Here is a 56827-nt window from a genome sequence, read left to right as displayed (position 1 = left end):
GCGCCGATGTCAGCATCCTCGATCGTTCGCTCCCGCGCCTGCGCCAGCTTGACGATATCTTCAACGGCCGTGTCCACACTCGCTATTCCAGCATTCAGGCACTGGAAGAAGAGGTCTTCTCCGCCGATCTCGTCATCGGCGCCGTCCTGATTCCCGGTGCTGCCGCGCCGAAACTGGTGACGAGCGAAATGCTGTCAGGCATGAAAAAGGGCTCAGTCATCGTCGATGTCGCCATCGACCAGGGCGGCTGTTTCGAGACCTCGCATGCGACGACGCATTCCGATCCGACTTACGCGATTGAAGGCGTCGTGCACTACTGCGTCGCCAACATGCCAGGTGCGGTTCCTGTTACTTCCGCCCATGCCTTGAACAACGCCACGATCTACCACGGCCTCGCTTTGGCCGATCGTGGCTTGCGCGCTATTGCGGAAGACAAGCACCTCCGCAATGGCCTCAACGTCCATAAGGGCCGCATCACCAACAAGGCGGTGGCCGAAGCGCTCGGTTATGAAGCCGTTGCGCCGGAAAGCATTCTGAACGTCGCGTAAAGCCCATCACGCGTACGTCAGATGGAGGCGTCGGCATCCGCGTATGCCGGCGCTCCTATTTTGTCGATCCGGCATTGGTAGCAATTGTTGCGCGCCGAGCGGACATGGACATAGGCGATGTCCGGGCGCTCAAGCAGCGAGGCCGCATAAACAGCAATATCGCCGGTCGGCGTCACGGCACCGCTTCCGTAGACGATGCGGTCATTCCTGCTATAGCCACGCACGATGAAATCCCGGCTGCTCGCCAGCACAGGGGGCAGGATCTCTTCCGCCTCGTAGCGCCGGCACGGCGTCTTATGCAGGAAGATCGGACCTGTTTCAGCATAGGGCTGCAGTTCCGGGAAGGGGCGATAGGCAAAGACGAGCAGCTCTTCGCCGGCGTCGATATTGCGCAGGCAGTGACGGCAGGGATGGCCCGGACCATCGGAAATCATGGTCTCCGGCTGGTGACCGTAGGCATCCACGCCGCCGCTCCAAAGAGCTTCGGCGTCAGAGGTAGGCATGGCTGCAAAGGCGATGGAAGGCATGGCAAAGCTCCTTTCGAGATCTGCCATGTGATGCTCTTAAACAAAGCGTGAAACCACCCGATTCCTGCAATCTCGAAGAGTCAGCCCTTCTTGGCGAGCTCGAGCAGTTCCTTGTCGCTCAAGGGCCGAACGATGCCTTCTCCGGTCGAGATCGGCGAGAAGCCGAACATCTGGTAGAGCTGCAATGCCCTGGGATGATCGAGATTGTTCGTCGTTGTCACGATGCGTTGCGGGTTCAACGTCCAGATGGCGTAGAGCGACTGCAGCAGGAACCATTTGCCGATGCCGAGGCCGAGCGCGTTTTCGATGAGCCCGAAATGGCTGAGCTCGATCGTGTCCTCGTCCTGCCGGAAATATTCGAAGAATCCGCCCGGAGCGCCGTTGACGTAAAGCACGCTGATATCGTTGCGCTGGTCGTGAAGAATAGCGGTCAGCTGCTCGTCAGAGAGGCGCAGGCGCTCCACCCAGTGCCAGCGGGCGCCGACCTGGCGATAGAGATAGCGATAGAAGGGCAGCGGGATGCCAGGCGCCCGCATGATCGCGGTCTGGATATTGACCGGCACCGGCAAGCTTGTCTTGGGCGGAGCGGTCATTTCCAGGCGGGTGATGTGAACTTTGATGGACGAGGGCGTCTTCACGATCGGCATGCTCAATCTTGACCGGTGACGATGGGTGTATCTTCCCGGCTACCCCATTCCGACCAGGAGCCGTCATAGAGCTTGTTGTCGCCATGGCCGAGGGATTCCAGCGCCAGCGTGATGATGGCAGCGGTAATACCGGAGCCGCAGGTCGTCACCACGGGCTTTTCGAGATCTATGCCGGCCTTCTCGATGGTTTCCCTTAATTCCGGCAGCGACTTGAACTTGCCGTTCGTGGCGAAGACGCCGGATGGCAGGCTTCTGGCTCCCGGCATATGACCCGAGCGCATGCCTTCGCGCGGCTCAGGCTCGGTTGCGGCAAAGCGACCGGCGCTGCGAGCATCGGCGATCTGCCGGGAACGGTTGTCGACGATTTCTCGCATCTCGTCGAGCGAGACGACGCGGCTGGCGTTGAACTTCGGCTTGAACGTTGCGGGCGCAAAGGCAGGCGTCGCCGTCTCCAGTGGCCGCCCTTCGGCCTTCCAGCCATCCAGACCGCCATCGAGCACGAAGACGTTTGGGGCGCCCATGACGATATGGAACAGCCACCAGACGCGCGGGGAGGCGAACAGGCCCGGACCGTCATAGATGACGATGCGGTCGTTTTCGCCGATACCGAGCTTGCCGACTTCAGCGGCGAAAAACTCGGGCGAGGGGACCATATGCGGCAGGTTGGTCGAATGATCCGCAATCTTGTCCTGGTCGAAGCGGATGGCGCCGGGAATATGGCCGCTGGCATATTCGGCATCGGCATCGCGCTTCTGCGCCGGCAGATAAAAGGATGCATCGAGGATGCGCAGGTTCTTGGCGCCCAGCTCGCTCTGCAGCCAGTCGGCGGATACGACGAAACGGCTCTTGTCCGCTGCCATGATGATCACTCCCTGCTTTGGTTTATTGGTCTTGATATCGAGATATAGGCGCTTACCCGGTCAATTCTCGTTGGTCGGTGGGCCGAAACGAATGCGGAAGCGGCGGTTTTCCTTGCCCTTCTTCTCGATCTTGGCGATGTGGATCGCGCCGACCTCCTGCGTTTCCGACACATGCGTGCCGCCGCAAGGTTGGCTGTCGATGGCCGAATCCTCGCCGATGCAGACGAGACTGACGCGGCCAAGGCCCATCGGCGGGCGCACATTCTTGGATTTGACGATGCCCGGATTGGCGATCAGCTCCTCGTCGGTAATCCAGCGGACGAAGACGGGATGGTTCTCATTAACGAGCGCCATCATCTTCGCCGTCACTTCATCCTTGTCGATCGTCTCGCCCATGTCGAAATCGACCCTGCTCTCATCCTCGCCGACCGCCGCGCCCGTGATCGGATAGGGGCAGACCACCGAGAGGAGATGGCAGGCCGTATGCATGCGCATCAGCTTGTAGCGGCGCGCCCAGTCGATATGCAGCACCAGCTTCTCACCGACGATGGGCAAGGGCTGATTTTCGAGCGGGACATGAATGATGATGTCCTTGATCGGCCCATGCTTCGTTTGACCGAGCATGATCCTCGAGCCGTCGCCGCGCTCGAGGAAACCGGTATCGCCAGGCTGACCGCCCGAAGTCGCATAAAAACAGGTCTGATCGAACTCGATGCCCCCGTCTTCGTGGATCGCGGTAACGACTGCTTCGGCGGCCGATAGATAGAAATCGTCACGATAGAGGGCATGGACGGTCATATGGTCACGCTGTTGTTTCGTAGGGGACGGCAATTTCAGTGCGCTTTTCCAAGTAGCCCGGCAGCGGCAGGCCCTTCGACTTCAGGAAGTCCGGATTGAAGAGCTTGGACTGATAGCGATTGCCGTAATCGCACAGGATGGTCACGATCGTATGTCCGGGGCCTAGATCCCTGGCAAGACGAACCGCGCCGGCAATATTGATGGCAGTCGAGCCGCCTAGGCACAGGCCCTCGTATTCGACCAGATCGAAGACGTAGGGAAGCGCTTCGGCATCGGTGACCTGATAGGCGAAATCGGGCGTGAAACCCTCCAGGTTCGCCGTGATGCGGCCTTGGCCGATGCCCTCGGTGATCGAAGAGCCGGAGGATTTCAGCTCGCCGTTCTTGTAGAATTCATAAAGGGCGGCACCTTCGGGGTCGGCAATACCGATCTTGATGTCCTTGTTAAAGGCATGCAGCCCCATAGCGACGCCGGCGAGCGTGCCGCCGGAACCGACCGAGCAGATGAAGCCGTCAATCTTGCCATCGGTATCGTACCAGATTTCTTTGGCCGTCGTCTCGATATGGGCCTGACGGTTGGCAACGTTGTCGAACTGGTTTGCCCAGATCGCGCCGTTAGGCTCGGTCTTTGCGAGCTGTTCGGCCAGCCGGCCCGAGACCTTCACGTAGTTGTTCGGGTTCTTGTAGGGGACAGCGGGAACTTCCACCAGTTCGGCCCCGAGCAGTTTCAATGCATCCTTCTTTTCCTGGCTCTGTGTCTCAGGAATGACGATGACGGTGCGGTAGCCGAGTGCCTTGGCAACCAGCGTCAGGCCGATGCCGGTATTGCCGGCCGTGCCCTCGACGATGACGCCGCCCGGCCTCAGCAGCCCCTTCTTCTCGGCGTCGCGGATGATGTAGAGCGCGGCGCGATCCTTCACCGATTGACCGGGATTGAGAAATTCGGCCTTGCCGAGAATGGTCGAGCCCGTCGCCTCGGAGGCGCCCTTGAGCTTGATCAACGGCGTATTGCCAATTGCTTCGAGGACGGACGGATGGACGGTCATTGGAATCTGCCTTCTGTTCGCAACTACTGTAAGAACGGTCTTTTCCCTTCACAAGGCGGGATAGGCAAGAAATTCTGTTCCTTGCTATCTATTCGCCTCGCAAAATTCGACTTGGCGGGCGTCTCGACCTCCCTCTTTCATCCAAGTCGTCGGTCTCCAATTGGTGACATTGTTTTCCCGATGACGCCGTCAGTCTGGCCGAAAGCGGCCACAATGATGCGCTATTTCTAAAATGCCACGGACGGCCGCAGTTCAAGCGTTTGATGTAGGCGGCCGCCAGCCAAGGAGAAGAGCCATGAGCCCGTTCATCGCACGTCCTGAAAACGGAGTCGTCTGGATTACCGGCGCCAGTTCCGGTATCGGCCGCGCGCTCGCGCTGAAGCTGGCAGAGGAAGGCTACAAGGTCGCCGTTACGGCGCGCAGCCACGACAAGCTTCTGGCGCTGCAGGCCGAGGCAAGCGCGCTTGCAGGCAGCATTGTCGCGCTCGACGGCGATGTGACCGATACAGAGGACATGGAGCACACGGTTGCGGCAATTGAATATCAGCACGGCCCCATTGCCCTGGCGGTTCTGAACGCCGGCGTCTATTTGCCGGCACGGGGCGAAGATCTTAATCACGAAGTGTTCGAACGCAGTTTTGCCGTCAATCTCCATGGCGTTGTCAACTGTCTCGTTCCGGCGGTGCGGCATATGCGGGCGCGGGGATTTGGCCAAGTTGCCCTTGTCTCATCCGTCGCCGGTTATGGCGGACTTCCCGGCGGCGCGGCTTACGGAGCCAGCAAGGCGGCGCTGATCAACATGGCGGAAAGCCTGAACTTCGAGCTCGATCGCATGGGCATCCGCATCCAGCTCATCACCCCAGGCTATGTCGACACGCCGTTGACGGCTCAAAATAAGTTCGACATGCCTGAGATCGTGTCGGCACAGCAGGCGGCGGATGCGATCGCCGCCGGCTTGAAATCACCATCCTTCGACATCAGTTTCCCGAAGAGCATGGTCTATCGGGCAAAGCTGCTGAAGTTTCTGCCCTATAGCCTGTATTTCAAGGTGCTCAGGTATTTTTTTGGGAACGGGAGCAAGCGCCGGCCGGCGGGGCCGCATATCACGGCGCATCCAGCGGAATAGCGCCTATCCATCATCTTTAAGCGATGCGTGCGCGGCAAGCGCACGCTGCCGCGCCGTAGCATGATCGACGATGGGACGGGGGTAGTGTTTGCCGAGTTCTATTCCTGCACGCTTGAGCACGTCATCAGGCGCCTCGAACGGCCGGTGGATATATTTGTTGTCGAGCTTGGAGAGCTCCGGCACGAAAGTTCGGACATAGCCGCCATCCGGATCGAATTTCTCGCCCTGCAGCACCGGATTGAAGATGCGGAAGAAGGGTGAAGCATCGGCGCCGGAGCCCGCCACCCACTGCCAGTTTGCCGTATTGGCGGCCGGATCGGCATCGACGAGCGTGTCGCGAAACCAGGATTCGCCTTCGCGCCAGTCGATCAGCAGATCCTTGATCAGGAAAGATGCCGCGATCATGCGAACGCGATTGTGCATCCAGCCATGGCGCCACAGCTGCCGCATGCCGGCATCGACGATCGGATAACCTGTTTGGCCACGCTGCCAGCTTGCCAGCAGCTTGGCATCCGATAGCCAGGGAAAATCATCGTAGCGATCGTTCCAGTTGGCTGTCTGGAGCGTTGGGAAATGAAAGAGCTGATGATAGCAGAACTCCCGCCAGACAAGCTCCTTGCGAAAGCGAACGATATCATCGCTCGGGATCTTGCCGGATAGTCCGCGTGTTGCGTGCCACATACGGGCAGGTGAAATCTCTCCGAGCGCCAGATGTGGCGAGAGCAGGGAGGTTGCCGGTTTGTCCGGAAAGTCACGGCTGACCGCATAGTTATTAAGCGCGCCGTTGACGAAGTCTTCCAGCTTATCGAGAGCCGCCGCTTCGCCTGGCGTCCAAATGTCCGCGAACTCGGATGCCCAGTTCGGCTTTGTGGGCAGCAGCGACCAAGCATCAAGAGAGTCCGATTGCGGCCAGCGGCGGGGCGCAAGAAGCCTTCGGGGCGCCTCGATCGGAAACGGCGGCTCGCCGGATTGCTCGAATGCGCGCCAGAACGGCGTGTAAGTCTTGTAATGGTTACCGGTTCCCGTGCGCAGGCGCGTGGGTTCGTGCAGCAGCTGACCAGCAAAGCTGTTGGCCTTGATGCCCTTGCTCCGCAACGCCTTCTTGATTTGGGTGTCCACCTCGATACCGGCCGGATCGTATCGACGGTTCCAGACGACGGCTTCCGCCCCGGTTTCGTCAATGAGTTTTTCAAGCTCCGTCAGGGTATCGCCCTGGCGAAGAATGAGCTTGTTCCCAACTGCATCAAGAGCGGTTTGCAGGGCAGCGAGCGAATGATGCAGCCACCATTCCTGTGCTCCGCCAAGTGGGCCACGCGCCGCTACGCCTGGCTCGCGAATATAGACGGGAATTAGAGGGCGGCTCGATGTTGCCGCCGACTGCAGCGCGTGGTTGTCGTCCAGGCGGAGATCCTTGCGAAACCATAGCAGGATGGGGTTCGGCTCTTTTATCGCTGTGGTCATGGTCCTGGCCGATCGGTCATCCTCTGTTGCTTCTCGCATGCCTTTTGGCGGCGGAAACCCTTATACGACGCAGACCGTCGAATGGTTTCACTACCACGCGTTACATAAGCGAATGCCACACGCAACTCTCGTAGGGAAAACTCGATCTCCTTTGTGGTATAAGGAATGCTTGTCACTCTTCTGTAATGCAAATTCGCTAGCAGTCCACCCGATTGACGTGCCGAGAATGGACAGGCGGGGAAGATTAAAATGGCGGAAATCCGCATCGAACAAGTTCGCAAGGCCTATGGACGCAATCCGGTCGTTCATGGCGTCGACCTGAATTTCCGATCGGGCGAATTTGTCGTCATCCTCGGACCTTCCGGCTGTGGCAAGTCCACCCTGCTGCGCATGATCGCCGGTCTTGAGGATATCACCTCGGGCGAAATCAGCATTGACGGCAAGGTGGTCAACCAGCTCGAGCCGCGCGAGCGCGGCTGCGCCATGGTCTTCCAGAACTATGCGCTCTATCCGCACATGGATGTCGCAGCCAACATGGGCTATGCGCTCAAGGTCGCCGGCGTGCCGCGCGCCGAGCGTGACCGCCGCATCAGGGAAACCGCCAAGATCGTCGGCCTCGAAGATTTCCTGGCGCGCAAGCCGGCCGAGCTTTCCGGCGGTCAGCGCCAGCGCGTCGCCATGGGCCGCGCCATCATACGCGAGCCGAAGGTCTTCCTTTTCGACGAACCGCTTTCCAACCTCGATGCCAAGCTGCGCGTGCAGATGCGCGTCGAAATCCGCCGCCTGCACAAGCGTTTGTCGGCCACCTCGGTCTTCGTGACGCATGATCAGGTCGAGGCCATGACGCTCGCCGACAAGCTCGTCGTCATGTACAAGGGCAATGTCGAGCAGGTCGGCACGCCGCTTGAGGTCTACAACACGCCGCGCACCCGTTTCGTCGGCTCATTCATCGGCTCCCCGGCCATGAATTTCCTGGAAGGCACTTTCGCGGCCAATGGCGAGCAATTCATCTTCGACGGCATTCCGATCGCCATCGACGCCAACATCGGCAAGCGCCATGCCGGCCAGCCGGTCGCCCTCGGCCTCCGGCCGGAACATGCACGCCTCGTTCCTGCCGGCACGCCCGGTGCTATCCCGGCAACGGTCGATTTCGTCGAAGAACTCGGTGCTGGCCGTGTCATCCATTGCGATATCAACGGTTCGAGCTTCGCCGTCGCCGTTGCCGATCATACGACAGGCCAGACCGGTCAGTCGGTTGCGCTGGAACTGCCGCAGCAGCACACGCACCTCTTCGCCCAGGATACCGGGCTGCGGCTCGACGCCGTTGCTTCGGTCACGCCGCTGAAGGTGCTGGCGAGCTGATTTCAAACATAAGTTTTCAGTAGGTATAGCCCGGAAGTTTTCCCGACTTCCGGGCTTTTTATGTGTCGGAGGTCGACAGCGTTTAGGTGAAGGTTGCGTTTGCGCAGGGATATTCCGGCGCGATATCGATGAATACTCGATCGCAGGGGACTGCCGCGCCCGCAAATGCAGCGCGGCAGGAAACGAGATTACTTCTCGGTTGCGATCAGCCCACGAACGAACCAGCGCTGCATCAGCACGACGACGGCCAGCGGCGGGAGCATGACGATCAGCGTGCCGGCCATGGCGATGTGCCATTCCGGAAGGCCGCCGATGTTCGGGATGAGCTGCTTGAGTTCGGTCACGGCGGTTGCATGCGCCGGATCGGTAGTGACGAGCAACGGCCAGAGATACTGATTCCAGGCCCAGAGGAACATGATGGTGCCGAGGGCAGCCATATTGGTGCGCGACAGCGGCATCAGGATATCGATGAAGAAGCGCAGCGAACCGGCGCCGTCCATGCGAGCGGCTTCCGTCAGCTCATCCGGTATCGTCAGAAAGAACTGGCGATAGAGGAACGTACCTGTCGCCGTGGCGATCAGCGGTAGGATCAGGCCGGGATAGGAATTGAGCAGCCCGAGGTTCAGCGAGACTTCGATACCCGTAAGCTTTGCGATGAGCCAGGTGATCCCGGTGAGGTCGAGCAGCCCCTGATAGGGTGACAGGACGTTGGCGGCAACGGCATAGGTCGGCACGATACGCACTTCGAGCGGCAGCATGAGTGTTATGAAGATCAGCCAAAAAATAAAATGGCGCCCAGGGTAGCGGAAATAGACCAGGGAGAAGGCTGTTATCGCCGAAATGAGCACCTTGCCCACCGCAACGCCGGTGGCGAAGATCAGGCTGTTAAGCAGCTTGGGGCCGAGATTGGCGGTCGTCCAGGCTGTCTTCATGTTGACCCAGAAATCCGAGCCGGGGATCAGCGACATCGGCACTTTGTTGACGTCGGCGATGTTATGCGACGCGGCAATGGCGACGATAGCCAGCGGGCCTACGGCGATGATGAAGCCGATGAACAGGATCAGATGAGTGAAGAAATTAAGGATGGGGGTGCGCTCGATCATGTCAGCCTCAACGGTAATGCACGCGCTTCTCGATGAAGCGGAACTGGAAGATGGTCAGCAGGACGATCAGCAGCATGAGAATGATGCTCTGCGCCGCCGCCCCGGAAAAATCGAGACCTTTGAAGCCGTCCGAATAGATCTTGTAGACCATGAGGTTGGTCGAGTTGTGCGGGCCGCCCGATGTCATGATGTCGACGATGCCGAATGAATCCTGGAAGCTTTCGGTGATGTTGATGACGAGCAGGAAGAAGATCGTCGGCGTGATCAACGGGAACTGGATATCCCAGAAGCGGCGGAGCACGCTGGAGCCGTCCATGGCGGCCGCTTCGATCAGCGAGCGTGGAATGGCCTGGAAGGCGGCGAGAAAGAAGATGAAGCTGTAGCCGATATATTTCCAGGAGAAGGCGGCGATGACCGAGGCCATGGCGGCGTTGCCATCGAGACCCGGATCCCAAAATCCCGGCCAATAGTGATTGACGATGGACATGAAGCCGGCTTCAGGCGCCAGGATGAAACGGAAGGCCATGGCCGATGCGGGAGCAGCGATGCCGTAAGGCCAGATGAGCACGACACGGTAGATTCTTGAGCCCCGCAGCTGCCGGTCGGTCAGCGCAGCGAGGATCAGCGCGACCACCATGGAAATCGCGGTGCTGATGGCTGCGAAGGCGATGCTGATCGTGACCGAGTTCCAGTAATCGGAATTGGCAAGGATGGATCTGAAATTATCGAGCCCCACCCAGATATTGCCGCCGCCCCAGGGCTGCTGCAGCGTTAGGGACCAGAAGATCGCCTGACCGGCCGGCCAATAGAAAAAGGTGAAGATTAGGAGCAGCTGCGGCACTGCGAACAGGATGCCGACGCTCCACTTGTTGAAGGTTATTCGCTTTTCCATTGTCTCTTCCGGCTTGGAATTCCGATGGCACTCTTGCCCTCATAACGAACGTCCGCCGGGAAACCCCGACGGACGCTGCGTGGCACGAGTTTTGCTGCTTACGGCAGCTGCTTGCCCTTGTAGGTGGCTTCGAAGCGCGCGAGCACGGCATTGCCGTTCTTGACGAGGTTGTCGATGCCTTCCTGGACGCTGACCTTGTTGGCAAAGATGGCCTGCATCTGGTTGCCGAACTCAGCGCGGATCTGCGTGAAGTTGCCGAGACGGATACCGCGGGTAATCGGGGTCGGCTCGGAAGCGGTCAAGCTGGCGATGGCGACTTCGCGGCCCTTATAGGGAGCCTTGTCGTAGAAGCCGGAGGACTTCATGAATTCAAAACCGGAATTCGTAACCGGGATGTAGCCGGTGTTGGTCGACCAGAAGAGAGCGGTCTTGGGGTCGTGGATGAAGTTCAGGAACGCAGCGGCGCCCTTGTATTCGTCAGCCGACTTGCCGGAGAGAACCCAAAGCGAAGCGCCGCCGACCAGCGAGTTCTTGCGCTCGGTGCCGGCATAGACCGGAAGCTCGGCAACATCCCAGTTCATGCCGGCTTTCTGCGTCTTGCCAACCGTGCCGTGGTCGCCGACTGAGGTCATGATCATCTGGCAATCGCCCGCTGCAAAGGCCTGAACCATGTCTTGGCCGAGGTCCTTGGACTTGATCTTGATGAGGCCCTGATCGTACCAGCTTTTGAGGTCGGTCACATATTTGACGAACTTGGTCTTGTTGACCTCAAGACGGGCATCGAGGCCGTCATAGCCATTGTTCTTCGTGGCGATCGGCTGATTGTGAATGGCGGAGAACTGTTCCATCAGCTGCCAGCTTTCGTTGCCGGAGATGTTGATGGCCATCGGGCAATCATAGCCGGCACTCTTGAGCGCCTTCATGTCTTCGGCGGCTTCTTCCCAGGTCTTCGGAGCGGCGGTCTTGCCGATCTTCGCGAAGGAGTCCTTGTTCCAGTAGAGCAGGGCGGTCGAGGAGTTGAACGGGAAGGAGAGCAGCTCGCCCTTCGAGGTGGCGTAGTAGCGGGCGATACCCGGGAAATAGTCGTTCCAGTCGATCTTGTAACCGTTTTCGGACATCAGTTTGCCGGCCGGATAATAGGCACCGGAGAGCATCATGGTCGCGGTGCCGGCGTCGTACACTTGAACGATTGCGGGCTGCTTGCCGGCGCGGAAGGCGGCGATGGTGTTCTGCAGGGCGGCGTCATAGTTACCCTGGCTGACGCAGGAGACTTCATAATCCTTTTGGGAATCGTTGAAGTTCTTGCAGAGCGTCTGAACGACGCGTTCCAGGTCGCCCGACAGACCGAACCAGAAATCGAACTTGACCGGAGCTGCGGCAGCCGGCATCGCCAGGGCGACGCTCATGACGCCAGCAGCGGCGGCAGAAATGTAATTTTTAAGTTTCGACATATCCCTATTTCCTTTTGAAAGCTCGGAACCGGTGGTCTTGCGCAAGTCCGCGGTAGCGCGGGTTATAGACAAGCTGTGTGACAGTTTGTTGTGGGCAAGAATCCCGCATTGACGGGCTTTTTCACAAGGGCAGCGGCTTTGCGGAGCAGCGTTCATTGCAGGATCGTGCATTTGAGGTTTTGCTAATCAAGAGGTGCGGGCCGCGTGCGTTCACTCATAGATTGCAGTTCGGTCAGGAAGACGCGATGGTCTTCCTTGCCTGTGCCCCTGGCGGTGTTGCAAGATCGCCGCCGGGACGTTCGGAAGGCATTGGAGGAATGAGAATATGGGTCTCAGTGAGCGGCAGAAAATGGCGGCGGGGGAGTGGTACTGTTGTTTCGATCCGGAACTCGACGCCTTACGCTGGCAGGCACGCGAGGCTGTGCATGCACATAATACAATGCCGCCCGCCCAGCGCGGCAATCTTGCGCCGGCTTTGTCTGCGCTTTTTGCCGAGATCGGCGAGAGCGTCTTCATCGAGGCGCCGTTTCATTGCTCCTATGGCATCAATATTTCGCTCGGCCGCCGAGTCTACATGAATGCCGGCTGCACCATCCTCGACAGCGCCAGCGTCCGCATCGGCGACGGCAGCATGCTGGGGCCGGGGGTCCATATCTATTGTGCCGAACATCACAAGGATGCCGAACTGCGCGGAGCGGGCATGGAGGTCGCACGGCCGGTAACGATAGGCAGAAGCGTATGGATCGGCGGTGGAGCGATCTTGGTCGGCGGCATCACGGTGGGCGATGGCGGGATCATCGGCGCCGGCGCGGTCGTCACCAGGGATGTTGCAGCCGGTGCGACTGTTGTCGGCAATCCTGCTCGTCCAGTTCGCGCGGGATAGCAGGAGTGTGCCGCGCTTTAGTTTGCCGGGCGGCGTTTTCGTGTCCACCATACGGCGAAGCGGCGGCGCCAGCGGCGAACCATCGGCATGTCGTGCGAGAGCACGATGAAGCCCAGTGGCAGCATCCAGAAGCCGAGCACCGGCAGGAAGCCGAGCAGTCCGCCGAAAATCAGCGCTATCCCCACGCCGACGCGGGCAAGGCGCGATCGGGGCAGGGGGATTCTCACAGAGCCGAAAACCAGCTCGCGGGTCGCGGGATCAATGCCAAAACGGCGGGTTTTCCGGCCATTCCGATCGGCATTTGCGGTCGTTTCACTTTGATCGGTCATCCACAGGAAATGGTGGCGCGAGGAAATAATGCAAGAGAATTCATTTTTTTTGAAAAAACCGCTTGGCAAATCGGGAAAGCATTTGTATTACCCCGCTCACACCGCGCCAAGCGCATTCCCTGGTAGCTCAGCGGTAGAGCATTCGACTGTTAATCGACAGGTCGCCGGTTCGAATCCGGCCCGGGGAGCCACTTTTTTCCACAGAACTGAAGTAGATAACGGCGCTAGAGCGCCCGGCTGAGTCTAGCTCCGCTTCTGCGGTTCTTAAGGCTGATGAACGCGGCCAACCTTATAGCAGCGCATTTTTGCAGTTTTATTGCACCTGCCTCGCGGTAGTGATTTCCGCGGAGGCTCGTTCGGTTCGATCACCGCATCCTCGTTGACCTGTCTTTCCCACTCATGCCAGATTGCCGCCGCTTGTCAGCCAGGCATCAATGCCGGCGGGCAATTCGGGGATATCGGCCAGATTCGACGGATTGGGGATAAAATGGCTGAGAATACGAGCTTTCGTGGTGGGGTGGCGCTGGGCTGGATTCTGAGCGCGATTGTTATTCTTGCATTGGCGGCCGATGCCGCTGTCGATCTCTTTATGCCGTCATTGATTGGCCCGCAGATGGCGGAGACGGGCTTTCCCGCCAATCTAGGCACGGTGGTGGGTTTGATCATCCTCATCAGCGTTGTTCTTTACGCTATTCCGCGCACCGCGGTTCTTGGAGCGATCCTCACGACCGGGTTCTTCGGCGGTGCCATCTGCACCCATTTGCGTCTCGGAGAAATCGGTTCTCCACCACAACTTATCAGTTTATTGCTCGGCATCATGGCGTGGGGTGGTCTCTATCTTCGTGACGAACGTATTCGGCGCCTGTTGCCCCTTCGTTCGGTGGACGACTGAAAATCGAGCACATGCCTCATTCTGGATTTTTGCGATGCAATAACAATATCTTGCACTGCACTCTTCTTCGCACGGGATGGCGAATGGTAGCGGGCTAATGAGATTGTGCCAAGATGATGCATCCGTGCTTTTCGAGAGCGCGCGGAGGCGGCTCTCGGGTGGATATATGTGGTATTTCTGAAAAAATTAGTTCAAGGTATGGTTGCTCTCGCGAATGTGAGGGCATGTTCATGTGCCGTTAATGCGATGCGGCACATGAACATAATGCGCGATCCGCGCAGCATAGTCCCCCAATGCTTTAGAGGTTCGACATGAAAAATCTGATTCTTGCTTCTGCAGTAGCTGTGGCGTCGGTCTTTGCCTTCAGCGTGCCGTCCGAGGCCGCTCCGATGCATCATCGTCATTATCATCAGCACCATCATCATCACTGCCATGTGAAGAAGGTAAAGCGCAAGGTTCATGGACGCTGGGTTATCCGCCATGTGCGCGTCTGCCGCTGATCGGAAGACGCTTGGAACCGGCGCAGGTTCCTCTTAAAACAATAAGGCCGCCGCCGGAGTTCCGGTGGCGGCCTTATTGTTTATGTTATTCCTCGAAGTGACCCGCTGCCTACCTTGTGTCCGGCGTGAGCTTGGCAGGTATCATTCCGATTAGGCAACCGGCCCCACTAAGGCCGAATCTCGAATATCACGCCGCCATGGCGACGATGATGATAGCGACGGTCGTCCCGCCATCTGTCATCCCAATGGCGGCGGCGATCCCAGCCGCGGTCACCATGCCAGTGACGGCGATCGCGATCACGCCAGCGGGGACGGTCGTCATCGCCCCATCGGCGCGATCCTTGCTCTTGCACAAGGATAAGATCCGACGCGCGCGATATAGATGGACTGCTCGGCGGCGCGGCCATCGCGGGCAGGGCGGCGGGTAGCGCGGAGCCTATAGCCAGCGTCACGCTCAAGGCGAGTGAAGCAAAGTGGTGTTTCAAGTTTCCAACTCCTGTAGTCAGCCATGTCCCTTTCATCGCTAAACGCCAGGGCATCGACTAGGTTCCCCTTTTCGTTGACTGGAGATCCTTGTGACACGCGTATTGATCGCAGGAGGAGCCGCTGATTGCGGATGTTGCATAAAAAAGGGGGCCGGCAGGGAAAGCCGGCCCCCTTCCTTCTCTGATCGGAGGTCAAGTCTGATCAGGTTAGAAGTTGCGTTCGAAGCGCAGGATGCCCGAAACAGTGTCGTCGTGGGCATAGTCATAGTGAACGTAAGTCAGTTCCGGCTCGACCAGGAGGTTCTTGACCGGGTTGAACTTCAGGTTCGTGGTTGCTTCGAAGATCTTCGAGTCGCTGTAAGCAAGCTGCAGGTTCCACTTCAGCTTATCGTTGACCGGAACGCCGACGCCGCCCCAGACAGCCCAGTCACCCCAGCCGCACTTCGATGCATTGACGGTACCGTTCGGTGCCGTGCAAGCGGAGACGTCTTGGTTGGTGCCAGCATACTTGTTGAGCTTGTCGCCGTCCGTGTTCCAGCCGCCCATCAAGAAGGCCGTGAATGCGCCGAAGTCAGCATCGACGCGAGCCTTGATGGCGCCTTCTTCGACGATCGAGTCGTAACCGCCGACGACCTTGAAGCCCCATGCACCGGACTTGAACCCAGCACCGGCAACGACGTCAGGAGCGTAGTGGTTCTGCCTGTCATCCGTCCACCAGCTTGCGCCGTAAGATGCCGAACCGGTTGTGGCGGAGTTGGAATCTTCGAGCGAGATCACGGCCGAGAAGCCGTTGCCGCCGTCATATTCATAGGTCAGCTGGTTCAGTTCGTACGGACCGTCATAGATCACGTCGTCGTTGATGACGTCGCCGGCATAACCAATGTACAGATTGTACTGCGAGTCCTTCTTACCAACCGTAAAGCCGCCGAGGCTGATATAAGACCACAGCAGGTTGGTGGAGGTGGAGCCACCATCGTTCCAGTCCCAGCGAACGATGGTTTCGGTCTTCAGCGGACCGTATTCGGTGTCGGTTGCGGTATCAACGTTCAGTTCGGCGCGGGTATGCCACAGCGTGCCCTGATGGCTGTCACGGTTGTAAGCGTTGTACCACTCACCTTCGGTACGTACCTTACCGCCGATCTTGAGGCAGGTTTCGGTGCCCGGGATGAAGAAGTAGCCAGCACCGTATGCGTCGCAGATGCGGACGTATTCCAGCGGCTCCGGCTCAGCTGCTACGATCGCATCAGCCGCGTGAGCACCGGATACTGCTGCAAGCGCAGCAGCGGAGCCGAGAAGAAGGCTCTTGATGTTCATAATAACTCCAATCTTTCTTGATTGGGCATGAGATATCGCGCCGAAAAACGACGTGCCCAACCCCATCCCGTTCATGTTCCCTATCAGTAGGTGCGAAGTAATAAGCCTCGCGAACTATTTCCTGAACCTGCTTCGGTGATTTGGCAAGATACTAAGGGTATGGAACTATATGCGCCCTACTTGAAAACCAGCGTTGTTGCAAAAATGACGCAATTCGCGGAGCTTCGTCGGTCACAACACTGTCGGATCACACTTGAATAGGCCCTGCCCACGAAACGGAAAGCGTTTACGCCGCCACGCGTTAGAGTCGACGGCGCGCGATGGGGCGAGTGAGGGTAGAGACGGCTGAAGTATGATGTTAACGGCAATCGAGCTCAGCCGTTTGCCGTCCGTGTGCGTCGCGATCTCGAGACACTTTACTGAACTGCGAGTGTGAAACAGTTGTCGGGCGGGGAAACTGAGTATCATTCTGTAGCGGAGAAGACGGCAACTTGTCCGGCTTCCGCCCCGTTGCGATCGCCGCTGTTTGGCTGTGGTGCGTCCGACGACATTACTGGGGGCGTAGTCTCGTCGGACGCGGCACTGTCCGGTCTGTGGGTGGCGTACAAACCGGTAGTACTAATTCTAGCATCTACCTTAGGTCCCTATAACCTACCTGAATGGGCTGGCATCGACCGCGCCTCCGGGCGGGTGGCGATTCCCCGAGCCGGCAATTTTCTTTTGCTCCTGAGACCCGGTTGGTTCGCGATAATTCGGCGCGATTGGCGGAGCATCCGGGTTCGCCCGTTGTCTGCAGCCGCGTCTCATGTTGCAGTCGGTCTTTGCCGATGCCAATGAAGGATCGGGTAGGCGCCTCTGATTGTCTATATCGGGCGTGTCCCGTGGGCCTGAAACCGAGCCGCTCGTTAAGGCCTAGGGGGGCGGCATTTTGCTCGCCCGCATGAGCAAATATCTTTTCGAAATGAAAAAAGGACAGGATTCGGAATGAACCCTCTTGCGGTTTTCTTTGGATCATTCTAAATCCGCGCCACCACAACGCAAATTGCTTTCGGATGGCCTCGTGGCGGAGTGGTTACGCAGAGGACTGCAAATCCTTGCACCCCGGTTCGATTCCGGGCGAGGCCTCCATCTCTTTCAAAACTGATTTATAAGTATCTGATTTCATTTTGTGTTTTCAGCTTTGGCAATCGTTGCCCCTGAGCTTTCCTCGCATTCACCGCCTAATATGATTTCGGCCGTTCCATCCAGCTAATCAAAGCCTCGAGCAAAGGATCGCTACGCCGTGATCACGAGAGATCGCGGCCGGAGCATTAACTCCAGCGGCTGGGAACTGCAGTTTCCTTACGGTGGGATGAACTTGGATTGCGGGTTATGACGAAGCCGCCAGCCTGACGGTGCCGCTGAATTCGCGATCCATCAAAAGCAAAAGCGGTCCAGTCTAGGGAAAAAACTGGGCCGCCTTTTGCTGGACTAGAGGTCAATCAAATTCAGCATGCTAATTATAAGATGGACTTAGTATTTGTCAACGGAGATGCGAGGCTGCGCCTTCGTGCATCGCACGCGATGTTCTCCACTTAATGGCAATCCTATCTCGCCAGAGCGTCTCCGTTGTGCATTCGGTTCGCAATATTGGCGGACAGGGCCGTCATCTGGATTGGTGCTCGAAAATTTGAGACATGTCCGCACCGGCGTTGCCGCATGGAACATCGGGCCTTGCTGGCGGGCCTATTCCTCAAGGCAGGGAAAGGCGAATTTATAGGCGCGTGCGATCAGCGAACTGGCGGGCCGCTCCAGTTGCCAGGAGTGCTCTGCCATCCATTTGCAGGCTATCGTCGTTGCCTTTGTGTTGCTGAGCTCGGGCGGCAGACAGAAAGCGCCCACGAACTGTTGAAGGTAGCGCTCGTAGCGCGACGAGTTTTTTGGAGTTTGCTTCGTGGCCCGGATCGTCAGGTTCTTCGTTCGCTGGGCCTCATCGAGAATGCCCTGAATATAGACCGAAGCGAGCGTTCGGTCCTCCTCGCACCATTCATCGAGCTGCTTTCCGGTAACGACATGTCCGATGATCGGGGCTGTGTCTTTCGCCTCATCCTCGCTTGATGTTTCCTCGCTCAACGCGACTTGGGGCAGGAGAAGGAGAAGCGCTGCGGCGAAGAGCGAAAGCCTCATTCGGAAAACCTACATCATCGAGGAAAGACTCGCGGCCAGAAAAACCACCAGCGGCAGCGACGTTACGACGAAAAGAACGAGAGAAACAGGCATCCCCAGCCACCTTCTATTCAAATTTAATATCTGGGCCGAATGGCTTCGGGCCGGAAGGTCGATTGGTCACCACACGGGTCCAACGCATCGAAGGGTGGTCGCGCGAAGTTAACATTTTGCTAACAGACGTCCCGGTCCGGAGCATGGCGGATCCGCAAGATGTCGCATATCCCGGATGCAGGGCGCTGACTTGTAGCTGACTTGTATTTGCGGATATCAATTGTTGTTCGTCGGCGACGCCTCGCCATGAATCTCTGCGGCTGTTGCCGCAATGCCTTGAAAGCGCGGCGTCAGGCGATTAAGACACGCGTAACAGAAAGTAGAGCCAGCTCGTTCTGGCACCAAGGGCGCAAGAGGATAAGATGGATTTCGAAGCAGCGCGCGTGAAGATGGTCGAGAACCAGATCCGGACGACGGATGTCACCTCCCATTCCGTGTTGAATGCATTTTTCGCCGTGCCGCGCGAAAATTTCGTAACGGAGAAGTCGAAGCTCCTGGCCTATGTCGATTGCGATATCGAGGTCGCTCCTGGCCGTTTCCTGATGGAAGCCTCGCCGCTAGCAAAGCTGCTGCAGCTCGGCGCCATCACCAAGGATGACAAGGTTCTCGATGTCGGCTGCGGCACGGGGTACGTGTCCGCCGTCTTGTCGCTTCTCGCCGGCAAGGTTATCGCGCTTGAATCCAACGAGGAGCTCGCGGCTCAGGCGAAGGCTAATCTTGCCGCGCTTGGCTACGACAATGTGACCGTCGTTGGCGGTGACCTTGAAAAGGGTCATGCCGCCGATGCACCCTATGATGTGATTTTCCTCAACGGTTCGATCGAACAATTGCCGCAGGGCCTGCTCGACCAGCTCGGCGAAGATGGCCGCCTTATCACCGTTATCGGCTATGGCCATGCCGCGCGCGCGACCGTTTTCATGCGCGAACGCGGTGCGTTTTCGGAAAACGTCTTCTTCAACGCCTCGATCAAGCCGCTGCCGGGCTTTGCCAAGGCCAAGGAATTCGTCTTCTGATTTCGTGAAGGTCCGATGATTGAGCTTGCGACAGGCGCCTTCGGGTGCCTGTTTTTTATTGTCGCGCCCTGTGGCAGAATCACGCTTAGCAGAGCGATTCGTCGTGATCGTAACAAAACTGTGCATCACCGGGTTTAGTGCTTTTCAGGTGATTTTGTTCCCGAAGACAGTCATCTAGGGTGGCCCTGATTCGGGTGCCGCCTGGCGAGTTTATGGTGCGAGTTTCCGGTCGTCGAATATGGGAAAACGGGGATGAATATGGCTCAGCCAAATGTAGTGCGTGAACCGTCCATGGAAGAAATTCTGGCGTCGATCCGCAGGATCATCGAAAGCAACGAACCCGTAGGTGCCAAGCCGACCCCCATGACGCATTTTGCCGCTTCCGGCATGCGTGACGACGACATTCAATTGACTGTGGATGAAGAATTCGCCGCCGCCGATCGCGCACGCGCTGCCGAGCAGGACCCGCGTTTCGTTGCGGCAAATTCGCAGGCGGCTGCTGTCGAGCCGGAAGGTGCCGGCCGCGGTCTGTCGCTGGCCGATGTTGCCGCGCGCGTGCGCGCTGCCTCCGAACGCAATACCGCCGCCTTGCTGAATGCCGGGCGGGAGCCGCAGCCGCGTGAGCTGCCGCCAGCCATAGCCGCACGCCTCGCCGAGGTACACGTCGAGCCGATCGCCGATGTCCCTCTGAGACAGGCCATTGGAGATGTTGCCGCACCGGTTGCTCAGCCTGTTTTGCGGGTGGCCGAGGTTGAACCCGAGGTGGAAGAGCAGAAGCCGATGGCTGCCGCTATGGCGCCTCAGGTCGCAGCACCCGTCGAGGCACCTATTTTTGAGGCGCCGGAACCAGCCGTTGCCATGGAAGTGGAAGCGCCCCTGTCGTCGGCCCAGGCCGTATCCGCATCGCCGCTGATGTCGGAAGCCGCCGGCGCACAGGTTTCCCGCTCGTTCGAGGAATTGGCCGCCATCGTTGACGGCGGTCCGCGTCGCTCCCTTGACGAGCTTGCCCAGGAGATGTTGCGCCCCATGCTGCAGGAATGGCTCGACGATAACTTGCCGACCCTTGTGGAGCGCCTCGTGCGTGAGGAAATCGAAAGGGTGGCTCGCGGTTCGCGCCGCTGACAGGCCTGAGCTTCGGGTAGCCGATCCGCCGCTCCGGGCTCCGGGGCGGCTTTTTTATTGACTTGCCCACAGCCATCCTATTTACAACCCGCATCACCCAGTCCTCTAGATCCGGTCCTAAAATGCTCGACAAAACATATGATTCCGCCACCGTCGAACCGAAGATCGCCCAAAAATGGGATGAGGCCGACGCCTTTCGCGCCGGCGCGAACGCCAAACCGGGCGCGGAAACCTTCACGATCGTCATACCGCCGCCGAACGTGACCGGTTCGCTGCACATGGGCCATGCGCTGAACAACACGCTGCAGGACATCATGGTGCGGTTCGAGCGTATGCGCGGCAAGGACGTTCTCTGGCAGCCGGGCATGGACCATGCCGGCATCGCCACGCAGATGGTCGTCGAACGCCGTCTTGCCGAACGCCAGCAGCCGGATCGCCACAAGATGGGACGCGAAGCCTTCATCCAGAAGGTCTGGGAGTGGAAGGACGAGTCCGGCGGGTTGATCTTCAACCAGCTGAAGCGCCTCGGCGCTTCCTGCGACTGGTCGCGCGAGCGCTTCACAATGGACGAGGGTCTGTCCAAGGCGGTTCTCGAAGTCTTCGTCACACTCTACAAGGAAGGTCTGATCTATCGCGACAAGCGGCTGGTCAACTGGGATCCGAAGATGCTGACCGCAATTTCGGACATCGAAGTCGAGCAGCACGAGGTCAACGGCAATCTCTGGTACCTGCGTTATCCGCTGGAACCCGGCGTCACCTATCAGCATCCGATCGCCTTCGACGAAGAGGGCAAACCGACGGAGTGGGAAACGCGCGATTATCTCGTCGTCGCCACCACGCGGCCGGAAACCATGCTCGGCGATACCGGCGTTGCCGTTAATCCGGAAGACGAACGCTATAAGCCGCTCGTCGGCAAGCATGTTATCCTGCCGATCGTCGGTCGCCGCATCCCGATCGTTGCCGACGAATATCCGGATCCGACGGCCGGAACTGGCGCGGTCAAGATGACGCCTGCGCATGATTTCAACGACTTCGACGTCGGCAAGCGCCGCGGCCTACGCGTTGTCAACATTCTGACGCCGGAAGCGACCATCACCATCAAGGACAACGAGGATTTCCTTGAAGGTCTCGACAACCCTGCAGCCCTGCACGGGGCCTGGGACGAGCTGGAAGGCAAGGACCGCTTCGAGGCGCGCAAGATCATCGTCCGCATTTTCGAAGAATCGGGCCTGCTGGACAAGATCGAGCCACACAAGCACATGGTTCCGCATGGCGACCGTGGCGGCGTGCCGATCGAGCCGCGCCTGACGGAACAGTGGTATGTCGACGCCAAGACGCTCGCCGAACCGGCGATCGCCTCGGTCCGCGAAGGGCGCACGAAGCTCGTTCCGAAAAGCTGGGACAAGACCTATTACGACTGGATGGAAAACATCCAGCCATGGTGCGTTTCCCGTCAACTGTGGTGGGGCCATCAGATTCCGGCCTGGTACGGTCCCGATGGCCAGGTCTTCGTCGAAAAGACCGAGGAAGAGGCACTGCAGGCCGCGATCCAGCATTATCTGTCGCATGAAGGGCCGATGAAGGCCTATGTCGAGGACCTGTTGGAGAACTTCAAGCCGGGCGAAATCCTGACGCGCGACGAAGACGTGCTTGACACCTGGTTCTCGTCGGCACTTTGGCCTTTCTCGACGCTCGGCTGGCCGGATGAGACGCCGGAACTGGCACGCTACTATCCGACGAACGTCCTCGTCACCGGCTTCGATATCATCTTCTTCTGGGTTGCCCGCATGATGATGATGAGCCTTCACTTCATGAAGGACGAGGGTGGTGAGCCTGTCGAGCCGTTCAACACGGTCTATGTCCACGCCCTGGTGCGCGACAAGAACGGGCAGAAGATGTCGAAGTCCAAGGGCAACGTCATCGATCCTCTTGAGCTGATCGATCAGTACGGCGCCGATTCGCTGCGTTTCACGCTGGCGATCATGGCCGCGCAGGGTCGCGACGTGAAGCTCGACCCGGCTCGCATCGCCGGCTATCGCAATTTCGGCACCAAGCTTTGGAACGCGACGCGCTTTGCCGAAATGAACGGCGCCAAGAGCGATCCGCATTTCGTGCCGGAAGCGGCCGAGCTCACCGTCAACCGCTGGATCCTGACGGAGTTGGCGCGCGCAGAGCGTGACGTGACCGAGGCGCTGGAAAGCTTCCGCTTCAATGATGCGGCAGGCGCGCTCTATCGCTTCATCTGGAACCAGTTCTGCGATTGGTATCTCGAGCTGTTGAAGCCGATCTTCAATGGCGAAGATGAAGGTGCCAAGGCGGAGGCGCAGTCCTGTGCAGCCTATGTGCTCGAAGAGACCTACAAGCTGCTGCATCCGTTCATGCCCTTCATGACCGAGGAGCTCTGGGCTCATACGGCGGGCGAGGGGCAGGAGCGTGAGGGCCTGATCTGCCATGCGGATTGGCCGGCACCGTCCTATGCCGATAATGTCGCCGCCGATGAAATCAATTGGCTGATCGATCTGGTCTCCGGCATTCGCTCCGTTCGCTCGGAAATGAACGTGCCGCCGGCCGCGACGGCGCCGCTGGTTGTTGTCGATGCCAATAGCCTGACGCGCGAGCGCCTCTTCCGTCACGATGCCGCCATCAAGCGGCTGGCGCGCGTGGAATCGGTTTCACTGGCAGATACCGCGCCCAAGGGCGCCGCCCAGATCGTCATCGGCGAGGCGACCGTCTGCCTCCCGCTCGGCAACCTCATCGATCTCTCGGCCGAGAAGGCGCGTCTCGAAAAGGCAATTGCCAAGAACGATCAGGAGATCGTCCGCATCGCCGGTAAGCTTTCGAACGAGAAGTTCGTTGCCAATGCCAATCCGGACGTCGTCGCGGCCGAGCGCGAGCGCCTCGGCGAGCTCGAGGGGCAACAGGCGAGCCTCAAGGTGGCGCTGGCCCGGGTGAGTGAAGCCGGCTGAGGCGTCGAAGCCCGGAGATCGCGCTTCGCATTTAGTAAATACAAATTGGAGGGCATGCGGTATTCGCCGCATGCCTTTTTGTTTATCCCCATCGATTCGATGCGTTTGACTGGATATGTGCCGCCACATCGCCGCCAGTTTCGCACAGGCGAAACAGACTACCCCTGAAGCTGTTGGACGCGCTCGAAAAGCAAAACTGTTGTCATATTGTAACAGAATTGTTGCGGTGAAGAATGAGAATCTATCAGGGGCCGAAAATGCTATTTCGAAAGAAAAAATTACCTACACTGATAGATTTTCAGAGGCGGGGTTCGCTTTCTTACGTAAATCAATCACTCTCTTACATGACCTGTGCTCTTATGCGCCACATTGCCAATTCACGCGATCATCGCAACAATCAAGCCACTGAATGCACATGTGGGGGAGATACAATGGCATTTTCTGTTGCGCTGAGGAGCGCACTTGCACTCGTTATTAGCTCGTCTTTTGCCAGTGCTGCCTTTGCGGGCGGCCTTGATCGTGGCGGCTATGATATTGATTTGCTTTTCGACAAAGGCCGTTATGCATTCGAGTCAGGCGTTACTTACGTCATGCCCGACCGTAAACTGAAGAATGCCAAGGACATCAATCCGGCCGACGGCAATCTCAATAACCGTAACCGTTCGACGGATGCGGCGGAAAATTACGCCATTCCCTATGCCGCCTTCAAGATCGGCATCACCGATGATCTCGACTGCATGGCCGACTATTCGCAGCCTTTCGGCGGGCACCTCAACGAAGGTGCAAATTGGGCTGGCGCCAATAACGAAACCGAAGTCAAGGTTCGCACGAACAACTATTCGGCCACCTGCTCGTACAAGTTCGATGCGGGTCCGGGGCAACTGCGTCTGATCGGCGGCGGTTTCTATCAGGAAGTCAGCGGCTACAAGTCGCGCCTCGTCTACGCCACTCCGGCCCCGATTTCTGCCGTTTACAACGGCATGGGTTCGCTTGACATCGACGGTCACGGCTGGGGCTGGCGCGCCGGTATCGCCTACGAAATTCCGGAATATGCCTTCCGCACGAGCCTCGTCTACAATAGCCGGGTCAAATACGACAATCTGAAGGGTAGCGTCGACCTGACCGAAGTACCGCCGCCTGTTGTTCCTGGCTTCGGTGGCAAGGTAACCTCTGTTTTCGGCTCGGCCGATGCTCCCGACTCCCTCGAGTGGAAGGTACAGACTGGCATCGCGCCGGACTGGCTCGCCTTCGGCTCAGTCAAATGGACGAACTGGAGCGTCCTGCAAAGCATCGCGCTGTGCCCGAGCTCCACGCGCAGCATATCCTGCAGGGCCAATGGCCCCACCGAGCTCACCTCGCTTGACTTGCTGTACAAGGATGGCTGGACGATCACAGGCGGTGTGGGGCACAAGTTCAACGACAAGTGGAGCGGTGCCGTCAGCCTGACCTGGGATCGCGGCGCGAGCGACGGCTATGGCATGAATTCCGATACGTGGACCCTCGGCGCAGGTGTGGCCTACAAGCCGACCGAGCATGTTCAGTTCAATTTCGGCGGCGCTCTCGGCCTCATGACATCAGGCAAGTCCGGACCGGTCACGCGTGGCGGTGTCGTCTATGGCAACGATGCGACCTACAGCTTCGGCAATGACTTGGTCGCCGCTCTTCAGACATCGGTGAAAGTCAGCTTCTGATGACAAACCGCTGAATTGAAGGAGCCTAACGACAGTTCCTTCACTTTATTATCGACGTCGCGAGCTCTCACGGGTTTCGCGACGTTTTTTATTGGATCGGGAAAAGTGGAGCGTAAACCGGGTCTTCTGCCTGATTTATGGTTAAAGAAATCTCAAGTCCGATAAAATTTTTGTGACGAATTAGCAACACTCTATTTCAAGACATTGCAGCCACGTGATGAGATTACAATTTGTCCATTTCCCGCCACAAATGGGGAGCAGCGATTACGCAGGCATAGGGGCAAGCCTTATAGAAAGTGCGTAAGCGGTTGATGGGTGAACTTCCACTTTGGCATAAGCAAAAATCGGGGATCGGAGCCATGATGCTTCCGACGCGGGGGAAAAATCGTTGTCTGCCAAGGGAAATCGTCAACCGGACGATCTTTGATTTCCATTATCGGAAGACGATTGCGAACGCTGCTTTAGCGGCGGGACGTGATCGCGACCGGACAAATGCTGGTTTGGACATAATTGCAAGCTATGCTCGCAAATGTGGCAAACAGCATCGGTTGGACGCCACAGGAGCCGCCCTCTCGAAGGGCGATCCAGTCTCGTGCGCCATCAGGGAAAACATTCGTGAAACTGGCGGCGTTTGTGCAAGCGCCGTAACAGGTCCGAATGGAGCGAAAGAAATCGACTGTTATGTTTAAGTCCGAGTTCATATCAGCGAGAGTTATGATGCTCAGCCTGTCTCTTGCCACTGCGGTGGTGCTGGCAGGGCAAGCCAAAGCATTCGACATCAATGCCGGCGTCACCAAGGAATCGGGTCCGTTCGATCTCTTCAAATTCGGCTTCAAGGCCTATAAGAACGGGCAGAAGGAAGAGGCGGTCGAAGCCTATCGGTATGCCGCCGAAAAGGGTCATACCGGCTCCCGCTGGGCTCTGGCCAACATGTATGCCGATGGCGATGGCGTGACGCAGAACGATTTCGAAGCTTTCAAGATCTATAGCGAGATCGCCCAGCAGGGCGTGGAGCCAGGTTCGGAAGACACCGGTTTCTTCATCAACGCGCTGCTGGCGCTTGCGAGCTACTACAAAAGCGGCATTCCCAATAGCCCCGTAAAGGTCGACCTCAATCAGTCCCGCCAGCTTTATTTCCAGGTGGCATCCACCTTCGGCGTGCCGGAGGCGCAGTTCCAGCTGGCGCAGATGATGCTATCAGGCGAGGGCGGCGCCACCAACGTTCAGCAGGCCAAGAAATGGCTGAACCAGGCGCGCAAGAGCGGCCATCCGGGCGCCATGGCCGTTTTTGGCAATCTCCTGTTCCAGGAGGGGCAATCCATTCGCGGTCTGGCCTTCATGACGGCGGCACTCGACAAGTGCAAGCCGAAGGACTGTAGCTGGATGGAAGACATGCAGGAGCAGGCCTTCTCCATCGCCAATGAGAACGACCGCCGCGTGGCCGTTTCCATGGCTCATCAGCTCGATGTCGCAGGCCCCGATTGATTGGCATTGCATCGGGCTTCCATCCGGAAGAGACGGGTAACTTTTCCCGATCGGGATTGAAGCTTAATTGCTGAAATCCAGGTGAGCGACAACGGGGACGTGGTCGGAAGGTTTTTCCCAGGCGCGCACATGCTTCTCGATTGCCGTTCCGGTGAGGCGATCGGCTGCCTCTGGTGACAGCATCAGGTGGTCGATGCGGATACCGTTGTTTTTTGGCCAGGCGCCGGCCTGGTAATCCCAGAATGAGTAAAGCTTGATCGCGTCCGTCGTCGCACGTACGGCATCGGTAAAGCCGAGATGTTCGAGCTGGCGGAAAGCTTGACGCGTCTGCGGCAGGAAGAGTGCATCGCTCTCCCAGACCTTGGGGTCGAAACAATCATGCGGCTCGGGGATGACGTTGTAGTCTCCAGCGAGTATCAGGGGCTCTTCAAGGGCCAGGCGCTCCAGGGCGAATTTGCGCAGGCGCTCCATCCAGGCGAGCTTGTAGGAGTATTTTTCCGTATCGATCGGATTGCCGTTCGGCAAATAGAGGCAGCAGATCCGCAAGGCGCCGTGCCCTTCGACGGAGAAGACCGCCTCGATAAAGCGGGCCTGTTCGTCGCTGTCGTCACCTGGCAAGCCGCGCGTCACCTCATCCGGCTTGGTTTTCGAGAGAATCGCAACGCCGTTGAAGCCCTTTTGCCCATGCGTTTCGACGTGATAGCCAAGCGCTTCGATCTCCAGCCGCGGAAAGCCTTCATCGACGGTCTTGATCTCCTGCAGGCAGACGATGTCCGGGTTCGAGTCCTTCAGCCACTGGCAGAGGTTCTCGATACGCGCTTTGACGCCGTTGATGTTCCAGGTGGCGATTTTCATGGGCGGCTCATTCCTTTGCTTCGCCCTGTTGTATCCGCAGCCGGTCGGCTTGACTACAGCCCATATGAAAGCCGGCCCGAAGCGAAGGCTCCTGGCCGGTCATCAAACTATGGAAAAGCTGAGTGAGGATCAGATGGCAAAACTTGTGCCGCAGCCGCAACTTGCGACCGCATTCGGATTCTTGATCTGAAAGGATTGGCCGAGAAGATTGTCGACGAAATCGATCTCCGAGCCTGCCATATAGACCAGCGACAGCTGATCGATCAGGACGGTCGCATTGTTCTTTTCGACAATGATGTCGTCAGCTTCGGGGCCCTCGACGAGATCGAATTTATAGGAAAAACCCGAACAGCCACCGCCTTCGACAGCGACGCGAAGCGCGCGCTTTCCGGCATCCGCGCCGACGATAGCAGCGATTCGCTTGGCCGCGGCATCCGATAGGGTAACACTTGTCTCAGTCATATCTTCCTCCTGCCGGGGTCAAGATCCGGAGAGAACCATTAAGCCGTCGAACTTTCAAACGGCTGATATTCGTAGCCTTTAACATGAAAGTTAGGCCGGCGACAGCTATGGTTTCCTGGTTGAGCCAGACGCCATTTTGCTGTTTTCTTGTCTATAGGTATGAAGGCCGCAAAGCGGCGTCAATGGCCGGGATGTAGGAAGAGCGGACATATGTCCGCATTGCCGGGCACGGGCAGGGATCGATTGCAGGGAAACCACTGTCGCGCTGATGGCGGTGCGGGAGCCAAATGCCGGAAATGGATTGATAATGACGATTGATACGCATGCACTGGGTTTCGGGTACGGGGAAAAGGCAGCCTATGCAACGAATCCCTGGGAATCGCGCGGACGGCTCTACGAAGAAGGATCGAGCCCGACACGCTCCGAATTCCAGCGCGACCGCGACCGGATCGTCCATGCGACCGCCTTCCGGCGGTTGAAGCATAAGACGCAGGTCTTCATCGCTCAGGATGGCGACCACTACCGCACTCGGCTGACGCATACGATCGAGGTGGCGCAGATCGCCCGCGCCCTGGCGCGAGCCCTGAAGCTGGATGAGGATCTGGCGGAGGGGGTGGCGCTTGTCCACGATTTCGGCCACACGCCTTTCGGTCATACGGGTGAGGATGCACTGCATGAGGTGCTGCTGCCGTATGGCGGCTTCGATCACAACGCCCAATCCCTACGCATCGTCACCAAGCTCGAGCGCCGTTATGCTGATTTTGACGGGCTCAACCTCACCTGGGAAACGCTTGAGGGACTGGTGAAGCACAATGGACCGCTGATGACGCCCGATGGCAAGGGCATCCAAGGTCCGGTGCCGCGGCCGATCCTCGATTATTGCGAGATCCACGATCTCGAAATCGCCTCCTATGCCAGTCTTGAAGCGCAGGTCGCCGCGATCGCTGACGATATCGCCTACAATACGCACGACATCGATGACGGCTTGCGCTCCGGCTATTTGACCTTCGACATGCTGGAGGAGGTGCCGTTTCTTGCCAAGCTGATGACCGAGGTGAGGGCACGTTATCCGCATCTGGAGGCGAGCCGCTTCACGAACGAAATCATGCGCCGGCAGATCACCCGCATGGTGGAGGATGTGATCGCCGTTTCGCAGCAGGCGCTCGCTGAAATCAAGCCCCGCAATGTGGCCGACATTCGGGCTGCCGGGCGGATCATCGCGACCTTCTCGCCGGAGATGGCCGAAACCGACAAGCTGATCAAACAGATGCTGTTCAAGCGCATCTACCGTCATCCCGACATCATGCGCATCCGTGCCGGCGCGGCGCAGATCGTCACGGACCTTTTCCACGCCTATATGGAAAATCCCAGGGAGATGCAAAGCCATTATTGGGTCGATCATATTGCCGGGTTGGCGATCGCCGCCAAGGCAAGGCATGTCGGCGACTACCTCGCCGGCATGACGGACACCTACGCCATCAGCGCCCACAAGCGCCTGTTTGACCAGACTCCCGATTTGCGGTAGGCAGCGGCGGCGTCGGGCCGATAGCGGCTCGCGAAGCTAATGCGTGGACGATATGATGAACCTTTTCACCGACTTCGAACTAAGAATTAAGAACGCTCTCGAACAAATTGATATTGTGCGGGAAAAGCGATCTGAGCTCGACTTCGGACGTATCGGCGTAGAGCCGCCGCGCGATGCCACTCACGGCGATGTCGCCACCAATGCGGCCATGGTTCTGTCCAAGCCGCTCGGCACGAATCCGCGTGCGCTTGCCGAAATCATCGTCGCCAAGCTGAAGGAAGATGCTGATGTCGCCGAGGTTTCGGTGGCCGGCCCCGGCTTCATCAATCTCCGTCTTTCGGTCGGCTATTGGCAGCGGCTGCTGTCCACGATGATCGCGGAAGGCGAAAAGTTCGGCCGTTCCAAGCTCGGCGAGGGGCAGAAGGTCAATGTCGAATATGTTTCGGCCAACCCGACCGGGCCGATGCATGTCGGCCACTGCCGCGGCGCCGTCGTCGGCGATGCGCTGGCAAACCTGCTGGCCTTCTCCGGCTATGAGGTCACCAAGGAATATTACATCAACGATGCCGGCTCGCAGATCGACGTGCTCGCACGCTCCGTCTTTATTCGCTATCGCGAGGCGCTGGGCGAGCAGGTCGGCGAGATACCCCCGGGCCTTTATCCCGGTGATTATCTCGTTCCGGTCGGTGAAGCGCTCGCCAAGGAATTCGGCACCAAGCTGCGCGGCATGCCGGAAGAGCAGTGGCTTCCGATCGTCAAGGATCGCGCTATCGACGCAATGATGGCGATGATCAGGGAAGACCTGGAGGCGCTGAACGTTCATCATGACGTATTCTTCTCCGAGCGCACCCTGCATGCCAATGGTGCGGCGCTGATCCGCACCGCGATCAATGATCTGACGTTCAAGGGCTATGTCTACAAGGGCGCGCTGCCGCCGCCGAAGGGGCAGTTGCCGGAAGACTGGGAAGATCGCGAACAGACGCTCTTCCGCTCGACGGAAGTGGGTGACGATATCGACCGCCCGCTGATCAAGTCTGATGGTTCCTACACTTACTTTGCCGCCGACGTTGCTTACTTCAAGAACAAGTTCGACCGCGGCTTCAACGAGATGATCTACATCCTCGGCGCGGACCATGGCGGCTACGTCAAGCGGCTGGAGGCGGTGGCCCGCGGCATTTCTGATGGTGCTGCGAAGCTGACGGTGCTTCTGTGCCAGCTCGTCAAGCTGTATCGAAATGGCGAACCGGTGAAGATGTCGAAGCGCTCGGGCGATTTCGTCACCCTGCGCGAAGTCGTCGATGAGGTCGGCCGCGATTCGGTGCGCTTCATGATGCTTTACCGGAAGAATTCCGAGCCACTGGACTTCGATTTTGCCAAGGTTACCGAGCAATCGAAGGACAATCCGGTCTTCTACGTGCAGTATGCTCATGCCCGCTGCATGTCGGTCTTCCGTCAGGCCGGGGAAGCCTTCCCGGATCTCGATATAGCCTCGCTGGATCTGTCGAAAGCTGTCGTCGGCGCGATCTCTGATCCTACTGAATTGCAGTTGGTTGCGAAGATTGCGGAATTCCCGCGAATCATCGAAGCTGCAGCTCAGTCTCAAGAGCCGCATCGCATCGCTTTTTATCTTTACGATTTGGCCAGTTCCTTCCACGGACACTGGAATAAAGGTAAAGATTTACCGGAATTACGTTTTGTTAACGATAAGAACCGAGAATTGAGCATTGCCAGACTTGGGCTGGTGTACGCTGTCGCGTCGGTTTTGAAGTCGGGTCTTGGTATAACCGGGACCGCTGCACCGGACGAAATGCGATAAACGTCACCATTTACCCACATTACGCTGGCATCAGTTGAAGCGTTTTCGAGTGGAACGGGTGATGGCAGAAAAACAGTTCGCGTATCGCGCAAGCGGAAACGACAAGTTCTTTGCGGATGATGATCCGCTTGCGGAACTTGCTCGTATCGTAGGTTTCGAGCCGCGCCCCGCTGCTCAGGAGAATGCTCCGGTTCAGCGGCAGGACCCTGCCTTCAACCTCGAAGACGAGCTTCTTCGCGAATTCGAGCGGTACGATACGCCGCGAATGAGTCCGGCAAATGACATTTCGGCTCCGGCGGAGCAGGTGTCGCCGCCGAGCCATGAGCAGGCCGCTCTTCCAGCTGAGCCGGTACAGGCTGAGCCCAAGTTTGAAGAGCCTGTGCCGCAGCCGGTGGCTCCCATCAAGCCGACGATCGGTGCTCGCGATCTAATCGACGAGCTCGAAATGTCGATCGCGCCGGTTTTGCAGCCGGCGCAAAAGCCCGTGTCCGTCGAGCCGCAACCGGCTGCTCCGGTGCTGAAGCCGACGCCGCAATCCGCTGCCGCCACCATAAGGCTGCCGCTTGCCAACTTTACGCTGGCAACCCCGGCTGCCCCGCGTGAGCAATTCACGCCGGCTGCTGTCCCCTCACCGAAGGCCGCTTCCGACGAAGCGCTGTTCGATAGCGCCGTCGATTTCGAGGCGTTCGGCCCTGTGGAGCCTGCGCGCGCGCCGGAACCAGTCGCTCAGCCCGCCATATCCCAGCCGGCTCCGGCCGTCTTTCATGCGCCCGAGCCGCCAAAGGTGGTTAAGGCCGATCCGGCCGCACTTTCGGCTGAGATCGATGCCCTCCTGGCCGATGTGAATCGCTATCCGGTTCCATCCAAGACCGATGCGCCGGTTGGTAAGGAAGAGCCGGATTTCGAAGATTTCAGCGCCTCCCTCTCGGAGCTTGCAGAACTGCCGGTCGCTCCGGCCCCTGTAGCACAGCGCGAAGAGGCAAAGCCTATTACCTTCGGTGCGGAAGATCCCTTCACCGATCAGGACTTCGAATTCGACCTGGCCGATATCGAGATGGAACTTGCTGGTCTCGATTTCGCTGAGGCCGATAAGTCTTCTGCCGCACGGCAGTCGGCTGCCGCCGCTCCGATGGCGGAGCCGGCCCTTTCCCGTGCAACGCCCGTTGCGCCTGCTGCTCCGGTATTTGCCGCCGCAGCGCCCCAGCCTGTGCAGCCTATCCAAACGTCTACCGTAAATGCTGCGCCTGCAGCGACTATGGCCGCGCCGGTATTCGAAGCCGATCAGCCACTGCCGTTTGATCCGACGGAAATCGCCGAGACGGAGGAGCGTGTCGAAACCTTCGAGGGTTCCCATGTTCCGCATCTGCCGGCAATCGAGCCGGAGGAGCCGATCGCGGTGCCGTCGGAATTTGATTTCGATCTCGATTCGGAAATGGCGAGCCTGCTCGGTACTCCGGCCAAGGAAGCAGCACCTGAGCCGATCAAGCCGGCTGTTGCCGCCGCACTTGGTGGCGCCGCTACCGCCGCTTCCTGGTCGAAGAATGCTGCTGCCCAGCCTGCCGTGCCCGTCGCAAAGCAGCCGATCGAAGAGTTCGACGAGTTCGAGCGTGCACTGGAAGAGGACTTCCGCCGCAGCTATCGCGAAGCCGTGACGCCTGTCGAGAATGTCGCCAGGATGACGCTGAACCCCGCGGCCAACCGTCGCCCGGTTCGCTCCGTTCGTGGAATGGTGACGACTGCCGCTGTCATCGTGGTTCTTGGCGTCGGTGCTTATGGCGCCTACAGCTGGATCCGCCACGGAGCGCCGATCTCCAGCTTCTCGGGTGAGCCGCGCGTGATTGCAGCCGACAGCGATCCGGTAAAGGTCGCTCCGGAAAATCCAGGCGGCACCGTCGTTCCGAATCAGGACAAGGCCGTCTACGACCGCGTTGCCGGCGACAGCACAGCGGCGCCGAAGCAGAAGGAGCTTGTCTCCTCCAACGAGCAGCCTGTCGATGTCGTCCAGAAGACGCTGATTCCCGAAGCCGTATCTCCGGATGACGGCAGCGGCGATCAGGTCACGCCGACGCCGGTCGGTGAAACCGAAGATCCACGCCTGCTGCCGAACCAGAATGGCGGCAACACCAATGTCGCCGCCAACAACGACGAACAGGTGCCGTCGGTCTCGCCGCGCAAGGTGCGCACGATGATCGTCAAGGCGGACGGTTCACTGGTGCCGCGCGACGAGCCGGCTGCCGATACAACGACTGCAACCGCCAAGCCGGCGAACAATCCGGTCGCATCCACCAGTTCGCGTCCGTCTCCAGCAAATGCCCCGGCCGCAAACCAGTCGGATGATACCGATGCCGCTAGCGCGGAGAGCACGCCGATCCGCGTCGTCAAGACGAACCCGGTTCCGACGGCACGTCCGGAGCCTGCCGCCAAGGCGAATACGGCTGCTCCGGCCCAGGAAGCCCACGCTCAAGCTCAGCCCAAGGCCCAGCCGAAGCAGGTCGCATCTGCTAGCCCGGCGACTGCAACTCCGGCTGCCACCTCCGCTGCAAGTGGCGGCGCTTACGGTGTGCAGATCGCATCCCTGCCGACCGAGGCCGACGCGCAGAAGTCGCAGGCAAACCTCAAGGTCAAATTCGCCAGCGTCATCGGCAACCATCCTCTGGAGATTCGCAAGGCCGATATCGCCGGCAAGGGCACATATTATCGCGTCCGCGTCGTCGCCGGCTCGAAGGATGATGCCGCTGCCATCTGCACGCGCTATCGCGCCGCCGGCGGCACCTGCCTGATTTCGAAGTAAAATCAGATACGAAACTTGGAAAACGGCGAGCATCGGCTCGCCGTTTTTATTTGGAGCGCGCTGTTCCTGTGCATCTCCGCTTGACGTCACTCGCATTTCCCGGCGCAAGCCTTATGATTCGGATATGACCGAATCGAAATCCATGATCCTCGGCTGTAGCGGCCACACCATCACCCCCGAAGAGCGATCCTTTTATCAGGGGGAGCAGCCCTGGGGCTTTATCCTGTTCGGACGCAATATCTCCGAGCCGGCGCAGATCGCCGATCTCGTTGCGTCCCTGCGCGACAGCGTCGGGCGCGAAGCACCGGTTTTCATCGATCAGGAAGGCGGCAGGGTGCAGCGCATCCGTCCGCCGATCCTCCAACATTATCCCTCGGGGCAGGCACTCGGCGATATCTATCGCCAGGACCGCGAACGAGGCCTGCGTGCCGCATGGCTGATGTCGCGGCTCCACGCCTTCGATTTGCTGAAGTTTGGCATCAATGTCGATTGCTTGCCGGTGCTGGACGTGCCTGTGGAGGGATCGAGCAACGTCATCGGTAATCGCGCCTATGGCTCCGATCCGGTGACGGTGACGGAGATGGGGCGTGCTGCCGCGGAAGGTCTGAAAGCCGGCGGCGTGCTGCCCGTTATGAAGCATATGCCCGGCCATGGCCGCGGCTTTGCCGATTCGCATCATGAATTGCCTGTTGTTTCGGTTCCGCGCGCGGAGCTGGAGGCGCACGATTTCGCGCCTTTCGTGGCTCTCAAGGATGAGCTGATGGCGATGACCTGCCATGTCGTCTTCACCGATATCGATCCGGAGAACCCGGCCACGACATCGCGCAAGGTGAACGAGGAGATTATCCGCGGCTATATCGGTTTCAAGGGGCTACTCCTGTCGGACGATACCTCGATGAATGCGCTGAAGGGCACGATTGGCGAGCGCGCAGCAAATATTGTTGCGGGCGGATGCGATATCGTGCTGCATTGCAATGGTGTCATGGACGAGATGCAGCAGGTGGTTCGCAATGTTCCCGCGCTGGCGGGTGCGTCGCTGGCAAGGGCCAAGGCGGTCGAAGCGGCTTTCGGCAGGAATGATGGTGCCGATGAAGCCTCTATTCGGGCGGAATTCGACGCGATCTTCGCCGTAGCGTAAAACCGGACTTCTAGGAACGGACGGGTGACAGAGTGAGCGGCAGCACGGACAAGCTTCAGCAGGCGGCAACGCCGATGGACAAGCTCTGGCAGGAAGGCGAGGCGCAGCGCGGCTCGCACGAACCGTCGCTTGTTGTCGATCTTGCCGGCTTTGAAGGACCGCTCGATCTTCTGCTGCATCTCGCGCGCACCCAGAAAGTCGACCTTTCCCGAATCTCCGTTCTGGCGCTTGCCGAGCAATATCTTCAGTTCATCGACAGCGCCCGGCGCATCCGTATAGAGCTTGCGGCCGATTATCTCGTCATGGCCGCATGGCTCGCCTATTTGAAATCTAAGCTGCTCATCCCGCAGCAGAGCAAGGAAGACGGGCCGACGGGCGAGGAGATGGCGGCAACGCTTGCCTTCCGCCTGAAGCGCCTTGAGGCCATGCGTGATGCCGCAACCGATCTCGTCAATCGCAACCGCCTCGGCCGCGATATCTTCGCGCGTGGCGCGCCGGAGCATATTCCGGATCGCCGCCAATCAGCCTTCGATGCCAGCCTTTATGATCTCCTGACCGCCTATGCCAGCCTGCGTCAGCGCCAGGCCGTGACCCAGGTGACGATCGAGAAGCGCCGTGTCTGGTCGCTCGCCGATGCCCGCGTCATCCTTGACCGCATGATCGGCGAAATTACCGATTGGACAGCCCTGGAGCATTATCTGCTGAGCTATATGACGACTTCAAGCGAACGGGCGACGGCGATCGCCAGCGCCTTTGCAGCTTCGCTCGAACTGGTGCGCGAGGGGCAGCTCGAAATTCGTCAGGAAGGCGCGTTTCAGCCGCTTTACATGCGGCGCGGGCCGAAGCATTCGTCACTGGAAGCAGCTGAATAGGGCAGGGAACGCGTGACGAAACCGGACGACGAACAGCAGCATGTTGGGCACGAGGCGGAGACGCCCGATGCGGACGATCGTCTGCTGAGCGAGGCCGAGCGCATCGCCGAAGCGTTGGTTTTTGCCTCGGCGCAGCCGGTTTCCGAAGCTTTCATTGCCGAGCGCGTGGCGCGTGGCATCGATATTGCAGCCATTATGCAGAAGCTCAAGGCCGATTACGCGATGCGTGGCGTCAATCTCGTGCAGGTGGATGGCGCCTGGGCCTTCCGTACGGCCGCAGATCTCTCCTTCGTGATCCGGCGCGATGAAAGTGAGGTACGCAAGCTGTCCCGTGCTGCGCTGGAAGTGCTGGCCATTATCGCCTACCACCAGCCCGTCACGCGTGCCGAGATCGAAGATATCAGGGGCGTGCAGACCTCCAAGGGTACGCTCGACGTGCTAATGGAAGCCGGCTGGGTCCGCTTCCGTGGTCGTCGTCGCACGCCCGGACGGCCGGTGACGCTCGGCACGACGCGCGATTTCCTCGATCATTTCGGCCTGGAAGAGCTGCGGGATCTGCCTGGTCTCGAAGAGTTGAGGGGGGCAGGGCTGCTCTCGGGCCGTATCCCGGCCAATTTCAACATTCCCTCGCCATTGATGAGTGATGAGCTCACCGAGGATGAAGATCCGATCACGCAGCTGGATCTGGAGGAACTCGGCATCCTGCCACCGAGCGGCTCAAGCGATTGAACCATCGGCCTGTTCCTGAAAGGCGGCCGCAATCGCATCGGCAGAATTTTCGCGAAACGGAGCGTCAGGTCTCTCTTTCGCCATCAGCGGGTGCGAATATGACAATCATCCTCTCGGCTTGGAGACGTTCGGTCGCCCGCATCGGCGTTCGCTATCCCGATATGCGTGGATGTACTACATTTTCGTGTTTGAAAAACATCCGCAAACGTCTTACATCGAAAAGACACTGTAATTGGGAGTTAAAGCAATGGGTTCTCTAAGCATATGGCACTGGCTGATTGTCCTGGCCATCGCGCTGTTGTTGTTCGGCCGTGGAAAGATTCCGGAGCTGATGGGTGATGTCGCCAAGGGCATCAAGAGCTTCAAGAAGGGCATGAACGACGACGAGGATACGTCGACATCCGCGACGACGACGTCCCGTACGGTCGAGCACAAGGCTGACGAAACGAAGTAATCATGTCGGGCAGGCGCAAGCTGAAAGGCTTGCCGTTAGCCCAGGAGCCTTTGCATGTTCGATATAGGCTGGTCCGAGCTTGTGGTTATTGGCGTCGTGGCTTTGGTGGTGATTGGCCCCAAGGAGTTGCCGTCGACATTGCGGACCATCGGTAAGATGACGGCGCGGGCCAGGAAGGTCGCTGGCGACTTTCGTGCCCAGTTTGATGAAGCCATGCGCGAGGCGGATCTGGACGATGTCCGCCAGACGATTGCCGACGCCCAGAAGCTCAATCCGGTCAACTCACTGCGGGAAGCCATGAACCCGCTGCGTGAAATGGGCAATGAGATAAAGGCCGATCTGCAGCGTGCGGCGACGCCGGACAAAGCAGCTCCGACCGCGACGCCATTGCCGTCTGAGCCGGTTCCTGGTGTCACGTCCGGCCTGCCGGAAGCTCTTGCGGCCTTATCTCCGACGTCTGCCGCTTCGAGCAACCCGTCGCCGGCGGCTGCCGAGACAGTGGCCGCAATCGTTCCGCAGCCGATTGCCGCTGCAAGCGAACCCGCCGAGAAGCCAAAGGCCGTGCGTAAGCCGCGCTCGAAGGCTGTCGCCAAGTTCGACGAGGTCGCAGCCGCTGCCGTTCAGACACCGATCGTGACGGAAAAACCAAAGCGAGCCCCGCGCAAGGTCGCGACCGCTGCTGCCGTAGAGAAAGCGCCTCCAGCTCCCAGGAAGCGTGCGGCTGCCACAGCGAGCAAGGCCACGCCTAAAACGCCCAAGAAGAAGGACCAGGCATGACGGGTGACATCGACGATAAGCCGCAGCCGCTTATCGAACACCTTATGGAATTGCGCACGCGGCTGATCTGGTCGCTCGTTGCGTTCTTCGTTGCCTTCATCGGATGTTTCGCTGTGGCGAAGCATCTCTTCAATTATCTGGTCTATCCATACAAATGGGCCGTCGAATGGGCTCATCTCGATCTCGCGAAGTCCGAGCTGATCTACACCGCGCCGCAGGAATTCTTCTTCACGCAGGTGAAGGTCGCAATGTTTGGCGCCTTGGTGATCTCATTCCCGATCATCGCCGCGCAGATCTACAAGTTCGTGGCGCCGGGTCTCTATAAGAACGAACGTTCCGCCTTCTTGCCGTTCCTGATCGCGTCGCCGATCCTGTTCCTCATGGGCGCTGCACTTGTCTACTTCTTCTTCACGCCCATGGTCATGTGGTTCTTCCTGAAGATGCAGCAGGCGCCAGCCGAAGGTCAGGTAGGCATCGCGCTGTTGCCGAAGGTCTCGGAATATCTGAGCCTCATCATGACGCTGGTCTTTTCGTTCGGCCTCGTCTTCCAGCTTCCCGTCATCACGACGCTGCTTGCGCGCGTCGGCCTGCTGACGTCGGCCTGGCTCGCGGAAAAGCGCAAGTTCGCCATCGTTTTCGCCTTTATCGTCGCCGCCGTGCTGACACCGCCAGATCCGATGTCCCAGATCGGCCTTGCACTGCCGACGATCCTTCTCTACGAGATTTCCATCTATGCGGCGAGACTCGTAGAACGCCAGCGTAGCCGGCAAACGCTTGAAGAGAGTGGCGGGACTTCCGAGATCACCAAGACGGACGACGTCTAGGCGAGGAAGGTTCAGCCTCGTTCCCCAGCTATTGCCGTTTCGACCTCCGACCGAGACCTCGGTCGGAGCTATACTTATGTCAAACGACCTGGAACGAAGATGCTTGATATCAGATGGATTCGTGAGAATGCCGAAGCTTTCGATGCAGCGCTTGCAAAGCGCGGTGCGGAGCCTCAGTCGCAAAGCCTCATAGCGCTCGATGAGAAGCGCCGCTCCGTCGTCCAGTCCGTCCAGGACATGCAGTCCCGCCGCAACGCCGCGTCCAAGGAAATCGGCGCGGCGATGGCGCAGAAGAACAGCGAGCTTGCCGAAAAGCTGAAGGCGGAAGTTGCCGACCTCAAAGTTTCGCTTCCGGCTGCGGAAGAAGAAGAGCGCACGCTGACGGCCGAGCTCAATGATGCGCTGTCGCGCATTCCGAACATCCCGCTCGAGGACGTGCCCGTCGGCAAGGACGAGCACGACAATGTCGTCAAGCATCTCTGGGGCTCCAAGCCCACATGGAACCATCAGCCGAAAGAGCACTTCGAAATCGGTGAAGCGCTCGGCTACATGGATTTCGAGCGTGCAGCAAAACTGTCAGGCTCGCGCTTTACGGTGCTGACCGCGCAGCTTGCTCGTCTTGAGCGCGCGCTTGGCCAGTTCATGCTTGATCTCCACACCAGCGAGCATGGCTATACCGAAGTCAGCGCACCGCTGATGGTACGCGACGAGGCGATGTTCGGAACAGGTCAGCTGCCGAAATTTTCCGAGGATTCCTTCAGGACCACGGACGGTCGTTGGCTGATCCCGACGGCGGAGGTTTCGCTGACCAATCTCGTTTCCGGCGAGATCCTTGATCAAGAGAAGCTGCCACTGCGCTTCACGGCTCTGACGCCATCCTTTCGCTCGGAAGCAGGCTCTGCCGGCCGCGACACGCGCGGCATGCTGCGCCAGCATCAGTTCTGGAAGTGCGAGCTCGTGTCGATCACCGATGCGGAAAGCTCCGTTGCCGAACATGAGCGGATGACGGCTTGCGCGGAAGAGGTGCTAAAGCGCCTCGGTCTGCATTATCGCGTCATGACACTCTCGACCGGCGATATGGGCTTTGGCGCACGCAAGACCTACGATCTTGAGGTCTGGCTGCCGGGGCAGGATACCTATCGCGAGATTTCGTCCTGCTCGGTCTGTGGAGATTTCCAGGCGCGGCGCATGAACGCCCGCTACCGCGGCAAGGACGATAAGAACACCAAATTCGTTCACACGCTGAACGGTTCTGGCACTGCAGTCGGTCGCTGCCTCATCGCGGTGCTTGAGAATTATCTCAACGCCGACGGCTCGGTCACTGTCCCGGACGCACTCCTGCCATATATGGGTGGTCTGAAGAGGATCGAAAAAGCAGCATAATCGGGTGGTGTGGCGATGCGTATTCTTCTGACCAATGATGACGGCATTCATGCCGAAGGTCTGGCGGCGTTGGAGCGTATCGCCCGCACTCTGTCCGACGATGTCTGGGTTGTCGCGCCCGAGACGGATCAGAGCGGACTTGCCCACTCATTGAGCCTTTCCGAGCCGTTGCGCATGCGCAAGGTTTCCGAGAAGCATTATGCACTCAGGGGAACGCCGACCGACTGCGTCATCATGGCAATCCGCCAGGTGATGGACATCAAGCCGGATCTCGTGCTTTCGGGCGTGAATTCCGGCTCCAATGTCGCCGACGACGTCACCTATTCCGGCACCATAGCCGGTGCCATCGAGGGCACCCTGCAAGGCGTTCGTTCCTTTGCGCTGAGCCAAGCCTATCTCTATGAAAATGGCTCCCGCGTTGTGCCCTGGGATGTCGCCGAAACGCATGCGCCTGCTTTGCTCAACAAGCTGATGACTGTCGATTTGCCTGATGGGACGTTCCTCAATCTGAACTTTCCGAACTGTCGCCCCGACGAGGTCCATGGCGTGGAGGTGACCGCACAAGGCAATCTTGCCTTCAACGTGCAGGTCGAGGAGCGGGCCGACGGCCGCGGATTCCCATATTATTGGCTTCGCTTCGGCGAGCGAAACGGTATCTTCCGTCCGGGCACTGATATTCAGGCGTTGAAACAAAATCGTATTTCGGTAACGCCTTTGAAACTCGATTTGACGGATTATTCGGCGCAGGACCGCGTGGCGCGGGCGCTCGGTATGGAGTAGCGGATTGACACCTCGTTTGGTGGAAAAGGAAGGCTTTGCGGCCGTGGTGTTGCGGCTGCGGGCAGAGGGCATATTGGATATCGATCTGATGACGGCGGTCGAGCAGACACCGCGCATGCCTTTCGTGCCGATGCAGTTTGCCGATGATGCCTATTCCGGCCGGACGATTCCAATCGATTGCGGTGCCTTCATGGAAGGCATCGATTTGGTAGTGCGTATTCTTCACAGCCTGAAGATCAAGCCTGGCCACCGCGTGCTCGAAATTGGTACGGGCAGCGGCTTCACCGCTGCCGTCATGGGGCGGATCGTCGAGCGCGTGCTGACGGTCGATCGCTACAAGACGCTGACGACATCGGCGCAGCAGCGCATGGATGCGCTCGGCCTGCGTAATGTCATCATCCGCCAGGCGGACGGCAGCGCCGGTTTGCCGGGCGAGGGCACGTTCGACCGCATTCTGGTCACTGCCGCCTTTACCACGATGCCGCGCTTCTATGCAGAACAGCTGGTGTCCGGCGGCTCGATGATAGCCCCGCTTATCGTCGATGAGCATACGTGTCGTCTGGTGCGCCTGACGAAGACGGGAAGCCGATTCGAGCGCGAAGAATTATTCGACGTTCCCTACCAGCCCATCGTTCCCATGCTCGCCTCCTATCTTTGAGGCTCAAATCGGGCTGACGCCCCTATGGAAGCGGGCGATTGGCGCCGTTTCATTTTCTATGGTTATCAATTCCTCAAAAAAACACATGCTGCACCAGTGCTTTAACCGCATGGTAAGATTAACGCGCTTTAATTGACCCATAATCGGTTGCGTCTTAAGTGGGTCGAGTCATGGGTTTCAGTCTTTCTTCAAACGTCAGCAAATCGGCAGGGAAAGTCCTGGTGGCCGTTCTTCTGGCGAGCACTGCCACAGCTTGCAGTTCGGACACGACCCGCTTCAGCGGTCTTTTCAACAAGACGGACAATGTAACGACCGGCTCGATCAACCGGCGCGGCCTCAATGGTCCGAATGGTGATCCGGTGCCCCGCGCCGACGTTGCTCAGGCTGGCGGTTACGGCCAGCAGGATTATTCGCAGCAGAGCGCGCCGATGTCGCAACCATACCCGAATTCTCCGGCTCGCTATAATCCATCCTATTCCAGCGCACGGGCTTCGACCGCTCCTGTCGCAATTCAGCGCGCCGATCTCGCTCCTCCCGGCGCTTCCGCCAATCCCGGTCGTCCTCGTGCGGTATCGCAGGGACAAGCCGAAGCTCTCGCGCAGCCGTTCCCCTCGTCGCGTGGCAATGGATCCCGTGCCACACCGGCGCTTGCTCCCGACACGATGTCTACCGGCACGATCAAGGCGGCCGCCGCGCAGCAGATGTCTCCCGGCTGGACTACGGTCAATGCCCCGAGCGTGACGCTGCATCAGGGTGAAAACATTGCGCTGCTGTCGCGCCGCTATGGCGTTCCGGAAAAGGAGATCCTGCGCGCGAATGGCCTGCGCAATGGCGCCGCGGCGCAGCCAGGCCAGCAGATCATCATCCCGACGATGAATGGGGCAGGTGTCTCAGGTCCGGCAAAGATGGCCGCTGAAGCGACCGATCTTTCCACGGGCGGCAAGATGCCCGGTCCGGCCAAGGCGCCGCAGCAGGAAGCGCTTGCGCTGCCTTCCGGCAACCAAATGCGCGGCAAGTCCCAGGCTGGCCTTGCCGATCCCAATAAGCTCGCCGCCGGCAATGGCAAGGGGTCAACGCCGAAGGGCACTTACGTCGTCAAGCCAGGTGACTCGCTGGCGAGAATTGCCAAAGAAAGCGGCGTGAGCGTCGCCGAACTGAAGCGTGCGAACAACATGCAGGCCGGCGACAGTATTCGCATCGGTCAGGCACTCGCGTTGCCGCACGGTGGTGTCGCTGCCGCAGATCCGGTCAAGACCGCTTCGATCGAGCCGCAGAAGGCATCGGTCAAGCCGGGCGCACTGCCTGTAGAGCCGAAGCAGGCCGCCGTCGACCCGATCGGCAAGCAGGCGCCCAAGGCGGTTGCCCATGCCGATGCGGCAGCTGATGCCCCTGCCAAGCCGAAGGAAGTTGCCTCCGCTTCGCCGAGCCAGTCCATCAATGATGCCGCAAAGTCGGATGCGCAGGCCGATGCGCCTGAGGCGACCGGTATCGGCAAGTATCGCTGGCCAGTTCGCGGCGCTGTCGTCGCCGGCTATGGCGCCAACGTCAACGGCAGCCGCAACGATGGCATCGACATCTCCGTTCCGGAGGGCACGCCGATCAAGGCTGCCGAAAACGGTGTCGTCATCTACGCCGGCAACGGCCTGAAAGAACTCGGCAACACCGTCCTCGTCCGCCACGACGACGGCACGGTAACGGTCTATGGCCACGCGGACGCGCTTAGCGTCGCTCGCGGCCAGAAGGTCCAGCGCGGTCAGACGCTCGCCACGTCAGGCATGAGCGGCAATGTCAGCCAGCCGCAGCTGCACTTCGAAGTCCGCAAGAATTCGGCCCCGGTCAACCCAATGACGTTCCTTGAATAGGTAGTGCGTCTCAAGGACTCTGCAAAAAGCCCGGTCAATGCCGGGCTTTTTGTCGTTTATGGCGATGTTGATCGCTTGAGGATCAATCACGCTCCAGCACGATGCGCAGCCGGCCGGCCAGATCCTGGATATATTGCCAGGCGACGCGACCGGAACGGGCGCCGCGGGTCGTCGCCCACTCCAGGGCTTCGTGATGCATTTGGGCGCGATCAAGATCGAGCTTGAAGTGATCGGCATAGGCATCGATCATCTGTAGATAGTCTTCCTGGCTGCATTTATGAAAGCCGAGCCAGAGGCCGAAGCGATCGGAGAGCGAAACCTTTTCCTCGACGGCTTCCGAAGGATTGATGGCGGTCGACTGTTCGTTTTCCATCATATGACGCGGCAGCAGGTGGCGGCGGTTGGATGTCGCATAGAACAGCACATTATCAGGCCGTCCCTCGACGCCGCCGTCCAAAGCCGCCTTCAGCGACTTATAGGCAGTGTCGTCATGATCGAAGGAGAGATCGTCGCAGAAGATGATGATGCGATGCGGCGTTGCCTTCAGGATATCGAGCAGCACTGGCAGCGAGGAAATATCCTCGCGATGGACTTCAATCAGCTTCAGTGAAACGCCGGTCGCCCGACGCACGTCTTCATGCACTGCTTTGACGAGCGAGGATTTGCCCATGCCGCGCGCGCCCCAGAGCAGCACGTTGTTGGCCGCGAAACCTTCCGCGAAACGCAGCGTATTTTCGTGCAGAATATCGCGCACGTGATCGACGCCACGGATGAGGGTGAGCGCCACACGGTTCGGCCGTGGTACCGGCTGCAGATAGAGTCGGGCAGGGACCCAGACGAAGCAGTCGGCGGCATTCCAGTCATTGACGGCCGGGGCCGGTCCGGCCAGGCGTTCGACAGCGTCGGCAAGGCGACGCACTTCGGCAAGGATCAGGGCGTTTTGGTCTTCAGTCACCGTTTCCTCCTGAATATTGAACAAGAAAGTCGTAAAATGCGCGCGCTGTCTTGCCGGGTATCATGCTCTTTTGGGGGCTGAAAGGCTAACAGACCGGGAAAACGGTACGGTTGACGGCTGTTTTTGTTGCATTCGCCATGCGCGTAACTATATTCCGGCCACCTGACGCGGGGCCTTGCTCCCGCTAGGAGTTCAAGGGAGTTCTCGATGTTTATCACCAACGCATATGCGCAGAGCGCAACAGATTCGGCCGCGGGCGCCTTCGGCGGTTCCGGCTTTGAAATGATCATCCTGTTTGTGCCGCTGATGGTCGTTTGGTATTTCCTCCTCATCCGTCCGCAGCGCGCGCAGGCGAAGAAGCGTGACGAGGTCCTGAAGAATATTCGTCGCGGTGATCAGATCGTCACCAGCGGCATCGTCGGCAAGGTCACGAAGGTGATCGACGAAAAGGAACTGGAAGTCGAGATCGCCGATGGCGTGCGCATCCGCGTTGTCCGCAGCGCTATTTCCGAGGTTCGCGTCAAGGGTGAGCCCGTCAAGGCGGACGCCGCGTAAGGCTCTTTCCGAGAGGCGGCTCCCGCTGCCGCTGCGCATCTTCCAAATTCGAGATCGACTTTCTTGAAGGATTGTGCACAAATTCAAGGTGTTACTGCGCCCTTTGCATTTTCGTTCGAAAGGGAGGGCGCAGTAGGGAAATCCTAATTCGAGAGAGCGATGCTGCACGTCTCCTGGTGGAAGACCACCCTGATCTGGTTCGTCGTTCTCTTGAGCGTGCTTCTGGCCGCTCCCAATCTTCTTGGCGAGCGCGCGCTTTCATTCCTTCCGACATGGTGGGTACACCGAAAGATCGAGCTTGGTCTTGATCTTCGGGGCGGATCGCATCTGCTGCTGAAGATGGAACGGGGCGATGTCGAGAAGGATCGCCTGGAAAGTATTGTCGGCGATATCTCCACCCGGCTGCGTACCGTCAATGTCGCCTATTCGGGCCTGACCGGCACTGGCCGCAAGATCCAGCTTCGCATCAATGATCCCGCACAGGTCCAGGCGGCCTTGACGGCACTGCAGCCGCTGACATCAGGACCGGATAAGCCGTCCGTGGTTCTATCTCAGGGTGACAACGGTGCGCTGACGCTCGATATCACCGATACCGATATCGACAGCCATGTGTCATCGGCGATCGCACGCGCGATGAAGGTCATCCACGCCCGCATCGCACAACTCGGCGTAGGCGAACCCGTAATCCGCAGGCAAGGGTCTGACCGCATCGTCGTGCAGGTGCCGGATCTTGCCGATGCGCAGCGGCTGAAGAACCTTCTCGGCCAACCCGCCAAACTCAGCTTCCGCCTGATAGATCAGTCGATGTCGGTGCAGGACGCTATGGACAAGCAGCCGCCGGCCGGGTCCGATGTGCTATTTTCCGAAGATGATCCGCCCGTTGGCTATCTCGTGCAGCGGCAGCCGCTACTCTCGAACATCGATTTTTCCGATGCCGTCGCGGTCGTTGACAATCAAAAAGGCGAGGGCACGGTCTCCGTGAAGCTGACGCAGGAGGCGACCCACCGCTTTGCACAATCGACTGCCAACAATCTCGGCAGGGACATCGTTGTCGTGCTTGACGACCAGGTCATCTCCGCGGCCTCGCTGAAGACGGTCATAGCAACAGGCGAGATCGACGTTCCCGGGGATTTCACGGCCCAGGGCGCGCAGGATCTTACCGTCATGGTCAAGAGCGGACCATTGCCCGCGACGCTGACGACGGTCGAAGAGCGGACCATTCAGCCGGGCCTCGGTGGCGAAACGGCACGTTATGGCCTGATTGCGTGCATTGCCGCCGCGGTCTTCGTCGCCGCTTTGATGATCGGTTTCTATCGCCTGCTCGGCATCATCGCGACCATCTCGCTCGTCATCAACATGATCATGGTCGCGGCGCTCATGGGCTTGCTCGGTATCACCCTGACCTTGCCCGGCGTTGCGGCAATCGTTCTCATCATCGGCATCGGCCTCGATGCGCTGGTGCTGATCTATGAGCGTGTGCGCGAGGAGGAGAAGAAGACCCATCTTCTTGTCGATGCGCTGCGCCACGGCTTCAACCGCGCAGCTGCGACCGTGGCCGATGCCAATCTGACAGTGCTGATCGTTGCCGCCATTCTCTTCTACGCTAGCACGGGCGCGGTGCGCGGCTTTGCCGCGACGCTGATGGTCGGCGTTATCTCGACCTTCTTCACCTCCTGCTTCGTCACGCGGTCGCTGGTGAATATGTGGATTTCACACCGCAAGCCGCGTACTTTGCTGGTTGGCGTCAGCAGCGGCATTTTTGATAATGCCAATATTCGCTTCATGGGCATCCGCCGCTATACATTTACGGTCTCCGCCGCCCTGTCCGTCATCACGCTCATTGCCTTCGCGACGGTCGGCATGCACCTCGGCATCGATTTTGCCGGCGGATCGATCATCGAGGTCCGCGCCAAGCAGGGTGTTGCCGACGTTGTTGATATTCAGACGCGCCTTGAAGCCGTTGTACCTGGCGACGTGCGCGTCGAGCGGCTGGCCGATCGGCTTGGCGCCGTGGTTCGTGTCCATGCGCAGGACGGTGGCGAGAACGCCGAACAGTCGGCCGTTTCCCTGGTGCAGGACGAATTGAGCAAGAACTACAATTTCTCTCGCGTCGAGGTCGTCGGCCCGGCGGTATCGGGAGAAATCACCTTGACGGCCTCCCTTGCCGTCCTCGCGGCGCTGGCAGCAATTCTGATCTACATCTGGCTTCGATTCGAATGGCAGTTCGCAGTCGGCGCGATCATCGCGACACTGCACGATGTCATCCTGACGCTCGGCCTCTTCGTGCTATCAGGCATGGAATTCAACATGACCGGCATTGCCGCGATCCTGACGATTGTCGGCTATTCGCTGAACGACACGGTTGTCGTCTATGACCGCATGCGCGAAAACCTGAAGCGCTATTCGCAGATGCCGTTGCCGATTTTGATCGATGCCTCCATCAATCAGACACTATCTCGTACCATTTTGACATCCGCGACGACGCTTCTGGCGCTGCTCGCGCTCTATATTTTCGGCGGCGAGGTGATCCGTGCCTTCACCTTCGTCCTGCTTTTCGGCGTCGCAGTCGGCACTTTCTCGTCGATTTATATTGCGGCGCCCGTGCTGATCCTGTTCAAGCTGCGGCCGGACAAGTTCCAGACCGGCGGTGAGAGCAATGGACCCGCAGCCGGCAACATCCAGTCAGGCAAACCAGCGGTGTGATACAGTGGCTAAAGGTATAGAAATCCGAAACGCGCATTTCCCCGGACGCGCGCCGATCGACGCTTACGGAAATGGTGGCTTCCGCTTTGCCGACATGTCGCATCGCGGCTCGCTGCTTTGCCTGCCCTCGGGCATCTACGGCTGGGACATGCTGCAGGGCGATGCGCTGACGCCGGATCGCTTCCAGAAGGTTCTCGATGAAGCTGCCGAGATCGAAGTGCTGCTCGTCGGCACCGGCATGGAGCTGCGACCGCTTCCCGCCGAGTTGAAGGCTGCCCTGCGTGGAAGGCAGATTTCGTCCGACCCGATGAGCACCGGCGCTGCCGTGCGCACATTCAACATCATGCTGTCCGAATCGCGCGCCGTGGCTGCGGCGCTGATCGCCGTCTGATATTCGGATCCAGGTATGACGATAACAGCTGCGCCCCGTAGCAACCGGGACATCTGCCTCGCAACGCTTCGCGACACCGATCGCGATCGCTATCTCGCCTGCCTGCTGGCGCCGGAAGAGAAGCGCCCTGCGCTGGCCGCGCTCTATGCCTTCAATGCAGAGCTGGCGCGCGTGCGGGATCTCGTGCACGAGCCGCTGCCCGGCGAGGTGCGCATGCAGTACTGGCGCGATCTCCTGGAGGGGCAATCTCACGGATCGAGCGAAGCCAATCCGCTGGCCTCCGAGCTTCTGACCGCGATCGAAGAATATCGCTTGCCGCGCCGGACGCTGATTAACATGATCGATGCGCGCATCTTCGATCTCTACGACGATCCCATGGAAAGCCGCAGCAGCCTGGAAGGCTATGCCGGCGAGACGGCGTCTGCTCTCATCCAGCTTGCAAGTCTGGTCTTGTCGGCCGATGAGGCGAAACGCTCCGCCGATGCCGCCGGCCATGCGGGCGTTGCTCAGGCAATCGCCGGATTGCTGCTTCTGATGCCGCTTAATCGCCATCGCGGCCAGGTGTACCTTCCGCTGGAGATCCTCTCTGCGACAGGGCTTGACCGCGACAGTTTTCTCGCTGGTGAAGACAAGCCGCGCATTTCGGCAGCGGTCGAAGCCTTCGCCGGTCTTGGTCGCGAGCATCTCGCCAAGGCGAGGGCGGCAGGCGCCATACCGCAGGCCGTATTCCCCGCCTTTCTGCCTGTTACCTTGGCCGAGCCTGTCCTGCAGAAGGCACAGAAGCTTGGCGCGGACATCTTCGATCGATCCCTTGTGCTGCCGCAATGGCGCCGGCAGCTGCGCATGGCGATAGCGTCGATCACAAAGAAAATCTAAAATACACCAAGCTCGCGCAAGTCTCGGCGTCTATGGAGATGGCCAGCACTTGATTTGCATTTCAGGGGGATCTGCGGTGGGTATTGTCGTCTGGTGCATATTGTTCGCGATCGTCATCTTCATTGCCTATTACGCGACGCGCATGGCATCGCAGAACAAGGAAGACGGCCTGCACGATACCGGCCTTGCCATTCTGGAATTCGGCCGTGCCTTTCCGACCGAAGCGATCCGGCAATTGCAGGCAACCGCAGACGGGCAGGCGGTCTTCGTGCGGCTCCACGATGACAAAGCCGGCTTTATGCGCAACGTGCGCAATCATTTCAGCGTCCATCTGATCGAGCCTGGCAAGGCGCGTGCCAAGATTTCAGCAACCGGACGCGGCTTGATCGTCGATTTCCTCGATGTTCCGCATCACAACGGCACGTTCGAGTTCAAGACGCCGGCGGAAGCTGCGGAGGTCTCGCTCTGGCTGCTCGGCAACTATGTCGCCGGCGAAGACGCGAAACTCGAGCACCACGCGCCGCCGGCAACAAGCTGAAAATCAAGAAAGCCGCTGGAGCATTTCCAGGAAAAGTGCGCAGGGGTTTTCCGTCCGGAATGCGTCAGGAAACAAGAAGATAGAGCGTTTTCGCTATTCGAAGAAAAGCGAAAATGCTCCAGGTCAGGCGCTTTCCGCCAACACGGGCGCCGGCACGCCGAGCCAGCTGGCGCAATCGGCAAGCGCACGCTTGGCGATGAGCTGACGTTTCATGATGGTCTTGTCCTTGCCGCGGAAGCGCTTGACGCCCTCCGGCTTGACGATCGAGCCCGGCTCCAGCTCCGGGAAAAGCCCAAAATTGATATTCATCGGCTGGAAGGAGCGTTTGCCCTGTTCTTCATCCGAGACGATATGGCCGCCGGTGATGTGGTTCAGCAACGAGCCGAGCGCCGTGGTGGACGGTGGCAGCGAGGGAGCTTCGCCCTTGCGTTCGGCAGCGGCGAAGCGGCCGGCGAGCAGGCCGATGCTGGCGCTTTCGACATAGCCTTCGCAGCCGGTGATCTGGCCGGCAAAACGCAGGCCCGGCCGGGATTTCAGCACCAGCGAGCGGTCGAGCAGGGTCGGCGAGTTGATGTAGGTATTGCGGTGCAGTCCGCCGAGGCGGGCGAATTCCGCATTTTCAAGGCCGGGAATGAGCCTGAAGATCTCCGCCTGCGCGCCATATTTCAGCTTCGTCTGGAAACCGACCATGTTGTAGAGTGTGCCGAGCGCATTATCCTGACGCAGCTGCACGACGGCATAGGCCTTGACCGTCGGATTATGGGCATTGGTGAGCCCCATCGGCTTCATCGGTCCGTGGCGTAACGTCTCACGCCCGCGCTCCGCCATGACCTCGATCGGCAGGCAGCCGTCGAAATAGGGCGTACCTTCCCATTCCTTGAAGCCAACGGCATCGCCGGCGATCAGCGCATCGAGGAAGGCATTGTACTGGGCCTCGTCCATCGGGCAGTTGATATAATCTTTGCCCGTACCGCCGGGACCGACCTTGTCGTAACGCGACTGATACCAGCAAATGTCCATGTTGATGCTATCGCGATAGACGATTGGCGCAATGGCATCGAAGAAGGCGAGCGCATCGGCGCCGGTTTCAGCCTGGATGGCGCTGGCAAGCCCGGGTGCCGTCAGCGGACCGGTGGCGATGATCGCCTGGTCCCATTCCCTCGGCGGCAGGCCCTGGATTTCCTCGCGGAGAACTGTGATCAGCGGGTGGCTCTGTACCGCCTGCGTCACGGCAGCCGAAAAGCCGTCGCGATCCACAGCAAGCGCGCCGCCGGCCGGCACCTGATGCCTGTCCGCACATGCCATGATGAGCGAACCCGCCATGCGCATTTCCGCATGGATGACGCCGACGGCATTGCTGGTGGCATCGTCGGAGCGGAACGAGTTGGAGCACACCAGCTCGGCAAGATCGTCCGTCTTGTGCGCTTCCGTGCCGCGCACCCCGCGCATTTCATGCAGGATGACCGGAACGCCGGCATTGGCGATCTGCCACGCGGCTTCCGAGCCCGCGAGGCCGCCGCCGATGACGTGAATGGGAGAGTGGGAAGTGATCTGTGTCATGCGCGCGTCATTATCACGGGCAGGCCGGCGATCCAATTGATTTGCTGACAGCCGGAATCAAAAACGGCGCCGAAAGGCGCCGTCTTGAGGCAGTCTGCTCAGTCCGTTCCTATTAACGGAAAGAACGAGCAGCGATGTTGCGGATTTCGTAACGGCTGACGCCGATGTCCGAAAGGGTCTGGCTGGAGAGGTTGCCAAGTTCGTTCAGAGTGCGGCGGTAGCTGATCCAGTTCTTTGCAATGCGAATCGGGTTCATGATCTTTTCCTCAGTATCTTGTTTGCGGGCGGTACGATTACCGCCTCAGCGCTTGCACTCTATATAGGCGCGAAGAGACTGATTGTGCAGTGCAAAGAAGAGGCGTCTGCCATGCATTTGTGCAATATGACGCCCAAAAAGCAGTCGATGCTCAAAATTTGTGTGCTTTGCAAATGGGGAATAGCTCGCAGCGGAATCGATTATGCTGCGCCTGCTCAGTCGATAGGCAAAAAAGAACGCCCGCCGCGGAGGTCCGCAACGGGCGTTGAGAAGGCTTTCGCTATTGGGCGAAGCCTATCCGGCTGTTAACGGCCGGTGGCTTCGCGGGCAACGCGATGGATGTCGGCGCGGTCGATGCCCAGGTCGTGCAGTTCACGCGAGCTCATGCGGCCGAGTTCGTTGACGGTCTGACGATACTTGCGCCAGTTGTTGAAAGAGCGGGTCAGGTTCATTGTAGTCCCTTTCGAGGATCAAGGGATCGAGCAGTTCCGTGATTGGTTCCGTCGTCGATCTAATGGATTTAAATATATGCTGCGCCGCGAAAACTAAAAGCGCGAAAGCTTCATGCCACCTATGCGCCACATGCAAGTCTTATGGTGTTTTGCCTAAGATGATGGCTTCTTTGTGTGCATATCACGACCAACCGGGTTCGCCGCTGGAAGTCAATTTCGAGCAAGTGTCGGACATTCCGAAGCGCTTGCCGGCGGCGGCCCGCTTTTAGCCATCTTTTCGCCGGCCCTGCTATTTTGGAGGGCCCGAATTCCGCTGCGAACTGCCATGCGGCCTTTCGATTGTAGTCCGCTGGTCAACATGCGCATCTGCGCAGCATAAGCCGATTTAGGGAGGTAAAAAATAACGCCCACCGCGGGAGGAGGATGCGATGGGCGTCATTTGTGGTGATTGACGACTGGGAGGAGGAGTGTCGTCAATCGATCGGAGCGCATTGGGAGGAGGAGTATGCGGCTCCGAATATGGTGTCGGGATATCCATCCCCAGGCTTGCTCCGATCTGCATCGGCCCGGCGCGCCACCGCCGTTTTGTTGCCTGATAAATAGTATGACTTTTCGAATTTGTGCAGCGCAATAATTTCATGGGAGGCATGAGCTGCGCGCATATCTGCAGTCGGTATCTCTTTACCGGCCACAAAGATACCGCATGATCCCTTAATTCCGTATTAATATGGCACATATTCCTGTGAGCCGAAGCTTCTGCCAGAACCGCTCGGCTCGCATCGATTGTGCGGCGATTTGTGCTAACTCTGTCGCAAGCAGAATCGCAGCGAGGGGGAGCCGGGCATGTACAGGGGCAGGCTGGAGCGGGATCTGAAGATCTGGACCGACAAGGGCCTTGTCGACGCGGGGACGGCCAAAGCCATCCTCGGCGAGTATGACGGCCGCCAGACGAGTTTCAGCGCCGGCCGGGTACTGACCATCATCGCCGCCGTGCTTCTCGGCCTCGCCATCTTGCTGTTCATATCTGCAAACTGGGAGACCATTCCGAGAATTGCCCGTCTGCTAGGGCTGGTCACGATGATATGGGCCTTCCATCTCGCGGCTGCATATTTGTTAGGCCAGGGTCGCTCCATCATCGCCGCTGCATTGTTGATTCTCGGCACCTTGAGTTTTGGTGGCGCCACGGCACTGGTCGGCCAGATGTACAATCTGTCCGGCGATGAACTGAGAATGATGCTCGTCTGGTTCGCTGCTGCCTGCATCGTGGCGACCTTGTTCCGTTCCTCGGCTCAGGTCGGGCTCGCCGGTTTTCTGGCCTGGGCATTTTGCGGCGTCTATCTCTGGGGGCATTTCGACGAATGGTATGGGATCATGCCCTGGATGCCACCTCTGATGGCTGCGGTCCTGATTGGGCTTGTCCGCTATGCCGACGCGCCCATGGCTCGGCATTTGGCTTATCTCATGCTCGTGGGCTGGCTGACATGGCTGTTCGGCCGCCACGAGGGATTGAATACCGCGATCCTGTTTGCCGCTCTCGGCATGGCGGCGTTTCTCGTCGTCAGTGTTCCCGCTTCGCCGCTCCTGCCCTTCGCCCGCACGGCCGGCGCCGCGCCGGCTTTCTACACCTTTCTGATCGCATCGATCGGCTTCTTTCTTGTCCATGCCGAAATCAGCAACGGTTCCTTTGAAAATAATGTCTGGATCGAGGATAAATTGCCGCTTGTCATCGTGGCGGCGGCGACACTGGCGAGCGCGGTGATCGCAATAGCCCTCAGCGGCCGCGACAATGGCGCGGTGCGCTATCTCGCTTACTTCGTCTTTGCCTGCGAAATTCTCTATCTTGCAGGTGAGACGATAGGCTCGATCATCGGCACTGCGGGGTTCTTCCTCGTTGCCGGCTTGCTTGTGGCCATTGCAGCCTGGCTGGTCATCCAGCTGGAACGGCGCTTTTCCGGCAATAGCGGGCAGGGGACACAGGCATGACCGATATCGCTGAAAAGAGCCCGACCATCGGTTCCCGCCGACTATGGATTGCTGCCATCGTCGTTGCCGCTTTGCAGACGGCAGTTCTCGGCTACATGGTCGGCGAGCGCGCCTGGGGCCTGCGGAGCGGCGTCGAGATTCTCTTGAAGACCGCACCGGTCGATCCGCGCGATCTTCTGCGCGGCGACTACGTGACCTTGAACTACGACATCTCACGGGTTCCGTTCTCGACGATGGTCGAGGGACCGCCGAAAATGAGCCGAAGTGCCGCGATATTGTCCGTTCGCCTGAAGAGGCAGGATGACGGTTACTGGGGCATCGTCGAATCATCCTTTGGAAAGCTCGATCAGAAACCCGATACGGTCGTGCTCAAAAGCCTGCCTGTCGAATATGTTTTCTATGGCCATGCCACCGATCCCCAGCAGGCGATTGTCGGGGTCACCTATGGCATCGAGCGCTACTATGTGCCCGAAGGGCAGGGGCATGATATCGAGAGCGCCCGCAACGCCGATCGCGTCGCCATCGCGGCTCGGGTGTCTTCCGATGGCGTTGCCCATATCAGAAGCCTGCTTCTCGACGGCAAATCGGTCTATGAGGAGCCGCTTTACTGACGATATCTGCACGAAGAGCTCCGATAAGCTTTAAGCGTCGTCGCGGAACCGTCATTTTTCCTTTGCGTGGTTTGAAACGGGTGATATAGAGACGCCGCGCTCCGGAAGGCCCCATGGGCAGGCATCGCCATGCGGTTTTGGGAACGCGGGTATGGTGAAATTGGTAGACACGCCAGATTTAGGTTCTGGTGCCGCAAGGCGTGGGAGTTCAAGTCTCTCTACCCGCACCAACACTGTCTTGTGGATAGGGGGGAGGCTGACCAAGCCTGTCTTCCAAATGCCGCAGGACGCGCCATCTTGCCCGAAGCATCCCGCTTTCGATGAGGAAAGTGGACAAGATGTTTTGGCTCGTGACGGGATAGAGCTGCCTCTTGCGCGTTTGTTTGAATGCGCGGCGCTCTTGCAAGGTGAAAGAGAATTGCATCCAAGCCACGCTCGGGATTTTCCGGCGTCGTGCTCATCGAAACGAACGGCAGGCTGGGCACGGCCGCCATGAATGAAGGTAGGACAATGCAGGTTATCGAAACGCTCGCTGAAGGGCTGAAGCGCGAAATCAAGGTGGTCATCCCGGCCAAGGACATGGAAGTGCGCATGAACGAGCGCCTGGCCGAGGTCAAGGACAAGGTCCGCATCAACGGCTTTCGTCCGGGCAAGGTTCCGGTCTCGCACCTGAAGAAGGTCTACGGCAAGTCGATCATGGCCGATCTCGTCAACGAAATCGTTCGCGACCAGCCGCCGGCGATCCTGACCGAGCGCGGCGAAAAGTCGGCCACCCAGCCGGAAATCGCGATGACGGAAGACCAGGACGAGGCAGAAAAGATCCTCTCCGCTGAGGCCGATTTCGAATTCACGCTGTCTTACGAAGTCATTCCGGCGATCGAACTGAAGCCGGTCAGCGGCATCAAGGTCACCCGCGAAGTCGCCGAGATCGGCGAAGATGAAGTAACCGAACAGATCCTCAAGATCGCTGAGAGTGCCCGCAGCTACGAAACCAAGAAGGGCAAGGCCGCCAACGGCGACCGCGTCACCATCGATTATCTCGGCAAGGTCGATGGCGTTGCCTTCGACGGCGGCAAGGACGAAGACGCACAGCTCGTTCTCGGCTCCAACCGCTTCATCCCGGGCTTCGAAGAGCAGCTCGTCGGCCTCAAGGCTGGCGATGAGAAGGTCATCACCGTAACCTTCCCGGCCGATTATCCGGCCAAGAACCTCGCCGGCAAGGAAGCTACCTTCGACATCAACGTCAAGGAAGTTGCAGCTCCCGGCGAAATCGAAATCAACGACGAACTCGCTTCCAAGCTCGGCCTCGAATCGGCCGACCGCCTGAAGGAGATCGTTCGCGGCCAGATCGAAAGCCAGTACGGTTCGGTCACCCGCCAGAAGGTCAAGCGTCAGATCCTCGACCAGCTCGACGAAATGTACCAGTTCGACACGCCGCAGAAGCTCGTCGACGCTGAATTCGCCAGCATCTGGCGCCAGATCGAAACCGACCTCAGCGAATCCGGCAAGACCTTCGAAGACGAAGACACCACGGAAGAAAAGGCTCGCGAAGAATACCGCAAGCTCGCTGAGCGTCGCGTTCGCCTTGGCCTCGTTCTCTCCGAAATCGGCGAGAAGGCCGGCGTCGAAGTCAGCGAAGACGAACTGCAGCGCGCTCTCTACGCACAGCTCCAGCAGTTCCCGGGCCAGGAAAAGGAAATCCTGGAATTCTTCCGCAAGACGCCGGGCGCTTCCGCTAACCTGCGCGCCCCGATCTTCGAAGAAAAGGTCATCGACCATCTGCTGACCGAGGTTAACGTCACCGACAAGACCGTTTCCAAGGAAGCGCTGCTGGCTGACGACGAAGAAGAAGACAAGCCGGCTGCCAAGAAGGCAGCTCCGAAGAAGAAGGCTGCTGCCAAGGCTGAAGCAACCGAAGCTGCCGCTGAAGGCGAAGAAGCTGCGGCTCCTAAGAAGAAGGCTGCTCCGAAGAAGAAGGCTGCTGAAGACAGCGCCGAGTAATCGGTTCTCTTCCCGACTGAACTTGAGCCCTGCCGTTCGCGGCGGGGCTTTTTTTGTGATGAAGCGGTAAACTTTCTCTCCTCGCGCACGAGGAGAGGGGCTGGGACTTATCGGCTGAATGCGGCCAAAGGAATTGACCCGATATTGGCATTTATCGTTGCTGTCTTAGGCCCTGTTGACAAAGTATGGCAGCCATATTTTGGCTGCGGCCAAAGCGAGGAATGCCGAGAATGATTTTTGGGTCTTATCGTATCTGGTGGC

The 56827-nt window shown here is 59.0% G+C and carries 52 protein-coding genes and 3 tRNA genes (1 of these 55 cut by a window edge); 36 read left to right on the top strand and 19 right to left on the bottom strand.

The genetic code is table 11. The features are described 5' to 3' along the window. Positions 1–548, top strand: the 3' portion of a protein-coding gene (gene ald / locus FHT73_RS05110) for an alanine dehydrogenase (RefSeq protein ID WP_183710223.1). Its footprint begins 571 nt before the window's first position; 548 of the gene's 1119 nt are visible here — the last part of the coding sequence; its start codon lies beyond the left edge, outside the window; the stop codon is at positions 546–548. Between the two features lie 17 nt (positions 549–565). Here the strand turns inward: ald and FHT73_RS05105 are convergent, their stop codons facing one another. From FHT73_RS05105 to FHT73_RS05085, 5 genes are all read right to left on the bottom strand, one after another. After that, the gene (locus tag FHT73_RS05105; protein ID WP_183711091.1) at positions 566–1075 is read right to left on the bottom strand and encodes a DUF1203 domain-containing protein; all 510 of its coding nucleotides are present in this window, start codon (positions 1073–1075) and stop codon (positions 566–568) included. A gap of 80 nt (positions 1076–1155) precedes the next feature. Then, positions 1156–1716, bottom strand: coding sequence for a GNAT family N-acetyltransferase (locus FHT73_RS05100; RefSeq protein WP_112415246.1), 561 nt, complete (start codon positions 1714–1716; stop codon positions 1156–1158). Between the two features lie 8 nt (positions 1717–1724). After that, positions 1725–2582: a 3-mercaptopyruvate sulfurtransferase gene (sseA, locus tag FHT73_RS05095; protein WP_183710221.1), complete on the bottom strand. Its 858-nt coding sequence runs from the start codon at positions 2580–2582 to the stop codon at positions 1725–1727. 60 nt (positions 2583–2642) lie between these two features. Beyond that, positions 2643–3380: an alanyl-tRNA editing protein gene (locus tag FHT73_RS05090; protein WP_112610105.1), complete on the bottom strand. Its 738-nt coding sequence runs from the start codon at positions 3378–3380 to the stop codon at positions 2643–2645. Between the two features lie 4 nt (positions 3381–3384). Beyond that, positions 3385–4425 carry a cysteine synthase A gene (locus tag FHT73_RS05085; RefSeq protein WP_112415176.1) on the bottom strand — a complete coding sequence of 347 codons (1041 nt, stop codon included), beginning with the start codon at positions 4423–4425 and terminating at the stop codon, positions 3385–3387. Positions 4426–4720: 295 nt separating this feature from the next. On the opposite strand from FHT73_RS05085, the gene FHT73_RS05080 reads away from it, so the two are divergent. Then, positions 4721–5551, top strand: a complete 831-nt coding sequence (locus tag FHT73_RS05080) for an SDR family NAD(P)-dependent oxidoreductase (RefSeq protein WP_183710216.1) — start codon at positions 4721–4723, stop codon at positions 5549–5551. Positions 5552–5554: 3 nt separating this feature from the next. On the opposite strand, the gene FHT73_RS05075 is transcribed toward FHT73_RS05080, so the two are convergent. Further along, positions 5555–7012, bottom strand: coding sequence for a deoxyribodipyrimidine photo-lyase (locus tag FHT73_RS05075; RefSeq protein ID WP_183710214.1), 1458 nt, complete (start codon positions 7010–7012; stop codon positions 5555–5557). A gap of 249 nt (positions 7013–7261) precedes the next feature. Between FHT73_RS05075 and FHT73_RS05070 the strand changes: the two genes are divergently transcribed. Continuing rightward, entirely contained in the window at positions 7262–8374 is a 1113-nt protein-coding gene (locus FHT73_RS05070) for a sn-glycerol-3-phosphate import ATP-binding protein UgpC (RefSeq protein WP_112610111.1), read from the top strand. Positions 8375–8562: 188 nt separating this feature from the next. Here the strand turns inward: FHT73_RS05070 and FHT73_RS05065 are convergent, their stop codons facing one another. The 3 genes from FHT73_RS05065 to FHT73_RS05055 all read right to left on the bottom strand — a co-directional run bounded on the left by FHT73_RS05065 (position 8563) and on the right by FHT73_RS05055 (position 11820). Continuing rightward, positions 8563–9477: an ABC transporter permease subunit gene (locus tag FHT73_RS05065; RefSeq protein WP_183710212.1), complete on the bottom strand. Its 915-nt coding sequence runs from the start codon at positions 9475–9477 to the stop codon at positions 8563–8565. A gap of 7 nt (positions 9478–9484) precedes the next feature. Further along, complete coding sequence (locus FHT73_RS05060; protein WP_183710210.1) at positions 9485–10369, bottom strand: ABC transporter permease subunit; 885 nt, start codon at positions 10367–10369, stop codon at positions 9485–9487. A 98-nt stretch (positions 10370–10467) separates the two neighbouring features. Next, positions 10468–11820: an extracellular solute-binding protein gene (locus tag FHT73_RS05055; protein WP_183710208.1), complete on the bottom strand. Its 1353-nt coding sequence runs from the start codon at positions 11818–11820 to the stop codon at positions 10468–10470. Positions 11821–12145: 325 nt separating this feature from the next. On the opposite strand from FHT73_RS05055, the gene FHT73_RS05050 reads away from it, so the two are divergent. Beyond that, positions 12146–12703, top strand: coding sequence for a sugar O-acetyltransferase (locus FHT73_RS05050; protein WP_183710206.1), 558 nt, complete (start codon positions 12146–12148; stop codon positions 12701–12703). Positions 12704–12720: 17 nt separating this feature from the next. On the opposite strand, the gene FHT73_RS05045 is transcribed toward FHT73_RS05050, so the two are convergent. Further along, on the bottom strand, positions 12721–13032 hold the full coding sequence (locus FHT73_RS05045; RefSeq protein ID WP_015339668.1) for a hypothetical protein: 312 nt from the start codon (positions 13030–13032) through the stop codon (positions 12721–12723). A 116-nt stretch (positions 13033–13148) separates the two neighbouring features. On the opposite strand from FHT73_RS05045, the gene FHT73_RS05040 reads away from it, so the two are divergent. From FHT73_RS05040 to FHT73_RS05030, 3 genes are all read left to right on the top strand, one after another. Then, positions 13149–13223 (top strand) — tRNA-Asn (locus tag FHT73_RS05040). A gap of 296 nt (positions 13224–13519) precedes the next feature. Next, a complete protein-coding gene (locus tag FHT73_RS05035; protein WP_183710204.1) occupies positions 13520–13924 on the top strand; it encodes a DoxX family protein in 405 nt (134 codons plus the stop codon). A 311-nt stretch (positions 13925–14235) separates the two neighbouring features. Beyond that, on the top strand, positions 14236–14424 hold the full coding sequence (locus tag FHT73_RS05030) for a hypothetical protein (protein ID WP_081598371.1): 189 nt from the start codon (positions 14236–14238) through the stop codon (positions 14422–14424). 187 nt (positions 14425–14611) lie between these two features. Here the strand turns inward: FHT73_RS05030 and FHT73_RS05025 are convergent, their stop codons facing one another. Both FHT73_RS05025 and FHT73_RS05020 read right to left on the bottom strand, forming a co-directional pair. Beyond that, positions 14612–14779, bottom strand: a complete 168-nt coding sequence (locus tag FHT73_RS05025; RefSeq protein WP_183710202.1) for a hypothetical protein — start codon at positions 14777–14779, stop codon at positions 14612–14614. A gap of 337 nt (positions 14780–15116) precedes the next feature. Beyond that, positions 15117–16223 carry a porin gene (locus FHT73_RS05020; protein ID WP_015339672.1) on the bottom strand — a complete coding sequence of 369 codons (1107 nt, stop codon included), beginning with the start codon at positions 16221–16223 and terminating at the stop codon, positions 15117–15119. A gap of 1054 nt (positions 16224–17277) precedes the next feature. On the opposite strand from FHT73_RS05020, the gene FHT73_RS05015 reads away from it, so the two are divergent. Then, a tRNA-Cys gene (locus FHT73_RS05015) sits at positions 17278–17351 on the top strand. A 597-nt stretch (positions 17352–17948) separates the two neighbouring features. Here the strand turns inward: FHT73_RS05015 and FHT73_RS05010 are convergent. Then, the gene (locus tag FHT73_RS05010) at positions 17949–18389 is read right to left on the bottom strand and encodes a Rap1a/Tai family immunity protein (protein ID WP_112338269.1); all 441 of its coding nucleotides are present in this window, start codon (positions 18387–18389) and stop codon (positions 17949–17951) included. A 455-nt stretch (positions 18390–18844) separates the two neighbouring features. Between FHT73_RS05010 and FHT73_RS05005 the strand changes: the two genes are divergently transcribed. From FHT73_RS05005 to exoR, 6 genes are all read left to right on the top strand, one after another. Further along, positions 18845–19495, top strand: a complete 651-nt coding sequence (locus tag FHT73_RS05005) for a protein-L-isoaspartate O-methyltransferase (RefSeq protein ID WP_183710200.1) — start codon at positions 18845–18847, stop codon at positions 19493–19495. Positions 19496–19753: 258 nt separating this feature from the next. After that, positions 19754–20617: a DUF2497 domain-containing protein gene (locus tag FHT73_RS05000; protein ID WP_183710198.1), complete on the top strand. Its 864-nt coding sequence runs from the start codon at positions 19754–19756 to the stop codon at positions 20615–20617. Positions 20618–20739: 122 nt separating this feature from the next. Next, positions 20740–23583, top strand: coding sequence for a valine--tRNA ligase (locus FHT73_RS04995; RefSeq protein WP_183710196.1), 2844 nt, complete (start codon positions 20740–20742; stop codon positions 23581–23583). A gap of 431 nt (positions 23584–24014) precedes the next feature. Continuing rightward, on the top strand, positions 24015–25274 hold the full coding sequence (locus tag FHT73_RS04990; protein WP_183710188.1) for an OmpP1/FadL family transporter: 1260 nt from the start codon (positions 24015–24017) through the stop codon (positions 25272–25274). 311 nt (positions 25275–25585) lie between these two features. Then, positions 25586–25963 (top strand): hypothetical protein, encoded by a 378-nt coding sequence (locus FHT73_RS04985; protein WP_183710186.1) that lies wholly within the window; start codon positions 25586–25588, stop codon positions 25961–25963. Then, on the top strand, positions 25956–26759 hold the full coding sequence (exoR, locus tag FHT73_RS04980) for an exopolysaccharide production regulator ExoR (RefSeq protein WP_183710184.1): 804 nt from the start codon (positions 25956–25958) through the stop codon (positions 26757–26759). The genes FHT73_RS04985 and exoR overlap by 8 nt, the downstream gene beginning before the upstream one ends. Before the next feature lie 63 nt (positions 26760–26822). On the opposite strand, the gene xth is transcribed toward exoR, so the two are convergent. Together xth and erpA are read right to left on the bottom strand one after the other, a co-directional pair. Continuing rightward, a complete protein-coding gene (xth, locus tag FHT73_RS04975; protein WP_183710182.1) occupies positions 26823–27614 on the bottom strand; it encodes an exodeoxyribonuclease III in 792 nt (263 codons plus the stop codon). Positions 27615–27743: 129 nt separating this feature from the next. Beyond that, positions 27744–28076, bottom strand: a complete 333-nt coding sequence (gene erpA / locus FHT73_RS04970; protein WP_015339680.1) for an iron-sulfur cluster insertion protein ErpA — start codon at positions 28074–28076, stop codon at positions 27744–27746. Between the two features lie 307 nt (positions 28077–28383). Between erpA and FHT73_RS04965 the strand changes: the two genes are divergently transcribed. The 13 genes from FHT73_RS04965 to FHT73_RS04905 all read left to right on the top strand — a co-directional run bounded on the left by FHT73_RS04965 (position 28384) and on the right by FHT73_RS04905 (position 43685). Further along, on the top strand, positions 28384–29601 hold the full coding sequence (locus FHT73_RS04965; protein WP_183710180.1) for a deoxyguanosinetriphosphate triphosphohydrolase: 1218 nt from the start codon (positions 28384–28386) through the stop codon (positions 29599–29601). A 55-nt stretch (positions 29602–29656) separates the two neighbouring features. Beyond that, a complete protein-coding gene (argS, locus tag FHT73_RS04960; RefSeq protein ID WP_183710178.1) occupies positions 29657–31417 on the top strand; it encodes an arginine--tRNA ligase in 1761 nt (586 codons plus the stop codon). Positions 31418–31478: 61 nt separating this feature from the next. Then, a complete protein-coding gene (locus FHT73_RS04955; RefSeq protein WP_183710176.1) occupies positions 31479–34208 on the top strand; it encodes an SPOR domain-containing protein in 2730 nt (909 codons plus the stop codon). Positions 34209–34332: 124 nt separating this feature from the next. Then, positions 34333–35346, top strand: coding sequence for a beta-N-acetylhexosaminidase (gene nagZ / locus FHT73_RS04950; protein ID WP_112610143.1), 1014 nt, complete (start codon positions 34333–34335; stop codon positions 35344–35346). A 74-nt stretch (positions 35347–35420) separates the two neighbouring features. Beyond that, positions 35421–36218 carry a ScpA family protein gene (locus tag FHT73_RS04945; protein ID WP_051043255.1) on the top strand — a complete coding sequence of 266 codons (798 nt, stop codon included), beginning with the start codon at positions 35421–35423 and terminating at the stop codon, positions 36216–36218. A gap of 81 nt (positions 36219–36299) precedes the next feature. Next, entirely contained in the window at positions 36300–36947 is a 648-nt protein-coding gene (scpB, locus tag FHT73_RS04940; protein WP_210290309.1) for an SMC-Scp complex subunit ScpB, read from the top strand. Positions 36948–37194: 247 nt separating this feature from the next. Beyond that, positions 37195–37401, top strand: coding sequence for a twin-arginine translocase TatA/TatE family subunit (locus FHT73_RS04935; RefSeq protein WP_015339687.1), 207 nt, complete (start codon positions 37195–37197; stop codon positions 37399–37401). Between the two features lie 54 nt (positions 37402–37455). After that, positions 37456–38178 carry a Sec-independent protein translocase protein TatB gene (gene tatB / locus FHT73_RS04930; protein ID WP_112610147.1) on the top strand — a complete coding sequence of 241 codons (723 nt, stop codon included), beginning with the start codon at positions 37456–37458 and terminating at the stop codon, positions 38176–38178. Beyond that, a complete protein-coding gene (gene tatC / locus FHT73_RS04925; protein WP_015339689.1) occupies positions 38175–39002 on the top strand; it encodes a twin-arginine translocase subunit TatC in 828 nt (275 codons plus the stop codon). Before tatB ends, tatC begins: the two co-directional genes overlap by 4 nt. A 99-nt stretch (positions 39003–39101) precedes the next feature. Next, positions 39102–40385 (top strand): serine--tRNA ligase, encoded by a 1284-nt coding sequence (gene serS / locus FHT73_RS04920; RefSeq protein WP_112415163.1) that lies wholly within the window; start codon positions 39102–39104, stop codon positions 40383–40385. Between the two features lie 15 nt (positions 40386–40400). Continuing rightward, positions 40401–41165 carry a 5'/3'-nucleotidase SurE gene (surE, locus tag FHT73_RS04915; RefSeq protein WP_112610149.1) on the top strand — a complete coding sequence of 255 codons (765 nt, stop codon included), beginning with the start codon at positions 40401–40403 and terminating at the stop codon, positions 41163–41165. 4 nt (positions 41166–41169) lie between these two features. Next, complete coding sequence (locus tag FHT73_RS04910; protein ID WP_112610151.1) at positions 41170–41823, top strand: protein-L-isoaspartate(D-aspartate) O-methyltransferase; 654 nt, start codon at positions 41170–41172, stop codon at positions 41821–41823. Between the two features lie 170 nt (positions 41824–41993). Next, positions 41994–43685, top strand: coding sequence for a LysM peptidoglycan-binding domain-containing M23 family metallopeptidase (locus tag FHT73_RS04905; protein ID WP_112610153.1), 1692 nt, complete (start codon positions 41994–41996; stop codon positions 43683–43685). Positions 43686–43767: 82 nt separating this feature from the next. On the opposite strand, the gene FHT73_RS04900 is transcribed toward FHT73_RS04905, so the two are convergent. Next, positions 43768–44640 carry an ATP-binding protein gene (locus FHT73_RS04900; protein ID WP_112610339.1) on the bottom strand — a complete coding sequence of 291 codons (873 nt, stop codon included), beginning with the start codon at positions 44638–44640 and terminating at the stop codon, positions 43768–43770. A gap of 207 nt (positions 44641–44847) precedes the next feature. Here FHT73_RS04900 and yajC point away from each other — a divergent pair, with 207 nt between their 5' ends. The 5 genes from yajC (at position 44848) to FHT73_RS04875 (ending at position 49703) form a co-directional block, all read left to right on the top strand. Beyond that, the gene (gene yajC, locus FHT73_RS04895) at positions 44848–45195 is read left to right on the top strand and encodes a preprotein translocase subunit YajC (protein ID WP_183710174.1); all 348 of its coding nucleotides are present in this window, start codon (positions 44848–44850) and stop codon (positions 45193–45195) included. Positions 45196–45354: 159 nt separating this feature from the next. Continuing rightward, the gene (secDF, locus tag FHT73_RS04890) at positions 45355–47898 is read left to right on the top strand and encodes a protein translocase subunit SecDF (RefSeq protein ID WP_183710172.1); all 2544 of its coding nucleotides are present in this window, start codon (positions 45355–45357) and stop codon (positions 47896–47898) included. Positions 47899–47902: 4 nt separating this feature from the next. Beyond that, positions 47903–48289 (top strand): Mth938-like domain-containing protein, encoded by a 387-nt coding sequence (locus FHT73_RS04885; RefSeq protein WP_112610155.1) that lies wholly within the window; start codon positions 47903–47905, stop codon positions 48287–48289. A 15-nt stretch (positions 48290–48304) separates the two neighbouring features. Then, a complete protein-coding gene (locus FHT73_RS04880) occupies positions 48305–49165 on the top strand; it encodes a phytoene/squalene synthase family protein (protein ID WP_112415159.1) in 861 nt (286 codons plus the stop codon). A gap of 76 nt (positions 49166–49241) precedes the next feature. After that, positions 49242–49703 carry a hypothetical protein gene (locus FHT73_RS04875; RefSeq protein ID WP_112610157.1) on the top strand — a complete coding sequence of 154 codons (462 nt, stop codon included), beginning with the start codon at positions 49242–49244 and terminating at the stop codon, positions 49701–49703. A 123-nt stretch (positions 49704–49826) separates the two neighbouring features. Here FHT73_RS04875 and trmFO read toward each other — a convergent pair whose 3' ends face one another. From trmFO to FHT73_RS04860, 3 genes are all read right to left on the bottom strand, one after another. Further along, the gene (gene trmFO / locus FHT73_RS04870) at positions 49827–51263 is read right to left on the bottom strand and encodes a methylenetetrahydrofolate--tRNA-(uracil(54)-C(5))-methyltransferase (FADH(2)-oxidizing) TrmFO (RefSeq protein WP_183710170.1); all 1437 of its coding nucleotides are present in this window, start codon (positions 51261–51263) and stop codon (positions 49827–49829) included. Between the two features lie 112 nt (positions 51264–51375). Then, positions 51376–51519 (bottom strand): DUF1127 domain-containing protein, encoded by a 144-nt coding sequence (locus tag FHT73_RS04865; protein WP_069611985.1) that lies wholly within the window; start codon positions 51517–51519, stop codon positions 51376–51378. Between the two features lie 305 nt (positions 51520–51824). After that, complete coding sequence (locus tag FHT73_RS04860) at positions 51825–51971, bottom strand: DUF1127 domain-containing protein (RefSeq protein ID WP_015339702.1); 147 nt, start codon at positions 51969–51971, stop codon at positions 51825–51827. An 843-nt stretch (positions 51972–52814) separates the two neighbouring features. Here FHT73_RS04860 and FHT73_RS04855 point away from each other — a divergent pair. The 4 genes from FHT73_RS04855 (at position 52815) to tig (ending at position 56566) form a co-directional block, all read left to right on the top strand. Beyond that, the gene (locus FHT73_RS04855; RefSeq protein WP_112610163.1) at positions 52815–53954 is read left to right on the top strand and encodes a DUF2157 domain-containing protein; all 1140 of its coding nucleotides are present in this window, start codon (positions 52815–52817) and stop codon (positions 53952–53954) included. After that, positions 53951–54565 carry a GDYXXLXY domain-containing protein gene (locus FHT73_RS04850; protein ID WP_112610165.1) on the top strand — a complete coding sequence of 205 codons (615 nt, stop codon included), beginning with the start codon at positions 53951–53953 and terminating at the stop codon, positions 54563–54565. The genes FHT73_RS04855 and FHT73_RS04850 overlap by 4 nt, the downstream gene beginning before the upstream one ends. Before the next feature lie 145 nt (positions 54566–54710). Continuing rightward, positions 54711–54795: transfer RNA gene (locus FHT73_RS04845), tRNA-Leu, on the top strand. A 280-nt stretch (positions 54796–55075) separates the two neighbouring features. After that, positions 55076–56566: a trigger factor gene (gene tig / locus FHT73_RS04840; RefSeq protein ID WP_112610341.1), complete on the top strand. Its 1491-nt coding sequence runs from the start codon at positions 55076–55078 to the stop codon at positions 56564–56566. Positions 56567–56827 lie beyond the last annotated feature (261 nt).

The sequence above is a fragment of the Rhizobium sp. BK098 genome (assembly GCF_014193155.1).
Taxonomy (GTDB): domain Bacteria; phylum Pseudomonadota; class Alphaproteobacteria; order Rhizobiales; family Rhizobiaceae; genus Rhizobium.
The sequence above is the reverse complement of the archived record's forward strand: the minus strand, read 5'-3'. Positions and strand labels throughout refer to the sequence as shown.

What these genes read in the sequence shown, in the direction of transcription:
- secDF (WP_183710172.1), top strand. Translation starts at nt 45,355, where the DNA reads ATGCTGCACGTCTCCTGGTGGAAGACCACCCTGATCTGGTTCGTCGTT.
- nagZ (WP_112610143.1), top strand. Translation starts at nt 34,333, where the DNA reads ATGACCGAATCGAAATCCATGATCCTCGGCTGTAGCGGCCACACCATC.
- argS (WP_183710178.1), top strand. Translation starts at nt 29,657, where the DNA reads ATGAACCTTTTCACCGACTTCGAACTAAGAATTAAGAACGCTCTCGAA.
- FHT73_RS05060 (WP_183710210.1), bottom strand. Translation starts at nt 10,369, where the DNA reads ATGGAAAAGCGAATAACCTTCAACAAGTGGAGCGTCGGCATCCTGTTC.
- FHT73_RS05070 (WP_112610111.1), top strand. Translation starts at nt 7,262, where the DNA reads ATGGCGGAAATCCGCATCGAACAAGTTCGCAAGGCCTATGGACGCAAT.
- FHT73_RS05000 (WP_183710198.1), top strand. Translation starts at nt 19,754, where the DNA reads ATGGCTCAGCCAAATGTAGTGCGTGAACCGTCCATGGAAGAAATTCTG.
- FHT73_RS04860 (WP_015339702.1), bottom strand. Translation starts at nt 51,971, where the DNA reads ATGAACCTGACCCGCTCTTTCAACAACTGGCGCAAGTATCGTCAGACC.
- yajC (WP_183710174.1), top strand. Translation starts at nt 44,848, where the DNA reads ATGTTTATCACCAACGCATATGCGCAGAGCGCAACAGATTCGGCCGCG.
- FHT73_RS04965 (WP_183710180.1), top strand. Translation starts at nt 28,384, where the DNA reads ATGACGATTGATACGCATGCACTGGGTTTCGGGTACGGGGAAAAGGCA.
- FHT73_RS05005 (WP_183710200.1), top strand. Translation starts at nt 18,845, where the DNA reads ATGGATTTCGAAGCAGCGCGCGTGAAGATGGTCGAGAACCAGATCCGG.
- FHT73_RS05105 (WP_183711091.1), bottom strand. Translation starts at nt 1,075, where the DNA reads ATGCCTTCCATCGCCTTTGCAGCCATGCCTACCTCTGACGCCGAAGCT.
- tatC (WP_015339689.1), top strand. Translation starts at nt 38,175, where the DNA reads ATGACGGGTGACATCGACGATAAGCCGCAGCCGCTTATCGAACACCTT.
- trmFO (WP_183710170.1), bottom strand. Translation starts at nt 51,263, where the DNA reads ATGACACAGATCACTTCCCACTCTCCCATTCACGTCATCGGCGGCGGC.
- FHT73_RS04865 (WP_069611985.1), bottom strand. Translation starts at nt 51,519, where the DNA reads ATGAACCCGATTCGCATTGCAAAGAACTGGATCAGCTACCGCCGCACT.
- FHT73_RS04990 (WP_183710188.1), top strand. Translation starts at nt 24,015, where the DNA reads ATGGCATTTTCTGTTGCGCTGAGGAGCGCACTTGCACTCGTTATTAGC.
- tig (WP_112610341.1), top strand. Translation starts at nt 55,076, where the DNA reads ATGCAGGTTATCGAAACGCTCGCTGAAGGGCTGAAGCGCGAAATCAAG.
- serS (WP_112415163.1), top strand. Translation starts at nt 39,102, where the DNA reads ATGCTTGATATCAGATGGATTCGTGAGAATGCCGAAGCTTTCGATGCA.
- FHT73_RS05055 (WP_183710208.1), bottom strand. Translation starts at nt 11,820, where the DNA reads ATGTCGAAACTTAAAAATTACATTTCTGCCGCCGCTGCTGGCGTCATG.
- FHT73_RS05080 (WP_183710216.1), top strand. Translation starts at nt 4,721, where the DNA reads ATGAGCCCGTTCATCGCACGTCCTGAAAACGGAGTCGTCTGGATTACC.
- FHT73_RS04855 (WP_112610163.1), top strand. Translation starts at nt 52,815, where the DNA reads ATGTACAGGGGCAGGCTGGAGCGGGATCTGAAGATCTGGACCGACAAG.
- FHT73_RS05020 (WP_015339672.1), bottom strand. Translation starts at nt 16,223, where the DNA reads ATGAACATCAAGAGCCTTCTTCTCGGCTCCGCTGCTGCGCTTGCAGCA.
- FHT73_RS04850 (WP_112610165.1), top strand. Translation starts at nt 53,951, where the DNA reads ATGACCGATATCGCTGAAAAGAGCCCGACCATCGGTTCCCGCCGACTA.
- FHT73_RS04905 (WP_112610153.1), top strand. Translation starts at nt 41,994, where the DNA reads ATGGGTTTCAGTCTTTCTTCAAACGTCAGCAAATCGGCAGGGAAAGTC.
- surE (WP_112610149.1), top strand. Translation starts at nt 40,401, where the DNA reads ATGCGTATTCTTCTGACCAATGATGACGGCATTCATGCCGAAGGTCTG.
- FHT73_RS05045 (WP_015339668.1), bottom strand. Translation starts at nt 13,032, where the DNA reads ATGACCGATCAAAGTGAAACGACCGCAAATGCCGATCGGAATGGCCGG.
- FHT73_RS04995 (WP_183710196.1), top strand. Translation starts at nt 20,740, where the DNA reads ATGCTCGACAAAACATATGATTCCGCCACCGTCGAACCGAAGATCGCC.
- FHT73_RS04935 (WP_015339687.1), top strand. Translation starts at nt 37,195, where the DNA reads ATGGGTTCTCTAAGCATATGGCACTGGCTGATTGTCCTGGCCATCGCG.
- erpA (WP_015339680.1), bottom strand. Translation starts at nt 28,076, where the DNA reads ATGACTGAGACAAGTGTTACCCTATCGGATGCCGCGGCCAAGCGAATC.
- FHT73_RS05030 (WP_081598371.1), top strand. Translation starts at nt 14,236, where the DNA reads ATGAAAAATCTGATTCTTGCTTCTGCAGTAGCTGTGGCGTCGGTCTTT.
- FHT73_RS05050 (WP_183710206.1), top strand. Translation starts at nt 12,146, where the DNA reads ATGGGTCTCAGTGAGCGGCAGAAAATGGCGGCGGGGGAGTGGTACTGT.
- FHT73_RS04880 (WP_112415159.1), top strand. Translation starts at nt 48,305, where the DNA reads ATGACGATAACAGCTGCGCCCCGTAGCAACCGGGACATCTGCCTCGCA.
- FHT73_RS05065 (WP_183710212.1), bottom strand. Translation starts at nt 9,477, where the DNA reads ATGATCGAGCGCACCCCCATCCTTAATTTCTTCACTCATCTGATCCTG.
- FHT73_RS05035 (WP_183710204.1), top strand. Translation starts at nt 13,520, where the DNA reads ATGGCTGAGAATACGAGCTTTCGTGGTGGGGTGGCGCTGGGCTGGATT.
- FHT73_RS04945 (WP_051043255.1), top strand. Translation starts at nt 35,421, where the DNA reads ATGGACAAGCTCTGGCAGGAAGGCGAGGCGCAGCGCGGCTCGCACGAA.
- FHT73_RS04955 (WP_183710176.1), top strand. Translation starts at nt 31,479, where the DNA reads ATGGCAGAAAAACAGTTCGCGTATCGCGCAAGCGGAAACGACAAGTTC.
- FHT73_RS04985 (WP_183710186.1), top strand. Translation starts at nt 25,586, where the DNA reads ATGGGTGAACTTCCACTTTGGCATAAGCAAAAATCGGGGATCGGAGCC.
- FHT73_RS05085 (WP_112415176.1), bottom strand. Translation starts at nt 4,425, where the DNA reads ATGACCGTCCATCCGTCCGTCCTCGAAGCAATTGGCAATACGCCGTTG.
- sseA (WP_183710221.1), bottom strand. Translation starts at nt 2,582, where the DNA reads ATGGCAGCGGACAAGAGCCGTTTCGTCGTATCCGCCGACTGGCTGCAG.
- FHT73_RS05090 (WP_112610105.1), bottom strand. Translation starts at nt 3,380, where the DNA reads ATGACCGTCCATGCCCTCTATCGTGACGATTTCTATCTATCGGCCGCC.
- FHT73_RS05075 (WP_183710214.1), bottom strand. Translation starts at nt 7,012, where the DNA reads ATGACCACAGCGATAAAAGAGCCGAACCCCATCCTGCTATGGTTTCGC.
- FHT73_RS05010 (WP_112338269.1), bottom strand. Translation starts at nt 18,389, where the DNA reads ATGAGGCTTTCGCTCTTCGCCGCAGCGCTTCTCCTTCTCCTGCCCCAA.
- xth (WP_183710182.1), bottom strand. Translation starts at nt 27,614, where the DNA reads ATGAAAATCGCCACCTGGAACATCAACGGCGTCAAAGCGCGTATCGAG.
- tatB (WP_112610147.1), top strand. Translation starts at nt 37,456, where the DNA reads ATGTTCGATATAGGCTGGTCCGAGCTTGTGGTTATTGGCGTCGTGGCT.
- exoR (WP_183710184.1), top strand. Translation starts at nt 25,956, where the DNA reads ATGTTTAAGTCCGAGTTCATATCAGCGAGAGTTATGATGCTCAGCCTG.